Source organism: Bizionia myxarmorum (assembly GCF_008086205.1).
Taxonomy (GTDB): domain Bacteria; phylum Bacteroidota; class Bacteroidia; order Flavobacteriales; family Flavobacteriaceae; genus Algorimicrobium; species Algorimicrobium myxarmorum.
In genome coordinates this window covers 461,373-519,043 of the sequence record NZ_VSKK01000001.1, presented here as the reverse complement: position 1 = coordinate 519,043, position 57,671 = coordinate 461,373, and the positions used below count along the sequence as shown (strand labels likewise).

General features: G+C 34.6%; 49 protein-coding genes (2 of these 49 cut by a window edge). 29 read left to right on the top strand and 20 right to left on the bottom strand.

Annotated elements, in window-relative coordinates; genetic code table 11:
• From ES674_RS02345 to pyk, 5 genes are all read left to right on the top strand, one after another.
• A protein-coding gene (locus ES674_RS02345; RefSeq protein WP_008637711.1) for an acyl carrier protein crosses the window boundary here: on the top strand, positions 1-10 show its end. It extends 224 nt beyond the left edge of the window; 10 of the gene's 234 nt are visible here — the last part of the coding sequence; the start codon falls outside the window, past its left edge; it ends in the stop codon at positions 8-10.
• 13 nt (positions 11-23) lie between these two features.
• The gene (gene fabF, locus ES674_RS02340; RefSeq protein ID WP_148402378.1) at positions 24-1,274 is read left to right on the top strand and encodes a beta-ketoacyl-ACP synthase II; all 1,251 of its coding nucleotides are present in this window, start codon (positions 24-26) and stop codon (positions 1,272-1,274) included.
• 7 nt (positions 1,275-1,281) lie between these two features.
• On the top strand, positions 1,282-2,031 hold the full coding sequence (rnc, locus tag ES674_RS02335) for a ribonuclease III (protein WP_148402377.1): 750 nt from the start codon (positions 1,282-1,284) through the stop codon (positions 2,029-2,031).
• Positions 2,032-2,130: 99 nt separating this feature from the next.
• Complete coding sequence (locus tag ES674_RS02330) at positions 2,131-2,616, top strand: IPExxxVDY family protein (protein ID WP_148402376.1); 486 nt, start codon at positions 2,131-2,133, stop codon at positions 2,614-2,616.
• Positions 2,616-4,064, top strand: a complete 1,449-nt coding sequence (gene pyk, locus ES674_RS02325) for a pyruvate kinase (RefSeq protein WP_148402375.1) — start codon at positions 2,616-2,618, stop codon at positions 4,062-4,064. The genes ES674_RS02330 and pyk overlap by 1 nt, the downstream gene beginning before the upstream one ends.
• A 62-nt stretch (positions 4,065-4,126) precedes the next feature.
• On the opposite strand, the gene ES674_RS02320 is transcribed toward pyk, so the two are convergent.
• Positions 4,127-5,506 carry an alpha/beta hydrolase gene (locus ES674_RS02320; RefSeq protein ID WP_170233947.1) on the bottom strand — a complete coding sequence of 460 codons (1,380 nt, stop codon included), beginning with the start codon at positions 5,504-5,506 and terminating at the stop codon, positions 4,127-4,129.
• Between the two features lie 45 nt (positions 5,507-5,551).
• A complete protein-coding gene (gene dinB / locus ES674_RS02315) occupies positions 5,552-6,655 on the bottom strand; it encodes a DNA polymerase IV (protein ID WP_148402373.1) in 1,104 nt (367 codons plus the stop codon).
• A 41-nt stretch (positions 6,656-6,696) separates the two neighbouring features.
• Here dinB and ES674_RS02310 point away from each other — a divergent pair, with 41 nt between their 5' ends.
• Together ES674_RS02310 and ES674_RS02305 are read left to right on the top strand one after the other, a co-directional pair.
• A complete protein-coding gene (locus ES674_RS02310) occupies positions 6,697-7,356 on the top strand; it encodes an NAD(P)H-binding protein (protein WP_148402372.1) in 660 nt (219 codons plus the stop codon).
• Positions 7,357-7,379: 23 nt separating this feature from the next.
• Positions 7,380-7,847, top strand: a complete 468-nt coding sequence (locus ES674_RS02305) for a CYTH domain-containing protein (RefSeq protein WP_148402371.1) — start codon at positions 7,380-7,382, stop codon at positions 7,845-7,847.
• A gap of 33 nt (positions 7,848-7,880) precedes the next feature.
• Here the strand turns inward: ES674_RS02305 and pbpC are convergent, their stop codons facing one another.
• The 3 genes from pbpC to ES674_RS02290 form a co-directional block, all read right to left on the bottom strand.
• On the bottom strand, positions 7,881-10,232 hold the full coding sequence (gene pbpC / locus ES674_RS02300; protein WP_148402370.1) for a penicillin-binding protein 1C: 2,352 nt from the start codon (positions 10,230-10,232) through the stop codon (positions 7,881-7,883).
• Between the two features lie 115 nt (positions 10,233-10,347).
• Positions 10,348-15,921: an alpha-2-macroglobulin family protein gene (locus ES674_RS02295; RefSeq protein WP_148402369.1), complete on the bottom strand. Its 5,574-nt coding sequence runs from the start codon at positions 15,919-15,921 to the stop codon at positions 10,348-10,350.
• A gap of 90 nt (positions 15,922-16,011) precedes the next feature.
• Complete coding sequence (locus tag ES674_RS02290; RefSeq protein WP_148402368.1) at positions 16,012-17,121, bottom strand: isoaspartyl peptidase/L-asparaginase family protein; 1,110 nt, start codon at positions 17,119-17,121, stop codon at positions 16,012-16,014.
• Positions 17,122-17,243: 122 nt separating this feature from the next.
• Between ES674_RS02290 and amaB the strand changes: the two genes are divergently transcribed.
• Together amaB and ES674_RS02280 are read left to right on the top strand one after the other, a co-directional pair.
• The gene (gene amaB, locus ES674_RS02285; protein WP_148402367.1) at positions 17,244-18,797 is read left to right on the top strand and encodes an L-piperidine-6-carboxylate dehydrogenase; all 1,554 of its coding nucleotides are present in this window, start codon (positions 17,244-17,246) and stop codon (positions 18,795-18,797) included.
• 145 nt (positions 18,798-18,942) lie between these two features.
• A complete protein-coding gene (locus ES674_RS02280) occupies positions 18,943-19,407 on the top strand; it encodes a hypothetical protein (RefSeq protein WP_148402366.1) in 465 nt (154 codons plus the stop codon).
• Positions 19,408-19,627: 220 nt separating this feature from the next.
• Here ES674_RS02280 and ES674_RS02275 read toward each other — a convergent pair whose 3' ends face one another.
• Both ES674_RS02275 and ES674_RS02270 read right to left on the bottom strand, forming a co-directional pair.
• Positions 19,628-20,758, bottom strand: a complete 1,131-nt coding sequence (locus tag ES674_RS02275) for an ATP-binding protein (RefSeq protein WP_148402365.1) — start codon at positions 20,756-20,758, stop codon at positions 19,628-19,630.
• Positions 20,759-20,791: 33 nt separating this feature from the next.
• Positions 20,792-21,547 (bottom strand): SDR family NAD(P)-dependent oxidoreductase, encoded by a 756-nt coding sequence (locus ES674_RS02270; RefSeq protein WP_148402364.1) that lies wholly within the window; start codon positions 21,545-21,547, stop codon positions 20,792-20,794.
• A 329-nt stretch (positions 21,548-21,876) separates the two neighbouring features.
• Between ES674_RS02270 and ES674_RS02265 the strand changes: the two genes are divergently transcribed.
• The 9 genes from ES674_RS02265 to ES674_RS02225 all read left to right on the top strand — a co-directional run bounded on the left by ES674_RS02265 (position 21,877) and on the right by ES674_RS02225 (position 31,980).
• The gene (locus tag ES674_RS02265) at positions 21,877-22,878 is read left to right on the top strand and encodes an AAA family ATPase (protein WP_148402363.1); all 1,002 of its coding nucleotides are present in this window, start codon (positions 21,877-21,879) and stop codon (positions 22,876-22,878) included.
• Between the two features lie 76 nt (positions 22,879-22,954).
• A complete protein-coding gene (locus tag ES674_RS02260; protein ID WP_148402362.1) occupies positions 22,955-23,821 on the top strand; it encodes a DUF58 domain-containing protein in 867 nt (288 codons plus the stop codon).
• 15 nt (positions 23,822-23,836) lie between these two features.
• Positions 23,837-25,501, top strand: a complete 1,665-nt coding sequence (locus ES674_RS02255) for a protein BatD (protein WP_148402361.1) — start codon at positions 23,837-23,839, stop codon at positions 25,499-25,501.
• A 2-nt stretch (positions 25,502-25,503) separates the two neighbouring features.
• Positions 25,504-26,508 carry a vWA domain-containing protein gene (locus ES674_RS02250; RefSeq protein WP_148403613.1) on the top strand — a complete coding sequence of 335 codons (1,005 nt, stop codon included), beginning with the start codon at positions 25,504-25,506 and terminating at the stop codon, positions 26,506-26,508.
• A 124-nt stretch (positions 26,509-26,632) separates the two neighbouring features.
• On the top strand, positions 26,633-27,670 hold the full coding sequence (locus tag ES674_RS02245) for a vWA domain-containing protein (protein ID WP_148402360.1): 1,038 nt from the start codon (positions 26,633-26,635) through the stop codon (positions 27,668-27,670).
• A 71-nt stretch (positions 27,671-27,741) separates the two neighbouring features.
• A complete protein-coding gene (locus ES674_RS02240) occupies positions 27,742-28,593 on the top strand; it encodes a tetratricopeptide repeat protein (RefSeq protein ID WP_148402359.1) in 852 nt (283 codons plus the stop codon).
• A 64-nt stretch (positions 28,594-28,657) separates the two neighbouring features.
• On the top strand, positions 28,658-30,430 hold the full coding sequence (locus ES674_RS02235; RefSeq protein ID WP_148402358.1) for a BatD family protein: 1,773 nt from the start codon (positions 28,658-28,660) through the stop codon (positions 30,428-30,430).
• Positions 30,431-30,432: 2 nt separating this feature from the next.
• Positions 30,433-31,206, top strand: coding sequence for a tetratricopeptide repeat protein (locus ES674_RS02230; protein WP_148402357.1), 774 nt, complete (start codon positions 30,433-30,435; stop codon positions 31,204-31,206).
• Positions 31,207-31,353: 147 nt separating this feature from the next.
• Positions 31,354-31,980, top strand: a complete 627-nt coding sequence (locus tag ES674_RS02225) for a carbonic anhydrase (protein WP_148402356.1) — start codon at positions 31,354-31,356, stop codon at positions 31,978-31,980.
• Between the two features lie 115 nt (positions 31,981-32,095).
• On the opposite strand, the gene ES674_RS02220 is transcribed toward ES674_RS02225, so the two are convergent.
• Positions 32,096-32,647, bottom strand: a complete 552-nt coding sequence (locus ES674_RS02220; RefSeq protein ID WP_148402355.1) for a CvpA family protein — start codon at positions 32,645-32,647, stop codon at positions 32,096-32,098.
• 93 nt (positions 32,648-32,740) lie between these two features.
• Between ES674_RS02220 and ES674_RS02215 the strand changes: the two genes are divergently transcribed.
• The 9 genes from ES674_RS02215 to ES674_RS02175 all read left to right on the top strand — a co-directional run bounded on the left by ES674_RS02215 (position 32,741) and on the right by ES674_RS02175 (position 42,281).
• Positions 32,741-33,097, top strand: coding sequence for a hypothetical protein (locus ES674_RS02215; RefSeq protein ID WP_148402354.1), 357 nt, complete (start codon positions 32,741-32,743; stop codon positions 33,095-33,097).
• Between the two features lie 167 nt (positions 33,098-33,264).
• Positions 33,265-33,672: a lipocalin family protein gene (locus tag ES674_RS02210; protein ID WP_148402353.1), complete on the top strand. Its 408-nt coding sequence runs from the start codon at positions 33,265-33,267 to the stop codon at positions 33,670-33,672.
• A gap of 91 nt (positions 33,673-33,763) precedes the next feature.
• Positions 33,764-34,780: a phenylalanine--tRNA ligase subunit alpha gene (pheS, locus tag ES674_RS02205; RefSeq protein WP_148402352.1), complete on the top strand. Its 1,017-nt coding sequence runs from the start codon at positions 33,764-33,766 to the stop codon at positions 34,778-34,780.
• A 126-nt stretch (positions 34,781-34,906) separates the two neighbouring features.
• Entirely contained in the window at positions 34,907-35,404 is a 498-nt protein-coding gene (locus ES674_RS02200) for a GbsR/MarR family transcriptional regulator (RefSeq protein ID WP_148402351.1), read from the top strand.
• A 12-nt stretch (positions 35,405-35,416) separates the two neighbouring features.
• Positions 35,417-36,541, top strand: a complete 1,125-nt coding sequence (locus ES674_RS02195) for an efflux RND transporter periplasmic adaptor subunit (protein WP_148402350.1) — start codon at positions 35,417-35,419, stop codon at positions 36,539-36,541.
• A 19-nt stretch (positions 36,542-36,560) separates the two neighbouring features.
• On the top strand, positions 36,561-39,704 hold the full coding sequence (locus ES674_RS02190; RefSeq protein ID WP_148402349.1) for an efflux RND transporter permease subunit: 3,144 nt from the start codon (positions 36,561-36,563) through the stop codon (positions 39,702-39,704).
• Positions 39,705-39,709: 5 nt separating this feature from the next.
• On the top strand, positions 39,710-41,128 hold the full coding sequence (locus ES674_RS02185; protein WP_148402348.1) for an efflux transporter outer membrane subunit: 1,419 nt from the start codon (positions 39,710-39,712) through the stop codon (positions 41,126-41,128).
• A 333-nt stretch (positions 41,129-41,461) separates the two neighbouring features.
• Positions 41,462-41,857, top strand: a complete 396-nt coding sequence (locus tag ES674_RS02180; protein ID WP_148402347.1) for a hypothetical protein — start codon at positions 41,462-41,464, stop codon at positions 41,855-41,857.
• A gap of 85 nt (positions 41,858-41,942) precedes the next feature.
• Entirely contained in the window at positions 41,943-42,281 is a 339-nt protein-coding gene (locus ES674_RS02175; protein ID WP_148402346.1) for a hypothetical protein, read from the top strand.
• Between the two features lie 34 nt (positions 42,282-42,315).
• Here ES674_RS02175 and ES674_RS02170 read toward each other — a convergent pair whose 3' ends face one another.
• Positions 42,316-43,317, bottom strand: a complete 1,002-nt coding sequence (locus tag ES674_RS02170; protein ID WP_148402345.1) for an NAD(P)H-dependent glycerol-3-phosphate dehydrogenase — start codon at positions 43,315-43,317, stop codon at positions 42,316-42,318.
• 223 nt (positions 43,318-43,540) lie between these two features.
• Here ES674_RS02170 and ES674_RS02165 point away from each other — a divergent pair, with 223 nt between their 5' ends.
• Positions 43,541-44,488 carry a nicotinic acid mononucleotide adenyltransferase gene (locus ES674_RS02165; RefSeq protein WP_148402344.1) on the top strand — a complete coding sequence of 316 codons (948 nt, stop codon included), beginning with the start codon at positions 43,541-43,543 and terminating at the stop codon, positions 44,486-44,488.
• A 166-nt stretch (positions 44,489-44,654) separates the two neighbouring features.
• On the top strand, positions 44,655-45,158 hold the full coding sequence (gene lysM, locus ES674_RS02160) for a peptidoglycan-binding protein LysM (protein ID WP_148402343.1): 504 nt from the start codon (positions 44,655-44,657) through the stop codon (positions 45,156-45,158).
• A gap of 111 nt (positions 45,159-45,269) precedes the next feature.
• Here lysM and ES674_RS02155 read toward each other — a convergent pair whose 3' ends face one another.
• The 11 genes from ES674_RS02155 to ES674_RS02105 all read right to left on the bottom strand — a co-directional run.
• The gene (locus ES674_RS02155; RefSeq protein WP_148402342.1) at positions 45,270-45,692 is read right to left on the bottom strand and encodes a hypothetical protein; all 423 of its coding nucleotides are present in this window, start codon (positions 45,690-45,692) and stop codon (positions 45,270-45,272) included.
• A 9-nt stretch (positions 45,693-45,701) separates the two neighbouring features.
• A complete protein-coding gene (locus tag ES674_RS02150; RefSeq protein ID WP_148402341.1) occupies positions 45,702-46,115 on the bottom strand; it encodes a hypothetical protein in 414 nt (137 codons plus the stop codon).
• Between the two features lie 22 nt (positions 46,116-46,137).
• Positions 46,138-47,433 carry a phenylacetate--CoA ligase family protein gene (locus ES674_RS02145; RefSeq protein ID WP_148402340.1) on the bottom strand — a complete coding sequence of 432 codons (1,296 nt, stop codon included), beginning with the start codon at positions 47,431-47,433 and terminating at the stop codon, positions 46,138-46,140.
• A gap of 80 nt (positions 47,434-47,513) precedes the next feature.
• Positions 47,514-49,178 (bottom strand): C45 family autoproteolytic acyltransferase/hydolase, encoded by a 1,665-nt coding sequence (locus ES674_RS02140; protein WP_148402339.1) that lies wholly within the window; start codon positions 49,176-49,178, stop codon positions 47,514-47,516.
• Complete coding sequence (locus ES674_RS02135) at positions 49,178-50,719, bottom strand: phytoene desaturase family protein (RefSeq protein ID WP_148402338.1); 1,542 nt, start codon at positions 50,717-50,719, stop codon at positions 49,178-49,180. The genes ES674_RS02140 and ES674_RS02135 overlap by 1 nt, the downstream gene beginning before the upstream one ends.
• A gap of 1 nt (position 50,720) precedes the next feature.
• A complete protein-coding gene (locus tag ES674_RS02130) occupies positions 50,721-54,404 on the bottom strand; it encodes a 1-acyl-sn-glycerol-3-phosphate acyltransferase (protein WP_148402337.1) in 3,684 nt (1,227 codons plus the stop codon).
• Positions 54,397-55,593, bottom strand: a complete 1,197-nt coding sequence (locus tag ES674_RS02125) for a DUF2062 domain-containing protein (RefSeq protein ID WP_148402336.1) — start codon at positions 55,591-55,593, stop codon at positions 54,397-54,399. The genes ES674_RS02130 and ES674_RS02125 overlap by 8 nt, the downstream gene beginning before the upstream one ends.
• Before the next feature lie 18 nt (positions 55,594-55,611).
• A complete protein-coding gene (locus ES674_RS02120) occupies positions 55,612-56,109 on the bottom strand; it encodes a hypothetical protein (protein ID WP_246125955.1) in 498 nt (165 codons plus the stop codon).
• Between the two features lie 6 nt (positions 56,110-56,115).
• The gene (locus ES674_RS02115) at positions 56,116-56,481 is read right to left on the bottom strand and encodes a 3-hydroxyacyl-ACP dehydratase (RefSeq protein ID WP_148402335.1); all 366 of its coding nucleotides are present in this window, start codon (positions 56,479-56,481) and stop codon (positions 56,116-56,118) included.
• A gap of 9 nt (positions 56,482-56,490) precedes the next feature.
• The gene (locus ES674_RS02110; protein WP_148402334.1) at positions 56,491-57,135 is read right to left on the bottom strand and encodes an outer membrane beta-barrel protein; all 645 of its coding nucleotides are present in this window, start codon (positions 57,133-57,135) and stop codon (positions 56,491-56,493) included.
• A 2-nt stretch (positions 57,136-57,137) separates the two neighbouring features.
• Positions 57,138-57,671, bottom strand: the 3' portion of a protein-coding gene (locus tag ES674_RS02105; protein WP_148402333.1) for a hypothetical protein. The gene runs 72 nt beyond the window's last position; 534 of the gene's 606 nt are visible here — the last part of the coding sequence; its start codon lies off the right edge, out of view; it ends in the stop codon at positions 57,138-57,140.

Sequence of the window (57,671 nt, the reverse complement as noted above, 5' to 3'; positions counted from 1 at the left end):
AGCAAAATAATTCATTAGAATTTATGGAGTTACGGCGAGTTGTAGTTACTGGTTTAGGAGCACTGACACCTATAGGAAACACCAAAGATGAATTTTGGGAAGCACTTATAAGCGGAAAAAGTGGGGCTGCGCCTATAACGTATTTTGATACTGAAAAGTTCAAAACCAAATTCGCATGCGAATTAAAAAACTTTAATGTCACCGATTTTCTTGATAGGAAAGAAGCACGAAAAATGGACCGATTTGCGCAATATGCTATGGTAGCTTCTGATGAAGCTATTGTAGATTCGAAATTGGACCTGAACGTGATAAACAAATTAAGAGTCGGTGTAATTTGGGGAGCAGGAATAGGTGGTTTGGAAACCTTCCAAGACGAAGTTTTAAACTTTGCCGCTGGTGATGGTACACCACGATTTAACCCGTTCTTTATCCCGAAAATGATTGCAGATATTGCCCCAGGAAACATTTCCATTAAACATGGTTTTATGGGTCCTAATTACACAACGGTATCTGCCTGTGCCTCTTCAGCCAATGCCATGATTGATGCCTTAAACTATATACGTTTAGGATATTGCGATGTTATTGTAACTGGTGGAAGTGAAGCTGCAGTAACCATTGCAGGTATGGGTGGTTTTAACGCCATGCATGCCTTATCAACTAGAAATGAAAGCCCAACAACAGCTTCAAGACCTTTTGATGCAACCAGAGATGGTTTCGTTTTAGGTGAAGGTGCTGGCGCTATTATTTTAGAAGATTACGAACATGCTAAAGCACGTGGCGCTAAAATTTATGCGGAAGTTTTAGGAGGCGGAATGTCTTCAGATGCTTACCACATGACGGCACCACATCCTGAAGGTATTGGGGTTATTGCTGTAATGCGAAATTGTTTGGAAAATGCCGGTGTAAAACCTGAAGAAGTTGATCATATCAACACGCATGGAACGTCAACGCCTCTAGGAGATGTTGCCGAACTGAAAGCGATTTCTGTAGTGTTTGGCGCTCATGCAAAAAACATCAATATCAATTCAACAAAATCTATGACAGGTCACTTGTTAGGTGCTGCTGGAGCTATTGAATCCATTGCTTCTATTTTAGCTATGGAACATGGAATAGTACCACCAACTATTAACCATGAGGTTGTTGATGAAAATATTGATCCCGAATTAAATTTAACATTAAACAAAGCACAAAAACGCGATGTTAGGATTGCCATGAGTAATACGTTTGGTTTTGGTGGCCATAATGCATGCGTATTATTTAAGAAAATTGATTAAATAACGAATGAGAAACATTCGAAACATATTAAATTCCCGTTCTAAAAATGACGGGAATTTTTTTGTATCTATTCAAAATATTCTTGGGTTTAAACCTAAAAATATAGCGTATTTCAAAAAAGCATTTACCCACCGCTCCATGAATATCAAGGACGCGGAAGGTCATCCTATTAATTATGAGCGACTAGAGTTTCTAGGTGATGCCATGCTAGGATCTGTTATTGCCTCCCATTTATATACCGAAAGTCCTAGTGGTGATGAAGGCTACTTAACTAAAATGCGCTCTAAAATTGTGAGTCGGGAGCACTTAAATGAGCTGGGAAAAGATTTGCATTTAATAGATTTGGTTGAAAGTAAAATTCCAAAAGGTCATTTTGGAGATAATATTTACGGCAACTTATTTGAAGCTTTAGTAGGAGCTATATTCCTTGATCGCGGATATAAATACTGCGAGAAATTCATTTATAAAAAAGTGATTATTCCGTATGTGGATATTTCGCAATTGGAAGGCAAAGTAATTAGTTATAAAAGCTTACTGATAGAATGGTGCCAAAAAGAGAAGAAGATTTTTGATTACAACGTTTATGAAGACACTGGAAATGATGAAATTCGTCATTTTTCTGTAAAATTATCTATTGATAATAAAGTTGTTTCTAAAGCACGCGCCACTTCCAAAAAGAAAGCGGAAGAAAAAGCCTCTAAACGTGCCTTTTTTGTGTTCCAGAAAGAGATTTCTAAAGGCAACTCGAGCTTATAAATTCCAAGATCTTCCAAGATTATTTTCCTGTTAAGTTTAATGTAAACAGCCACTTTATGAAGTGATTTATGGCTATCTTTGTACTTCGTTTTGATGATTATGTCTGTGCAAAAACTTATTTTAAATGACTTTGGATGTGCCATTGATTATGCATTAATTGGTATTCATTGTAATTTAGAGAGTTATCGGTTAGCTTATTTCTTAAACAGAGAACTACAAATTCATTTATCAAGACAACCGGAGGATCTAGATTATGGAAATCATAAATTCTATGAAATTTTTGAGTGGGAAGACATTCATAATTTTTCAACCTGGCATTTTGTTTCCAATAGCTGTTCTGTAGAATTAGCATCCAACGAGAATGCTAATACACTCTTTAGTTCCCAAGAAACGGTAACAACCACTTTTTACTTAATTCCAGAGTATAAAAAAGTGAATTATTTTTTAAAGATAACTGATGATGCTATTAGCGATGAGCAGATTCAAGAGCTTCTTAAAAAAATTCAAAATATTCCAAACGTAATTGCTACATATAGCATAGATCCGATGGAATTAAAATCTAAAAACAACTTAATATTTTATTAATGGTAAAAAGAAAAAAAACCAAAATAGTAGCCACGTTAGGCCCTGCAACAAGTACCAAAGCCGTTTTAAAAGCTATGCTTGATGAAGGTGTGGATGTGTTTAGAATTAATTTTTCTCACGCTGATTATAAAGATGTTGAAGAACGTATTATCATGATTCGCGAACTAAATGCGGAATTTGGTTACAATGCGGCCATTTTAGGCGATTTGCAAGGGCCTAAATTGCGTGTTGGCACTATGAAGGGTGAAGTTATAGTAAACGAAGGTGATGAGATCATTTTTGCTACCGGCGAGCGCTTTGAAGGTACCAAAGAGCGCGTTTACATGACTTATGATAAGTTTCCACAAGATGCGAAACCTGGCGAACGTATTCTTTTAGATGACGGTAAATTAATTTTTGAAGTTATTTCAACCGATTTGAAATCGGAAGTTAAAGCACGTGTTATCCAGGGAGGGCCTTTACGTTCTAAAAAAGGTGTGAACCTACCAAATACCAATATTTCACAACCAGCCTTAACGGAAAAAGATATTGAAGATGCTATTTTCGCTATAAAAATGGAAGTGGATTGGATGGCTTTGTCTTTTGTACGTCATGCTGAAGACTTAATGCAACTAGAAGAACTAATAAGTAAACACAGTGCGCATAAAATTCCAATTATAGCCAAAATTGAAAAACCAGAAGCTGTTGAAAATATCGATAAAATTGTCGCTTATTGTGATGGTTTAATGGTGGCTCGTGGCGATTTAGGTGTTGAAATTCCTGCTGAAGAAGTACCGCTTATTCAAAAGCAATTGGTATTACGTGCTAAACAAGCGCGAATTCCTGTTATTATTGCTACTCAAATGATGGAAACAATGATTTCCAGTTTAACGCCAACTCGTGCGGAAGTAAATGACGTTGCCAACTCTGTAATGGATGGCGCCGATGCGGTGATGCTTTCAGGAGAAACATCTGTTGGTCAATATCCGGTTCAAGTTATTAGGCAAATGTCTAATATTATTAAAAGTGTTGAAGATTCAGCATTAATTAAAGTACCGCAAATGCCGCCGCATATTCGCACAAAGCGTTATATAACAAAATCTATTTGTTACCACGCCGCTAACATGGCTAATGAAATTGATGCCAAAGCTATTTCTACTTTAACGAATAGTGGTTATACAGCATTTCAAATTTCAGCTTGGCGACCAAAATCACATATTTTAGTATTTACATCCAACAAGCGTATTTTAACGCAGCTCAATTTACTTTGGGGCGTTAAAGCGTTCTTCTATGATAAGTTTGTAAGTACAGATGAAACCATAGAAGATGTTAACGCTATTGCCTGCCAAAAAGGATATTTGAAAGAAGGTGATATGCTAGTAAGTTTAGCCGCCATGCCTATTCAAGAAAAAGGAATGGTAAATACCTTACGTATTACAGAAATTACGCGGTGTAATTTTTTAGAATAATTTTTAAATCACACTATTAAAACCTCATCACTTATATAATTGATGAGGTTTTTTGTTTTATATCACTGATTTATTTTGGCTTTAGTTTCCAAAAATTCATTAATCTGCCATTGCCGCGCATTCTCTGATTTGGAAAGTTGTAAAGCTTTATTTGATAAACTATCAGCTATAGATTTATTGGTGTTTTCTAGTTCTATTTTGGCCAAGGCGTCATAAGCATAGAAATTTTCTGGATAGTCCGTTATAGTTTCGTTTAAGACGTTTATAGCTTCCGTTTTGGAATCTAGAGCCAATAAACGGCTTGCCCATTGCACATTAAAATAAGCAACTGAATTTGGATATAAACTTTTTAACTTGGTTTGTATTTTTTCTAGCTCCGTTGGATTCTCCTGAAGTTTATAAACCGTATTGGCTAAAACCCCATTTTGTAAACTAAAGGTCTGCCCAAAATGTTTTAAAACTTCATCGTAATGTGCAACTAATTCTTGTTCGGAACTAAAATAATCATCGCTAACTTTCCACGTTTTAAAAATACTGTTTAAAGCCCATTTATAGGTTGGTGCACCTACCGAATTATGATTTTCATTACTGAATTGTTTAAATTTGAAGTTGGAATTCGTTGGAATAAAAAAGAAAAATAAATATACTGAAATTCCAACCCCTAAAAAAACCAATAGCAATGGCAACCTCTTTTTTCGGGTGACTAAAACCCAAAGAAAAGCACCAAGTAGCGATAGAATGGCTATCCCGAAAATGACAACCTTATTCTTTAAAATATTATTGGTCACTTCACCTAAAAAACTGTCAATACCCATGCCTCTTTCATTAGCTAAAGACATATAAACGTCTGTAATATAATTAGGGTTGTTGGCTACCGTTTTCTCTGCTTTGGCATTTATAGCATTGTTTTCCCACCATAATGCAGGACTTATAGCTATATAATTATTAAAAAAATGTGGTTTATCAAGGACCGTATTCATTACAAATAATCCACCAAGGGAATGCCCAGCCAAAATATTATAATCGGCCGTTTTGTATTGAGTATTTACATAAGGCATAAGTTCTTTTGCAATAAAATTGGCAAATTCTTCAGCGTTTCCAGAATCTGCAATTCCAGCAATTTGGGGTTTACAATTTCTCTTATAGGTTTCACTTCCTTTTCCAGAAATACCTATTAATATCATTTCGGGAATATTTTCACTTATGGAGGCTTGAAGTTCTAGAATTCCAGATACATAATGAAAATTGTAATCGCCATCCATAATATATAAAACCGGATAAGTCTGATCACTTGCATAATATGATGCGGGCAAAAACACGGAGAATTGACGGCTTTCATGTAATATTTCAGATGATACGGAATCGCGTACAAATGAAAATTCATCAATCTGCGCATGAATACCGAGTGAAAAAAACAGGAAAAGAATATAAATTTGTTTCATAGTAATCCATTGAAAATTATGCATTTAAATTGCTAAAGGTAAGTATTAAAACGCAAATTGCAATTGCACACTAATCGCTTCTTTGTTAACTGGTTTTTTCTTGGTTTTTTCTGTGTTGAGGTTGGAAAGTGAAATACCTAAAAGTCGCACGGAATTCTGCAAACTATCTTGATACAATAAATCTTTAGCCGTTTCTAAAATCATAGAGGCTTCATTAACAAAATACGGCAAGGTTTTACTACGCGTTTGCAAAGTGAAATCGCTGTATTTTATTTTTAAGGTGATAGTTTTTCCGGCCACATCACTCTTTTTTAGGCGTTTTGAAACTTCATCGGCAATATGCTGTAATTTTTCGAGCATAAAAATTTCAGAAGACAAGTTCTCACTAAAAGTACGTTCAGCAGCAAGCGATTTCCGGATGCGGTTAGGCTTCACTTCACTGGTATGAATACCGCGAACCACATGAAAATAAAACCGACCCGATTTTCCAAAATGCGTATCCAAATACTCTATGGTTTTCAACTTTAAATCAGTGCCAGTGAAAATACCAAGCTGATACATTTTTTCGGCGGTAACCTTGCCAACGCCATAAAATTTTCGAATATCCAAGGCTTCTAAAAATGGTAAAACATCTTCCGGGTTTACCGTTTTTTGGCCATTCGGTTTGTTGTAATCACTGGCAACTTTGGCTATGAATTTATTGATAGAAATACCAGCAGAGGCGGTGATCCCAACTTCATTGAAAATGCGGGCGCGAATTTCCTGTGCAATTAAACTGGCACTTGGATTGCCTTTTTTATTTTCGCTAACGTCTAGATACGCTTCATCTAAAGATAAAGGTTCCACTAAATCCGTGTAATCATAAAAAATTTTGCGAACCTGTTGTGAAATGTCGCGATACCGATCAAAGCGGGTCGGTGCAAAAATCAATTCTGGACAAAGACGCTGGGCTAGTGCTCCACTCATAGCACTGCGAACGCCAAATTTTCGGGCCTCATAACTTGCAGCAGCTACAACACCACGCGGACCACCACCACCAACTGCTAACGGTTTGCCCTTCAATTCGGGATTATCCATTTGCTCAACAGATGCATAAAATGCATCCATATCCACATGAATAATTTTTCTAATGGGAAAAGTGTCTGGCATGATGTAAATTTATAATATCTTTAGCATATAAACAGGACATTATGGGTAAAACAGCTATCATTTTAGGAGCAACAGGATTAACAGGAGGATTGCTTTTGGAGCAACTTTTAGAAGACAGTAGATACGATAAAATTAAACTATTCTCACGATCGGCCTCTGGACTTCAGCATCCTAAAATTGAAGAATTTGTTGTGGATTTATTCGAATTAAAAAATCATAAATCCGATTTTACAGCAAATGTTGTTTTTTGTTGCATTGGAACTACGAAGGCTAAAACACCTAATCAAGAAGAATATTTGAAAATTGATTACGGTATTCCAGTAGCTGCGGCAGAACTTGCTAAAGAAAATAACATCCATACTTTTATTGCTATTTCGGCTTTGGGTGCTGATAAAAACAGTAAAATTTTCTATAATCGAACCAAAGGTAGAATGGAAGAGTCTGTTTTAGCAGAACAAATTACACATACCTATTTATTGCAACCGTCTTTAATTGGTGGTGAAAGAGAAGAAAAACGGGCAGGCGAGAAATTTGGAAAAGCCTTATTATCCTTTTTTGATCCTTTTTTAATGGGTTCATTGTCAAAATACAAGGCTATTAAGCCCGAAATTATTTCAAAATGCATGATTTTTCTGGACAACAATAGCTATCCATCTCCGCGTATTTTATCGGATGAAATTAAACAAATTGGAATTCAATAAATCGCTTATTAGCGCACATTTATATGCTTGAAATAGAACGCAAATTTTTAGTCAAATCGGAACAGTTTAAAACCGAAGCCATTCGAAAAATACGCATTAAGCAAGGTTTTCTAAATACTGATAAAGACCGAACGGTTCGCGTGCGAATTAAAGGTGAAATAGGATTTATTACGGTTAAAGGTGAATCTACAGCTGATGGTGTTTCACGTTTTGAATGGGAAAATGAAATTTCAAAAATGGATGCTGAAGCTTTATTAAAGTTGTGTGAAAAAGGTATTATTGATAAATTTAGATACGAAGTAGAAGTTGGGAACCATCTATTTGAAGTGGATGAATTTTTTGGTGATAATGCAGGTTTAATTGTGGCAGAAGTGGAATTAAAGCATCCAGATGAAGTCTTTGAAAAACCAAGCTGGTTAGGAGAACAAGTTACAGGCGATATTAAATACTACAATTCCCAATTGAGTAAAAAGCCTTTTTCTACTTGGTAAAAACTTTTAAAACTTCAGAAATATAATTAAATCTTATTCGGAAATCGTCATCCAACGTTTGGCTTCATTTCCAAACGTATCTACAACTGTAATTAAACGTTTGCCTTTTTTCGGGATAATTGCCAATTCATGGATATCCTGCGTACTTCCTAAAAACTGATCATCTAAATACCAAAACACCGTTGTTTCAGGTTTTGAATGTGCTATTTTTAAGATGAGCTCATTAACCTTTCCGTCAAAATCTTTAGGAAGAAAAATGGTGTTGTTATCATTAGGGTAAATAAATTGCATGGAAACAGCATTTTCTCCCAAACAGTCTGCTCTGTATGGTGGTATTGGTTTATAAAACGGATTTTTAGTTTTGTAATAATAGCCCATTAAAGGAGGTAACACAAACCAGGATTTCTGGGTTATATTGGAAATGGATTCGCAGGAAGAATTCACTTGAAACTGTTGGTCTTTATCTACATGAATTAAAATATGATAGGGACAAGGCTTGGTTTTTAATCCAGAAATTTGAATGAATTTTTGTTCTATTACATCACAATTTGGTGATGCGCGATGTCCACTTTTTTTGCAGATACTTACTTCCTGCATTTCATCAAAGGGTTTTGAAAACCACTCGGAATTAGGCAATAAATTAAAGACGTCAAATAAAATAGGCGCGGCAGTTTGCACACCTACCAAACCGGGTCTGCCTTCACCATCAGCATTACCAACCCAAACCCCCACAACAAAATCTTTGGTGGTTCCAATAGCCCAAGCATCACGAAAGCCGAAACTTGTGCCTGTTTTCCAAGCTATTTGTTTGGAGCCATCGTAAAACTCCCAGTTATCATCTCCTTCTGGACGGTTCACTTCTTTTAAACTTTGATAGGTTAAATAAATGGAAGCAGCATCAAAAAGCGTTTTATCAGCTGTTTTCTTTCCAAAATCTACGGATTCTGATTTTATAAAAGTGGGTTCGCAAAATTCATTGCTATAATATTCACTAGATGTTTCTGAAAAATGATTTAAGGTGGAAGATAGCCCAGCATAGCTTTTGCATAAATCCCATAAATTACTTTCAGCGCCGCCCAAAATCAGTGATAAGCCATAATAATTAGCTGATTGTGATACATCTTTAAGATGTAATTTCTTTAAGTACTGATAAAACCGATCAAGACCAAACTCCTGCAACATGCGTACAGACGGCACATTTAAAGAACGAGATAAAGCCTGACTTGCAGGCACGGCGCCATCGTAGGTTTTGTTATAGTTTTCAGGATTATAACTACCATACTGCGTTGGAACATCAGCCACCAAGGTATTCGGTAACAAATCTCCTGCATCCAACATAGCAGCGTACAAAAACGGTTTTAAAACACTACCTGGACTTCGGGCTTTATCAATAACATCAACATCTTTTTGATGTAATTTATCAGTTGGCGTATTGCCAACATAAGCCAAGACTTCACGCGTTTTTACATCTAAAACTAAAATGGCGGCATTATGAACATCATTTTGCTTTAGTTGGTAATAATGCGTTTTTACAACTTGGTTAACGCGTTCTTGTAAGTGATTATCTAGCGTAGTTTGTACCCGTTTTCCCGAATGGATTTTCGCCACCTTTTGCAATAAATGCGGTGCTATTTGTGGCAAAGCATAGGGTTTTTGAGGTAAACTTTCAGCAATAGAAAGCTGATAGGTAAGGGAATCAATATCTGTATTCTCTAATAATTTTTTGAGTAATCTATTCCGTTTTTTAAGTAATTGATCCTGATTTTTCCCTGGATAAATAAGACTCGGTGCATTTGGTAAAACAGCCAAAGTTGCACTTTCGGCCCATGATAATTGTGTGGCATCTCGATTAAAATAACGCCAAGATGCGGCATCTATTCCAACTACATTACCTCCAAAGGGTGCATTACTGCCATAATATGCGAGAATTTGTTCTTTACTTTCGCGAAGTTCTAATCGCGTGGCTAAAATAATTTCAATTACTTTTTCAAAATAGGTTCTATTTTGTCCTTTTCTGGATAAACGAATCACTTGCTGCGTTATGGTACTGCCACCACGCTTACTGTCTTTTGATGATAAATTATCACGAAAGGCTTTAAAAATAGAAACAGGATTAAAACCAGGATGTTTATAAAAATAAGCATCTTCAAATTCAATTATACAGGTTTTAAATTTGTCAGGAATGGTATCGTTTTGCGGAAAGCGCCACTGACCATCATTAGCAATTTGAGCTCCCAAAAGTCTATTTGTTCTACTCGTAATAACGGTTGCTGTAGGATCTTTAAACAACTGATTTGGCAAACAGAAATAGTAAGCAATTAGTAAGATTAATACAATTGCCGATTTTATTTTGTTTGCTAATATGTAGGTTTTGAATTTGTCCATGTTAAATCCCTGCGCAGGCAGGGATCTTTTTACTCAAACTAATAATTTTATTTATTAGAATTTATGTTCAATACATTATTAAGTATTTTTAGATTCCTGCTTTCGGAGGAATTTGTTACTTCTCAATAGTAATCCATTGCCCTTTATTGCGCACCAAATAATCATTATCATACATAGCTTCTGCTTGAATTCCTGGTAGATAGTAGGTTCCCAAAAATGAGGCATTTAGCATAATATTAAATGTTTTAGTTCCTTGTTTTCCTTTTTTCTGCAAATCAAAATAGAAATTAACTTCGTTATCACGAATGTCTGTATATCGTGCTTGACTTGTAGTCATTTCACCAAAATCAGTAAAACGAGTATTAATAATTTCCCATCCAGATGGAAATAATTGTGTTAATGCCACATCATTTACATCTGCATTTTTAAGATTAGTAACATTAATAGTTGCCACAAAATCTTGACCTTGTTTTAAGTTTGAAATATTAATAATATTCCCATTCAAGTCTTTATAACCAACGGAAACACTTAATCCACGCTGCTCAACAAGTTCTTGACCTAATGGTAATTTTCCGGAATTCAATACCCGAACATATACCAAATTGGCTTTTTTGTTAGTGAATACGAGCTGGTTTTCACCGTTTTTAATTTGTAAATCGCGTTGAGCAATAGCGCTTTTAGATGAAATGGTTTCTGATTTTCCATTCATAACATATTGCAAATCTAAATCTTTTCCACCATTGGCTTCCACCATTTTAGCCATTGCTAACAAACTGTAGGCCGTGGTTTGGGTACTCATCCAACGATTACTGGATAAATCTTTAGCTAAATCTTCGGCTAATTCACGTTGCTGCGAATTTTTAGTCAACACCATTGTTTCCAATGCCATGGCACGATTTCTATCCACTGAACCATAAGTGTAGTAGTTATATTTTGGTGCCTGGAAGTTAATATTTGCGGATTTAGAAATAGCTTTACTTGCCTCATTCTGTCCAGCTAAAGCATAAGCTGCAGCTAAACGCCATTTAGCTTCATTAGAAATTTCTGTAAACTCACGTAACCGGTTCATGGCAGCCAAATCCGCACTACCTGCCAATGCCAACGTATAAAGTCTGTAGGCTTGTGCTAAATCCGAATTATAAGTTCTATAGCTTGGGCGCCAGTCGCGGGCCGCTTGTTTTTGATATGAAATCCAGTTACTCTTAAATGTTAGTGGTAAAACATAGCCTTTCTTTTCAGCTTCTAACATAAAATGACCCGAATAACTTGTAGACCAATCATCGATTGAGTTTTCACCCATCCAATAACTCATACCGCCATTTGGCAATTGAAATTGCGCTAAACGTTTAATGCCACTTTTAATATTCTTCTGAATAGCTTGTTTTTTATCTAGAGTTAAATCGAAAATATCGTTTAAATATAACTGCGGAAACACGCCAGAAGTGGTTTGCTCCAAACAGCCATGTGGATATTGAATTAGAAATTGTAAACGGCGTGTGAAATCCATTGGAGGTAATGTTGAAAACTCTACCGTAGCCGAATTTGTGCCCAATTCTCCAAAAGTTGAGAAGGTTAAGCTTTCTTCCGCATTTGCCGCAACCGATTTATCAATAGATTTTGATGAAATCGGATTTGGATTTATAACATCTATTTCTACTTTATAAGTCGATTTTTCTCCATTTCCGCTGGCTATAACTTCAATGGTATTAAAACCTTTTGCTTGACTTACATCCAGTTCAAAATAAAGCATTTGCTCGTCTGGTTTTGCAAAACTTAAAGTTTGTGTTTTCTCACCAACTACAGAAATACCTTTGCTTAATTTCAGACTAATTTCAACATTTTTAACTTTACTTTCCATAGCAAAAACGGTAACTGGTAAGGTAACTTTTTCACCTGGACTTAATTTTCTTGGAAGTGATGCTAAAACCATCAATGGTTTTTTAACCTCAACCGATTTGTCCACGCTACCATAGGCTTCATTTTTTGCATTTCCCGCAACAACCATTGTGCGAACAGAACCAATATAATTAGGCAATTTTATAGTATGTGATTGGTTTTCGCCAGATTTCAATGTAAAAGGCCCTAAAAAGGTAACTACTGGTTTAAAGCGATTGGCTTTTTTATTTTTTCCAGCAGCGGCATTCCCATCACCACCAATAGCAAATACTTGATCAATACTTCCAGAATAGGCGCCAATAACATCATCAAAAACATCCCAAGTTTTAACGCCCAAAGCTTCACGCGCATAGAAATCATCCCAAGCATTTGGGGTTTTAAAGCGTGTTAAATCTAGCAAGCCTTCCTCAACCATAGCAATAGTGTAGGTCATGGACTTATTGTTTTTTTCCGAAACGGTAACTTTAAATTCCTGTTCTGGTCTTAAAACATCCGGCATCTTTATTTGCGGTTCCAATTGGGTATTTGGATCTTCAACCATAATTGGAATGACACCAAATAGTCGAATAGGTAAATCGTTTGCAGTAATCGCATGTGGTTGTAATAATGAAATATTAATAAACACATTCGGCGCCATTTCTGCTGTAACAGGAATTTTTACGGTAGTTTCGCCTTGATTTGTTTTTACCCATTTGGTTTCTAGAACTTCCGTGCCATTTTCTACGCTTACAAGCGCGCGACCTTCATTCCCAGAATTGAATTTAATAGTGGCTGTTTCACCAACATTATATGTTTCTTTATCTGCAGAAAACACGAGCATTTTAGCAGCTTCTTTGTCATCTGATGGTGATTTTGCCCACCAATTTCTATAAAAATAAGCGGTTCGTCCTGTAGCATGACCACTTTCTGGATCTACCACACGAATTAAATATCGGCCACCTTCTTCTTCGGGAATATTTAAATTGAAACTCCCTTTTCCTTGAGCGTTGGTATTTACTTTACTATCTAAATACGGTCTGTGGTAATTACTAGATACATAACTTGATAAATTATCACTAGAGGAATTCCACCACCAGCGCCATTCAATTTTATAAATTTTTACTTCTAAATTATTTCGTTGAATGGGTTTACCATCTTTATCAACTACCACCACATCAAAGGTTTGGTTTTCGTCTGTAAAAAAGGATCCATATGCTTTTCCTTCTGGTGAACGTAGTCCTACAAAAGATTCATAAGGAGCGTAAGGCATGGAGAAAGCGTCCATGGAAAAATCGCCTCCATTTTCAAAGGCACGAACCAAAAATTGCACATTCAACATGCCTGGCGCATTGGAACCCACTTTTAATTGGTTGTCAATTTTAGCACGACCATCCATGTCTACATTACCTTCAAATAGCGTAATTTCTTCGGTGTCAAATTCGCGTGTTGGATCTGTAAACGTATATTTTTTGTAGTTTTTAAAACTGGCATTAGAGCTACTTATTTTAGCTTTAATTTCGGCTTTTAAATTTTTTCCAGGTGCTCCATGTAACCATTTTACATCTAGTGTTCCAGCTAATGGTTCGTTGTTTGTTAGTATTTCGCTTTCAAAATCGACTTTTATTTTTAAGCGATTCGGTTTAACGGTTTCAATCTTTAAGGTTTTATAAAAAGTAGCGCCTCCAACAGATACTTTGGCACTGTAATTCCCCGTTTTATCTTCGGAATTGGTTGGAACCGTAAATTTGTAAAAATTATTTAATTGATCTGTTGTGATATTTTTATACGTAAGTTTCCCGTTTGGATCTGTAATTTCTAACTTAACAGGATGCCCTTTTGGAAGCTTATTGGCTTTGTCATTTAGCATAAAAGTTAAATGCAAGGTATCGCCAGGACGCCAAACACCGCGTTCGCCATATAAATACCCTTTTAAACCGCGCTGCATTTTATTCCCTGAAACATCAAACTTACTTAAGGATAAAGAATTGCCATCTGCAAGCTTAACATAAGTTGTATTGTTGCCTTTTTTAACAATGGCAAAAGCGGCATATTTGTCGGCATCAATAGTTAATAAACCTTCAGAATCTGTAGAAAGTGATACCAATTCGTGTCCCTGATAATTATAAAGTGTCACGGAAGCATTGGCTTCTGGATTGGTATTTAAAATGTTAGTGACTGCGAAATAATACGAATTATTTTCACCACGTTTTGCAATAACACCTAAATTGGAAGCCACTAAATTTTGAGATACAACGCGCTCTTCATTATAATAGGCTGCATGGCATGGGTTTTCTCGTTCGCGCCAATTGTATGGATAGTTTTTATAGCGGTAAACAACGTTATCCCAATAAGCTTCTTCGCGTAAATCATCATCTTCGGAGTATTCATCTTCAGAATAATTGCTGCCATAGTAATCATCTTCATAATAGTAATCTTCATAATCGTCGTCACTACCAGTAGAAGCGGTGTTGGCGCTACAATCATATAAGGAGTAATCTTGATTAAAGCTTAACTCTACACGGTAGATGGCGCCAGGATCGGCTGTGAAAAATTTGGATAAATCAATGCTATAGGCGCGCCATTTTCCGGTATTTTCAGCGCTTGTTTGAAGCTCCATAGTTTGTTTAGCAATTCGGCGACCAACTTTTTTAATGGATGATTCGTTATTGCTATTCCAGTCATTATCTTGTAAAAACTGGAGGATATTATCTTCATAAATTTTAATAATGCGGACATCAACTGCCTTTAAGTTTACGGCTTCAAAATTAAACTTGAGTTGCTGTGAATTTGGCAATATGCTACCATTACTAATTAAACGTACTTGTGGTTTCAGGTTTTCAAACGTTATTTTTTCTGAAAAGGCTTTCTTCAATTTAAAACCATCTGTATTTGAAATTCCCGGAAAAACATCCACCTGAATATCACCAACTAGTTTACTTTCAGGGTACACTTTTAAAACGTTGCCGTCTACAATAAATTTAGGATTGGTGGATTTTTCAATCGTTACTAAGCCATCAAAATTTTGTTGCTTTTTTAAAGGATCCGAAAAATTAATAGTTACATATTGTTCAGGCGTTTGTATGACTTCTACCTTGGTAATGGTGAAGTTATTTATACCGGGAATTTTCACGGTATTTTCACCTGTATTATCTGCTTTTATAGCTTTTCCATTCCATGTTACTAAAATTTCTGAATCATCAATTTTCCGATTAATACTATCTATTTTAAAATCGAAAACACTAGAACGTTCATTATATTCATTAAAAACGATAGATAGTTTTTTACCATTTTGGGTAGCTGATACTAATTGTTTGGCTTGTTGCACCGAAATAACATCGGATGCACGCAAAACCGCTTCAACATATTGCCATTCTTTACTGTAGGATTGCAAATTATTGGTAACAATGGAAAAATTTGGTGTGATAGTTTTAAACTGAAACGTAAAGTTTCCAAAGTCTTTAGGAAGATCTTTATAGATTTTGTCCAGTTTTACGGTTACGGTATATTCGGTAGAAGGCTCTAAAGGTTCATCAGGTTTAAAAAGAAGTGATTGTTTACTTACAATCATTAATTTGCCAGAAACATGTGGAGAAATACTCACAATATTATCTGTTAATTCTTGACCCATTTCCCAAGATTCAACAGGCTTGGCCAAATTAATCTGGATAGGATCTGAAATAGAACTTAAACCAGATGTGGTATAACTAATATATTCCCTAAATTTAAAAAGATTGTCTTTTTCTACAGCTTCTTTTTTACAAGAAGCGATAAAGGATAGAATGACAACATATGTGATGATTTTTTTAAAGGACATAACTGATGATTTTAAAGGCGTAAAACTAAATGAAAATTGGCGCTATTCATAGCTAATTGATACCGGAAAGCTTGTTAAAGTTATAAAAGTCTATTCTTCAACATCTTTATAAATCCCGACAGTTAGTTCTCCTTTTTCATTCATAGAGGCGCGATACATGCCAGTTGTATTAAATTCCGTTACCATATTACCATATTTATCTACAGCAATTATGCCGCCATCGCCACCAAGCGCTGGATTTTTTTTCTGAATGACCTCATGCGCAGCCTCCTGAAGCGTTAAGCCTTTATAATCCATAAGTGCAGAAATATCATAAGCTACCAAACCACGAATAAAAAACTCACCCCAACCTGTACTTGAAACGGCGCAAGTATTGTTATTGGCATAGGTTCCAGCACCAATTATAGGGGCATCGCCAATTCGTCCCCAACGTTTGTTGGTCATACCGCCAGTTGATGTTCCGGCAGCTAAATTTCCATCTTTATCTAAAGCTACGCAGCCAACCGTTCCAAATTTTGAATCTTTAATAGTAGAATCATAAAAAACAGATTTGTTAATAGCTTTTTCTTTTTCTACGCGTTCTGCAGGTTCTATCTTTTCACGATCTTTTAAACGTTTCAAATCCTTCATTCTGTTTTCAGTATAAAAATAACGCTGATTCACTAGTTTGATACCTTGCTCTGCTGCAAATTGTTCCGCACCTTGACCAGAAAGCATAACATGTGGTGACTTATCCATAATAGCTCGCGCCAAATTTATAGGGTTTTTTACAGTTTTTGTTCCTGCAGATGCGCCCGCATTTAAAGTTTTACCGTCCATAATGGAAGCGTCCAATTCGTTCGTTTCAGCATTGGTAAAAACGGCTCCTTTTCCAGCATTAAACAAAGGGGAATCTTCTAAAATATTTATGGTTTGTTCTACAGCATCCAAACTGCTGCCACCATCACTTAAAATTTTATGACCCACCCTAATGGCCTCTTCTAGCTTGGCTTCATAGGCTGCTTCATCTTCAGCCGTCATGTTTTTTTTCAAAATGGTACCAGCACCACCATGAATAACAATGGCAAATTTATTAACCGTCATTTCGGTGCTATCTATAACTTCAGGATGTTGCTTATTGGAAATAGCTTCTAGCTCTTCTTTACTTTTACAATTAAAAACTAAAAGCAAAATAATTAAAATAAATAAGGGGTTTTTCATGGGTAATCACTTTTAAATGAGAATTGAAAGTTAACATTTTTTTAAATCTTTTCACTTTAGTAAAGCGACATTTATTAGTATATTCGCAAATAGTAAGAATAATAATTAAAAAAAATAAGTTTATGCAAGCAGTTGCAACAGATTTCGGAATTGAAAAAGCCCTAAAGACTTTAGGTGTTAAAGATATAAATGAAGGAACTTCAACAGGTTCTAATAATTTTGCCAGTGGTGATCTTATTGAAAGTATTTCACCTGTGAACGGAAAATTAATTGCTAAAGTTAAAACAACTACTAAAGCGGATTATGAAAAAGTGATAGAGACCGCAACTTCTGCTTTCTTAACTTGGAGAACTATGCCAGCGCCACAACGTGGTGAAATTGTGCGTCAGTTTGGTAATAAACTACGCGAATTAAAAGAGCCTTTAGGAAGACTTGTTTCTTACGAAATGGGGAAATCACTCCAAGAGGGTTACGGCGAAGTTCAGGAAATGATTGATATCTGTGATTTTGCAGTTGGTTTATCAAGACAATTAAACGGACAAACAATGCCGTCAGAGCGTCCAGGTCACGTTATGCGTGAGCAATGGCATTCATTAGGTGTAGTTGGTATTATTTCCGCATTTAACTTTCCAGTTGCTGTTTGGGCATGGAATACGGCTTTAGCTTGGGTTTGTGGTGATGTATGTATTTGGAAAGCTTCAGAAAAAACACCTTTATGTTCTATAGCCTGTCAGAATATTATAGCTGGCGTTTTAAAAGATAATAATTTACCAGAAGGTATTTCGAATATTATAAATGGCGATTATAAAGTTGGTGAAATGATGACAACTGATAAACGCGTTCCATTAATTTCTGCTACAGGTTCAACACGAATGGGTAAAATTGTTGGTGTAACCGTTGCAGAACGTTTTGGAAAATCTTTATTGGAATTAGGTGGAAACAACGCGATTATTATTACACCAACTGCCGATTTAAAAGTAGTAGTTCCAGGGGCCGTATTTGGTGCAGTAGGAACAGCTGGACAACGCTGTACATCAACGCGTCGTTTAATTATTCACGAATCTGTTTATGATAAAGTAAGAGATGCTATTGTTGGTGCTTATGGACAATTAACCATAGGGAATCCATTGGATGAGAAAAATCATATTGGACCATTAATTGACAAAGATGCTGTAAATATGTACTTGGCTGCTATTGAAAAAGCGAAAGGAGAAGGTGGAAATGTATTAGTTGAAGGTGGTGTTCTTGAAGGTGAAGGTTATGAAAGTGGTTGCTACGTAAAACCAGCAATTATTGAAGCTAAAAACCATTATGAAATTGTACAACACGAAACATTTGCTCCTGTTTTATATCTTATGAAATATTCTGGTGAAGTAGAAAATGCTATTGAACAACAAAATGGCGTGGTTCAAGGTTTATCATCAGCAATAATGACCAATGAATTAAAAGAAGCTGAAAAATTCTTATCTTTTTCTGGTTCGGATTGTGGTATTGCCAATGTAAATATTGGAACTTCGGGTGCTGAAATTGGTGGTGCTTTTGGAGGCGAAAAAGAAACAGGTGGAGGCCGTGAGTCTGGATCTGATGCTTGGAAAGTCTATATGCGCCGTCAAACTAATACGGTAAACTATTCTGATGAGTTACCATTAGCTCAAGGTATTAAGTTCGATTTATAATCGACTCTTAAAATTATAAATATAGAAGCCGTTTTTTTCCAATTAAGGAAATAAAACGGCTTTTTTCTTTTCGCATTTCTCTTTTATCTTTGAATGTACAGCGTGACTCTAAATTAGAATAATAGAATTTCTTAAAAATCAGCTTATGAATTGGTTTATAATTCTCCCCATACTTATCGGTGCCTCTTGTTTTTTGCTTGGTTATTTAATGGGTAAAAAAGCATTTAAAAACCAACATAAACCTATTAATGCGGATGTTTGGAAAAATAAAGTAGCCAAACTTGAAAATGATTTAAAAATGTGTCAGGCATCAAAACAATTAATTCCTTTTAATTCGGAAAAAGCAGAAGCTGTTTTTGGAAAAAAAATCACAGAAAATGATTTGACTATTATTAAGCGAATAGGTCCACAAACAGTTGCATTATTTGCTCTTCACCATATTAGAACTTGGAAAGCACTTTCTGAAGTTTCAGTGGAAACCTGTAGAGAAATATTAGATTCTAGTTCGAAAAATCATAAAATTTACAATCCAAGTACTTGGCCCGAACAAGCAAAATTAGCCTATGAAGGTAATTGGAAAGCTTTACTGGAATGGCAAAAAGAGATGTAAAAGTTCTAGTGATACAGATGTAGAGATTCTGTTAGTTTTAAATAAAAATAAAGCGAATTATTTAAAAAAGAAAAGCCTTTCCAAAAGTAAAACTTACTTTTTTCAAGGCCTTTTTCTAAACTCTCAATTAATAGCAAAACAAAGATAAAGAAATTAGCATTAGTACAATAGAGAATTTCACAACTGGCAGTATATCTATGTATTCTTGTATGGCTAACCTTTAGTTGTATTTTACTTTCCTTAAAATGCGCATCGTTTGCTTATAGGAGAGATAAAGTTTATCATCCTTTTTCAAAAGTTCTTTGGCTGTAATAAGTTTATCTATGGCATCATCGAAGCCATTTAAGTAGCAAATAAGATAGGTAGCAGGTAAATTTTCCAAATCTATCAACTCATTTTTTGTTAGTTTTTGCGCCGATTGTAATTTTACTAAAAGCGCATTATTGGTATTATAGATATGGTGTAAAACTTTTTTATCATACTGTGGCGGCATGAAAAGCAATTTGCTGTCAATATTGTAACTACCATGCTCGGAAAAGTGAATAGTGGTTTCTTCCAACGGAAAATGCTTAAAAGCTTGTTGTAAACCTAAATTAATATATTCAACAATTTTAAAGGAATCTTCATTAAAAGTAATAGTTACTTCATCTAAAGCGGAATAAAATAAGCGAACTTGTTCATTAATTAGTTCAATATCTACACGGGAATAAAAGGTTTCATCTTTAACCACTTTCTTCTGTCCAGCCCAACACACCACGAAATATTCTTTAAAAACTTTGTATTTCGGATTGTAATCTTTTCTAGCATTCAAAAAATCGAAAACACCATCCAAAGTATGAGCAATATTGTTTTGAGAATGTGCTTCAATGGCTTGTACAATTTCCGAATTGTTGTCTTTTATTTCAATGTCATATACTTTAGACATACTCATGCTACCATCTCTGAAAAAGACGGAACCGCCGTAATATTTCCAAATATTTTTACGCAAAGAGGTTATTTTTCCTGTTGGGCGTATGGTAACCAAGCCCACCACTTTTCCTTCTGGTAAATGGGGAAATGAAATATTTTCATACTGAACAATCGGCGGATTTGCTAAATAGGCATTGATGAGGTTTTGAATTTTACTGTCATCAAAAAAGTCGACACCAACTATTTCGCTGTCTTCATCTTCCACACCAATAACAATGTAAGAGTTGTTTTTAGGGTTACTATTAGAAAGCGCGCAAATATGTTTTAAAAATTTGGCTTTTCCTTCTTGTAAACTGATGTCAATTAGTCGTTTTTTATCATAAAAGCTGTTCTCATCATTATGAGCCAGCAAATTTTTGATAAGTAAACGTTTGTTAATCATGGTTAAGCCATTGAAAATATGGTAAACTTTTAATTACAGATCCTTTTTAACAATCGTGCTACTCGCTTGTGCGGTTGGAAAAACCAACAAATCAGCAATTGTAACATGCGCAGGTCTGCTAATAGTGAAATAAATAATATCTGCAATATCTTCAGGTTGCAAGGCTTTATAACCTTTATAAACCGAGTCGGCTTGACTGCCACCTTTAAAACGGACTTTTGAAAATTCAGTTTCTACTAATCCAGGATTTATGGCTGAAACTTTAATACCATAGGGGTTGAGGTCCATTCGCATACCTTCCGTAATAGCTAAAACAGCATGCTTACTTGCGCAATAAATATTGCCTTTTGGATAAACTTCCTTCCCAGCAGATGATCCTATATTAATAATATGGCCAGATTCTCTTTCAATCATGCGTGGCATAATAAGTTTACTTACATATAATAAACCTTTCACGTTAATATCGATCATGGCATCCCAATCATCCACATCACCATCTTGAATGGTATCCATTCCATGGGCATTTCCAGCGTTATTAATTAAAATATCAATATTTTTAAATGCGTCAGGTAAAGTTTCAAACTCCTTCTTAGCCGCATCAAAATCTCTTACATCAAAATTTAAGGTATGCACTTCAGTTTGTTTCTGTAAGGCATTTTTAATAGTATCCAACCGTTCTTGACGTCTTCCACATAAAACTAATTGAATGCCATGTTTGGCGAATTCCTGGGCTGTTGCGTGACCAATTCCGCTAGTTGCTCCGGTTATTAATGCTGTTTTATTTGTCATTTTTTAATTCTATTACTATGTTTATTATTTGCGTTAAAAGCTAATTCATGTTATTATTAGTATAATTGAAATTAATAAAATTAAAAGTCATTTAGTAATTTCTACCTTTACTTTTATAAGCGTAAAGCTTGTTAATTTACCTGAAATTCTCTGCAATTTAAAGGATAGAACGGTTGTTTACATAAATTAATAGTTAAAATTTTAGTAATTCATCCCAAAAACTAGTGTCAATTTTTAACCAATTATTAACAGCCTTAAAGCAAAAATTTTAACAATTTAGCATTCTAGAATAAACCCATTACTTTAGGGTGTTTTAAATAGAAAAAAGGATGGAAGATACGCGTACAATTGACATTGCGTCTATTAACGAGAAAATTGAAAGAGAAAGTGCTTTTATTGATTTACTTATGTTTGAAATGAACAAGGTTATTGTTGGTCAAAGGCATATGGTGGAACGCTTACTTATTGGTTTATTAGGTCAAGGTCATATTTTATTAGAAGGTGTTCCTGGTTTAGCAAAAACTTTAGCTATTAATACCTTATCGCAAGCCGTGCAAGGTTCGTTTAGTAGAATTCAGTTTACCCCAGATTTATTACCTGCCGATGTGGTTGGAACATTAATCTACAACATGAAGGAAAATGATTTCAAGATAAAAAAAGGACCCATCTTTGCGAATTTTGTATTGGCAGATGAGATTAACCGGGCACCTGCCAAAGTACAATCAGCTTTATTAGAAGCTATGCAGGAAAAGCAAGTTACTATTGGCGATGAAACTTTTATTTTAGATAAGCCATTTTTAGTTATGGCAACTATGAACCCTGTTGAGCAAGAAGGAACCTACCCGTTACCAGAGGCGCAAGTAGATCGTTTTATGTTGAAAACGGTTATCGATTATCCTAAAATGGAAGACGAGCAACTTATCATGCGCGCCAACTTAAAAGGTGCTTATGAAAAAGTAAATCCTGTTGTTTCTGTAGAGCAAATTTTACGTGCTCAAGAAGCCGTTCGTGGTGTTTACATGGATGAAAAAATTGAAAAATATATTCTTGATATTATTTTTGCAACGCGATATCCTGAAAAATATAAGTTGGCAGATTTAAAACCGCTTATCTCTTTTGGCGCATCACCACGTGGAAGTATTAACCTAGCAACTGCTGCTAAATGTTATGCGTTCATTAAGCGTCGTGGTTATGTAATCCCGGAAGATGTTCGTGCCGTAGTTTATGATGTACTGCGCCATAGAATAGGAATTACCTATGAAGCCGAGGCCGAAAACGTCACTTCTGAAGACATAATCAGCAAGATTATAAATGAAATTGAAGTACCCTAGATAGTTCAATATTTCAAATTCTAAATTCAATGTTTTCGGACTTTGAATTTTAAATATTAAATCTTGAATTCAAGAAATGGATACCAAAGAATTACTAAAAAAAGTACGAAAAATAGAGATTAAGACGCGTCGGTTGTCTGATCATATTTTTGGGGGTGAATACCATTCTACCTTCAAAGGTCGTGGTATGACTTTTAGTGAAGTGCGCCAGTATCAATATGGTGATGATGTTAGAAATATAGACTGGAATGTTACGGCTAGAACTAATGAGCCGCACATTAAGGTTTTTGAAGAAGAACGCGAGCTAACCATGATGCTTATGGTGGACGTTTCGGGTTCTGAATTTTTTGGAACAGATTCACAATTTAAAAATGAAATTATAACCGAAATTGCTGCAACCTTGGCCTTTTCGGCTACTCAAAATAATGATAAAATAGGCTTAATTTTATTTACAGATGCTATTGAGCTATATATTCCGCCTAAAAAAGGACGTTCCCATGTTTTGCGAATTATCCGCGAACTCATCGAGTTTAAACCAAAAAGTCAAAAGACCGATATAGCTGAAGCGCTTAAATTTTTATCCAATGTGATGAAACGTAAAGCTATTGTTTTTATACTGTCAGATTTTATGGCAGAGGATTATCGTCATAACCTTAAAATTGCTGCAGGACGTCATGATATTTCTGGTATTCGTGTTTATGATAAACATGAAGAAAGCATGCCTAATTTAGGTATGGTACAAATGCAAGATCAAGAAACTGGCGAACGTATATTAGTGAATACAGGTTCTAAAAGCATGCGTTTAGCCTATGGTGAGCATTACACAAATAGGGTGAATTATTTTAAAGAAAGCTTTTCAAAATCTGGAGCCGGCGTGGTAGATTGTCGGGTGGACGAAAGTTATGTTAAAAAATTATTAGGCTATTTTAAACAAAGAGGTTAATTGATAAGTCAACATATGAATCAAATTTTACGATACAAAAGAATTACGTTCAGCGATTTTGGTTTTTCCAAAGTGCTCGTGTTTTCTTGTGTCTTTTTACTTTGTTCGGGAGTTTCTAATGCGCAGGTTAAGTTTTCTACAGATGCTACTGAAATAAAAATAGGTGAGCAAATTACCTATCAAATTGAAGTAGAAACGGATAGTACGGATTTAGTCGTATTTCCAGAAGGTAGCACGTTTTCACCATTGGAACTTATCGAATCTTATAAAATTGATACCACCAAGAATAGCGATAGATTTAATCTCATTAAAAAATACGGATTAACGCAATTTGATTCGGGTGCGTTTACCATTCCGGCTCAAAAAATCATTATTAATGAAAAAGTTCTTTTTACCGATTCGTTAAACGTTCGCGTAAACCCAGTTGTATTGGATACAATCAACCAAGGTTTGTATGATATTAAGCCTATTATGAGTGTTGAAAAAAGCGCGAGTAATTGGTGGAAAACAATTGTGTTTATTCTTTTGGCTTTAGCTGTTGTTGCGGCTTTGCTGTATTGGTTTGTATGGCGCAAAAAACCGTTGTCAGAGGAAGAAAAAATAGCACTTTTACCACCTTATGATCGTGCTAAATTAGCTTTGCAGCAGTTAGACGAACACCGCTATTTGGAAGAAGATGCGTATAAAGAATATTATTCGGAATTAACGATGGCTATTCGTCGTTATTTAGATGAAAAAGTTTACGATCGCGCTTTAGAAAGTACGACAGACGAACTTATTTCACGCTTAAGATTACTGAAAGATGGCAATCAAATCGATTTAAGTTTGGAAACGATTAAAAATTTAGAAAGCATCTTTAAGCGTGCCGATTTGGTGAAATTTGCAAAATCTGCTCCCGATAAAGAATTAGCCAAATTAGATAGAAATACTATTGATAAAGAAATTGATCAGGTAAAAGCCGTGCTACCTGAACCAAATGAAGAAGAAAAATTACTAAACGAACAGTATAAAGAAGCACAAGAACGCAAAAAGAAACGTCGTAAAATTGTCATTTCAGTTTTTGTAGTTTTGGGACTATTGACAGCAACATTTATTGGTTTTGGTATGAAATACGGCTTCAATTATGTAAAAGATACGCTATTTGGAAATAACAGTTTGGAACTTTTAGAAGGGAATTGGGTTCGAAGTGATTATGGTTTTCCTCCAATTACTATTACCACGCCCGAAGTTTTAAAACGTATTCAACTAGATTCGTCTAAAAATGGCAATGCAGAAGTAGATTATACGACTTTCAATTTTGGAAGTTTGGGTAATAATTTAAATATTACTTTAAATACCGCCAATTTAAAAAATCAGAAACCAGGAGACTCTATTAATCTTATTGCGGTTGCTGAAAAATCCATTCAAGATTTGGAGAATAAAGGTGTGGCCAACATTTTTGTGAAAAATGAAAAATTTGTAACGCCCAACAACGCGGAAGGCTTAAAAACATTTGGTTCTGCTAATTTCCCAATTGGTAATTCAGATTCGTTAGTAGAAGGTGAATATATATTGCTGCATTTTACTGCAGAAAATGTCATTCAACAAATTATTATTGCATGGCAAAAAGATGATGAGTATGCTGCTAAAATGGTGGAGCGTATTGTTAATTCCGTTGAACTAAAACCGGATGCAGAATGATGATGTTTGAAGGCATAAATTTTGAGGATAAACAGTTTTTCTGGCTATTATTACTTTTGCCAGTTGCCATTGTTTGGTATGTTGTAAAACATAAAAAACAAACAGCTGAATTAAAAATATCGAGCATAAAAGGCTTTAAAGTCGTGCCGTCTATATTACCGAAATTCAGACATATATTATTCGTATTGCGTTTATTGGCTTTAGCAGCTTTAATAACGGCCATGGCAAGACCTCGAACGGTGGATGTGATTACTAAAACAAAAACCACACGAGGTATTGATATTGTTATGGCTATTGATGTTTCTGCGAGTATGTTGGCTAAAGATTTAAAACCCAATCGCCTGGTAGCCTTAAAAAAAGTAGCGGCCGAATTTATTGAAGGCAGACCGAATGACCGAATTGGTTTGGTTATTTACGCGGGTGAAAGTTATACTAAAACACCCATAACTAGCGATAAAGCTATTGTTTTGCGCTCTTTGGAAGATGTGGAATATAACACCACTATTGAAGGTGGAACCGCTATTGGAATGGGTTTGGCAACAGCCGTAAACCGATTAAAAGATAGTAAAGCGGAAAGTAAAGTGGTTATTCTGTTAACAGACGGTGTAAACAATACCGGTTTTATTGATCCAAAAATTGCTAGTGAATTGGCTGTTGAATATGGCATAAAAGCCTACACCATTGGTATAGGATCTAACGGTATGGCTTTATCGCCAGTAGGTTTGTTAGGAAATGGTGAATTTCAATATGCCAGAGTACAAGTTGAAATTGATGAAGTGTTGATGCAAGAAATCGCAGATGCTACAGGTGGAAAATATTTTAGAGCAACAGATAATGAAAAGCTTGAGGCTATTTATGATGAAATTAATAAGTTAGAAAAAACAGACATAGAAGAGTTTAAATACTATAATTATCAAGAAATGTTTAGACCTTTAGTCTTATTAGCAGGTATGTTATTGCTTCTAGAAATACTATTACGCGTCACCATTTTTAGAAGTTTTGTTTAGTGAGTAAGTTGAGTAAGTAGAGATTGGAGAGTGCAGAAAATAAAGTAGAGAAAATAGAGAATAGATAAATGATAATGTCTAGGTATTCAAAATACAAATGAAGACCGCGACTGAAGACTGAAAAATGTATCAATTAGAAGAAAAAATATGGTTTTGGGTATTGGCAGTTATTCCGGTAATTATGCTCCTGTATTTGGTGCTTCAATTTTGGAAAAAACGCGCTCAAAAACAATTTGCTGATAGTCATTTATTAAAACGTTTAAGCCCCAATAAATCCGGATTTAAAACGATTTTAAAAGTTGTTATTATCAGTTTGGCATTTGCCAGCCTGGCCATTGCTTTGGTAAACCCTAAAATTGGAACTAAATTAGAAACCGTTAAGCGCGAAGGTGTAGATATTGTTTTTGCCATAGATGTCTCTAAAAGTATGTTAGCTGAGGATATTGCGCCAAACCGGTTAGAGAAAACCAAGCAATTGGTTACGCAAATCATGAATAATTTAGCGGGAGATCGTGTGGGAATTATTGCTTACGCAGGTAAAGCCTTTCCACAATTACCGATTACTACGGATTATGCTTCGGCAAAAATGTTCTTACAGAGCATGAATACGGACATGTTATCATCTCAAGGTACGGCTATAAATGAAGCTATTGAATTGTCCAAAACCTATTTTGATGATGAACAACAAACCAACCGTGTTTTAATTATTATTTCGGATGGTGAAGACCATTCTGAAGGCTCTCAACGCGTCGCTGCTGAGGCGAATGATGAAGGGATACGTATTTTCACTATTGGCGTTGGCGATGTCAAAGGTGGCCCAATTCCTATTAAAAAGAATGATGTTGTTCTCAATTATAAAAAAGATAAAAATGGTGAAACAGTTATTACCAAATTGGACGAAGATAATTTGAAGAATATTGCTGAACAAGGCAATGGATCTTATATTAATGGTAGTAATACGGCAGAAGTTGTAGAAACTATTACCGATATTTTAAATAATATGGACAAAACAGAATACGAAGCCAAACAATTTGCTGATTTTAAAGATCAATTTCAATGGTTTTTAGGTTTTGCAATTTTCTTTTTATTCATTGATATTTTCTTATTAGAACGTAAAACGGCGTGGTTAAAACGCTTAAATCTCTTCAACGAAAATTTCTAAAATTTCATTTCAAACTTTATAAAATATTTAACGGTTTAAACCCCAGTTGTTTTATACTTTTAAAGCCACCTATGAAGCACCTATTAATTTACATATTCGCCCTATTTACGGTAACTTCCTTTTCTCAAGAAGCGGAGCTGAAAGCCCAAATACAAGCAGAAAAAAATGCCAAAAATTTAGTTTATGAAGGCAATTCGCTTCTAGATAAAGATGATTTTGTTTCAGCAGAAATGTCTTACCGTCAAGCCTTGTCAGAATCGCCAACTGAAGCTGTTGGTGGATACAATTTAGGAACATCTTATATTAAAGAGGGTAATTTGAATGAGGCTTTATACCAACTTCAAAAAACGACAAAAACGGCTACTTCCAAAGAAGAAAAACATCAAATATTTCATAATATTGGAAATATCTTGATGCAAGAAAAAAAATGTAAGGAAGCGGTTGAAGCTTACAAAAATGCTTTAAGAAACAATCCAACGGATGATGAATCCCGTTACAATTTGGCTTTGGCTCAAGTTTGCGCAAAAGATCAGGAGGATAAAAACCAAGACGAGGATAAGGATAAAGATAAAGAAGACGAGAAAAAAGATCAGGACGATAAGAAAGATCAAGATAAAGATCAGGACGGCGACAATAAAGACGACAAAGATAAAGGCGATCAAGATAAAAAAGACGGCGACGAGAACGAAGATAAAGACGGTAAGCCTAAAGATGATAAGCAAGATCAAGGTAAAGAAAACCAAGATCCAGGAAAAGAAAAAGAGAAAGAACAACAACAGCAACAGCCGCAACCTGGACAAATGTCGCCACAGCAAATGAAAAACTTGTTAGAAGCTATGAATAATCAAGAATCTAAAGTTCAAGAAAAAATGAATGCTGAAAAACAAAAAGGTATGAAAATTGAAACCGAAAAAGACTGGTAGAATTAGCATACAAACAGAAAAGATATAGTACAGAGAAATACAGATAAGTGGACAGAACGAAATCATGAAACTCAACAAATACATTGCAGTAATTTTAATGCTACTCACCGCCACAGTGGCAAGCGCCCAAATAACGTTTGAAGCTAAAGTGAGTAAAAAACGACTTGGTATTAACGAGCGTTTGCGCATTGACTTTGAAATGAATAAAGATGGCGATAACTTTAATCCGCCGGACTTTAATAATTTCACAGTGGTTGGTGGTCCAAACCAAGCGGTTAGCAATTCATGGATTAACGGAAAGCGCTCGTATTCTAAAACATACAGTTATTTCTTATCACCAAAACGCGTGGGAACGTTTACTATCAACCAAGCGGTCATTGATATTGATGGCGAAGTATATAAAACCACACCTGTTGCCATTACCGTGACATCGGCGGTTGAATCACCTAAAGATGGTAATAATGCCGATTATATTGCTTCTGAAAACATTCATTTGGTGGCAGAAGTTTCAAAAGAAAAACCATATCTAAACGAAGCCATTACCGTAGTTTATAAGTTATATGTTTCACCCGATACTGGTGTTAGCAACTGGCGTGAAATAAGTAGTCCCAAATTCAGTGATTTTTGGAGCCAGAATATTGATATCAGACAGTTAACCGTGCAAAATGGTGTTTATAAAGGTGAAAACTATCGTTATGTGGTGTTACGTAAAACCGTTTTATATCCACAAAAAACAGGGGAATTAGAAATTGAACCTTTGAGCTTGGATATTACGGTTGAGGTTCCAACCAATAGACGCGATATTTTTGGTGGCCGTTTAATGCAACAAGCCCACAGAACGGTTTCAGCAGGAAAACGCACTATTAATGTAAAAGCACTTCCAGAACAAGGTAAACCTGCCGACTTTACAGGAGCTGTTGGCGATTTTAATTTTAAAGTAAGCACGACTAAATCTGCTTTAAACGCTACAGAATCCTTACAAGCTAAAGTGGAAGTTTCTGGTTCTGGGAATTTAAAATTATTTCAATTACCGAAGTTAAATTTACCGAGTTCTTTAGAAGTTTATGAGCCAGAACATGCCGAAAATGTCCGAACCAATTTAAATGGTATGCAAGGTGAAATTTCCGATACATATACCATAGTACCGCAATTTAAAGGGAAATATCCAATCCCTAATATTGCATTTTCGTATTTCGATTTAAAAACCGAATCTTATAAATCCATAAACTCCAATGAAATTATTATTGATGTGCTGCAAGGACCAACAAGTCAAGCTAGCAATCAAGATATCACAGCTGCAGGAAGTGATAAGCAGCGTGTAGTTTTAAATAGTAATCAGTTTGCGTTTATTAAAACAGACACAGATTTGGTTAGTACAAAACCATCACATTTTTTCAAATCTGCTGGATTTTGGGCCGCACTTTTAATGCCATTTTTAGCGATTCCTTTAGTTATTGTATTTAAGAAAAAGAAAGAGAAACGCGATGCCGATGTTTTTGGAAATAAAATTAGGAAAGCAGATAAGTTGGCTAAAAAATATTTAAGTGAAGCCAAAAAAGCACTTGGCACTAAAGAAGCTTTTTATGTAGCACTTGAAAAAGCCTTACATAATTACTTAAAGGCAACGCTACATATGGAAACTAGTGAAATGAGTAAGGTGAAAATTCAAGATTATCTGCATAAAGGTCAGGTAAGCCAAGAAGCCATTTCTAATTTTATGCTGATTCTTAAAAACTGCGAATTGGCGCGTTATACACCAATTACTCAAGTAGAAATGGAACAGGATTATGAACGTGCCGCTAGTACTATTTCACAAATTGATAAAGAAATTAAATAGAAATGATACATCTTCAAAAAACATATTTTTTCTCTTTAGTGTTTGCTTTTTTAAGCCTGTTTTCATTTGCTCAAAACACCGAATTATTTGAGCAAGGAAATGCTTTGTATAATGATGGAAAATACGAAGAAGCTATTGAAAAGTATGATCAAATTTTAGATACAGATATGCATTCTGCGGAGTTATATTTCAATTTAGCCAATGCACATTATAAATTAAATCATATTGCTCCTAGTATTTATTACTATGAAAAAGCACAGCATTTAGCACCAAATGATGCCGATATTAAACAGAATATGGCGTTTGCTAATAATATGACTTTAGATGCTATTGATGTGGTTCCTGAAGTAGGTATTTCAAAAGTTATTAATCAAGTATCTCATGCTATTAGTTTTGATGCGTGGGCTATTATGGCCATTTGTTTTGTGCTATTAGCCGTTTTCTCATTTATAAATTATTATATGTCATTTGGAACACGAACTAAACGTTTCTCGTTTACCTTTGGTTCTGTATTTATTCTTTTAATGCTAGCATCATTAGTTTCTGCTTTTAATAAGTATGAATTGGATAAAAGCGATAATCCAGCTATTGTATTTGCACAAGAAAGTCAAATAAAAAACGAACCTAATTTACGAAGTTCAGAAGCTTTTATACTTCATGAAGGTACCAAAGTACAAGTGGTAGACACGGTTGATAGTTGGAAGAAAATTAAATTAACCGATGGTAAAACAGGATGGATTCGCGCGAAGGATATTAAACTGTTGCGTAGCTTTTAATTATATCTCCTAAAAAAATAATTTATATCTTATTCATAGTCTGCAGATTATAAATTAAAGAGCATTCATATTATTTCTATTTCAGTTTTGTAGACACTTTTTTTAATATATTTATAGGCATTAAAAAATGGCTAAATTTTCAGATTTATGAATTTAAAAACAGTTTTCGATAATAACAAAGTATGGATTCAGAACAAATTGGACACCGATCCAAATTACTTTGAAGAATTAGCTGATGGTCAAAATCCGGAACTTCTATACATTGGTTGTTCTGATAGTCGGGTGACTGCCGAAGAACTTATGGGGGCAGCTCCTGGCGAAGTTTTTGTACATAGAAACATTGCTAATATGGTTATAAGTATAGACCTTAATGTGATGTCCGTTATTAATTATGCTGTAGATCAATTGAAAGTAAAACATGTTATTGTTTGCGGACATTATGGTTGTGGCGGTGTAAAAGCGGCTATGCAATCCGCAGATTTAGGTATATTAAACCCTTGGTTACGTAATATTCGTGATGTGTATAGAATTCATAGGGTAGAATTAAATGCTGTTGAAAACGAAGCAGAACGCTACAATAAATTAGTAGAATTAAATGTAAAAGAGCAATGTGTAAACCTCATTAAAACAGCTGCTGTGCAAAAAGCTATTCGTGATCGTGGATTAGTGGTTCACGGTTGGGTATTTGATATTCATACTGGGAAATTAATTGATTTAGAAATTGATTTTGTTAAATATCTAGAAGACATTCAAGAGATTTATCATTTGGATTAAATAGAAAAAACCGCTTCATAATTGAAGCGGTTTTTTTATAAGATAGTTTTAAATGTTTAGAGCAATTTTATTAAAACCTTGCACTGATTTTATATAGATAGCCAAGACTTTCAAGTTATTCTTCAATTTCAGTTTCACCTTTCGGTAAAGCTAAAATATCCTTTAGTTCGATGTCTTCATCAGCCGCCGATTTAATCACAAACGGAAAAATCATAGGAGCCAAAGATTTTACAGGCTTATAAAGTAGCGCATCTTTGGTATGCTCTTCATCTACAAGGCTAATGCTAGTATTCATGGCATCAAAAACATTGAGTAATACACTTAAAATTAATGCCATTTTAATCAACCCGAAAAAAGCACCTAATAATTTATTTAAAATACCTAAAGATGCAAAATCTGCTAATTTAGTTAAGGCTTTTCCTGCCAAAGCAATGATTAAAACAATAACAATAAACGTGATAGCAAAAGCGGCAATATTTACCGTTTTTTCCTCCCATTCTACATACTCAATTAGCATTTCAGACGCATAAAAACTAAAGTGAATGGCACCGTAAATTCCAGCAACCAAAGCCACTAAAGACGCTATTTCAACAAAAAATCCTTTTAGAAAGCCACGCACGAGTCCGAAACCTAAAAACGCTACTAAAATGATATCAATTACGGTCATATTACAGAAGAATTTCAACAAATATAAAGTAACTTTGCGACAATTATATTTTAAGTTTAACGAAAATATCCCTGCTTTTTGCAGTAATTATATATGTCTAGAGACGAACAATTAAAGGAACGATGGGAATTGGTTGTAGAAAAACTTTCTGCACAATTTGCCGATGGTGATAAATTAGATTTGGATGCTATTATTTATTTAATAGGTGTTCAGGAACTTGGTCAATTGGATAGAAAGTTTAAAAAAGACCATAAATTAGATTTAATGCATATTGCTATTTGCAGACTGTTAGAACCTTATGGTTATTACGAATTTGATTATTTTGATGAAGATAAATGGCCGCATTATAAAGTAAAAGAGCATTTACCAACCTTAAAAGCTGGCGAGCAAAGTGTATTGATGAAAGAGGCTATTGTAAGTTACTTTATAGAGTGTAAATACATTGAATAAGGAGTTTTTTCAACCAGAAATACTAAGCTCAACATCTTTAATTTTTTTAACTGAATATTTTCACCAATTGCACTTCATCGAAAAATTATTTTTTTAATTTATAAAAGCATTATTTTTTGAGAGAAAATATTATTTTCGCCGATCACTTAAAAATCAATAACAAAAACATGAAAAAATTAATTTTATTATTAAGCGTCCTTGCCTTAACAGTTTCATCTTGTAGTAGTGATGACGACGTTGCAACAGTTCAAGAATCATTTGTTGGGACTTGGAAATTTTACAAAGCTTTTGAAGATGGCGTTGAAGTTGTTTATGACACTTGTGATTATGAAGACACAATTATAGTTGATGGCAGCGGAACTTTTACAACTAATGGATATCAAGCAAATGTTAATGGAGGTTGTGATTTAACTAATACTGAAACTGGAACATGGTTAAACCTTGGTAATGGTATGTATTCTTTGACTTCTGATGGTGAAACATATACCGAAGAAATAAAATTTGAAGAAAACAGAATGTACTTTGATGAGGTAGATGGTGGTACCGTTTATAGAGAAGTTTACATTAAACAATAATAAACGAAAGCATATTTTACAAAAAACTCCTTATAGCAAGGAGTTTTTTGTGTTTTTAATTCATAAATTTGCACTCATTTTGAATGACATCATGATAGATAAGATAAAAGAATTAATTGCCGAAGCGGAAGCATTTAAAGCCACATCCAAAGATGAGGTGGAAGCTTTTCGAATTAAATTTTTGGGCAAAAAAGGGGTGCTTAACGATTATTTTAAGGAGTTTAAAAACGTAGCCAATGATCAGAAGAAAGAATTTGGTCAGGTTATAAATGCCCTTAAAAATGCGGCTGAAGAAAAAGTTGCTGCTTTAAAAGACGATTTGGAAAGTAAAGAAGTTGCTGGCGTTTATAATGATTTATCGCGTCCGGGTGAGCCTATTGAAATTGGTGCTAGACATCCTATTTCATTAGTAAAAAATCAGATTATCGATATTTTTTCACGCATAGGTTTTAACGTCAGCGAAGGCCCAGAAATCGAAGATGATTGGCATAACTTTACCGCATTAAACTTGCCGGAATACCATCCAGCACGTGATATGCAGGATACGTTTTTTATTCAAACAAATCCTGATATTTTATTGCGTACACATACTAGTTCAGTACAAGTGCGTTATATGGAAACTAATAAACCACCAATTCGCACTATTTCTCCGGGTCGCGTTTATAGAAACGAGGCTATTTCGTCCCGTTCTCATTGTTTTTTCCACCAAGTAGAAGGTTTATACATTGATAAGGATGTCAGTTTTGCTGATTTAAAACAAACGTTACAATATTTCACAACTGAAATGTTCGGAAAATCTAAAATACGTTTGCGTCCATCTTACTTTCCATTTACAGAGCCTAGCGCCGAAGTAGATGTGTATTGGGGACTGGAAACCGAAACCGATCACCGCATTACAAAAGGAACCGGTTGGTTAGAAATTATGGGTTGTGGTATGGTAGATCCCAATGTGTTGGAAAACTGCGGAATCGACTCTAAAGAATACTCTGGTTTCGCCTTCGGAATGGGAATTGATCGTATAGCCATGTTGTTACATCAAATTGGCGATATCCGTTTACTAAGTGAAAACGATGTGCGTTTTTTAGAGCAATTTAAATCTGCTTTGTAAACACAGTACAGAATTATATACTTTAAGCCGATTTGATATCGGCTTTTTTTTATTTAACATTTTTTTAACTTCGTTTAGTTCGGAATTATCCGAACTAGACTTATTTTTGCACTCTTATATTTAGAAATGGAAAAGAAGTTAAAAGAAAAGAAATACCAACTAGTAGAAAAGTTGGGCGTTCATTTTGAACACACCGAGCAGTTAGCGCCCGTTGGTGCGCGGATTTTGGCTTTTATTATCTTAACAGGAAAGGCAGGCGTAACTTTTGAAGATTTAGTCACCGATTTATGTGCTAGTAAAAGCACCATTTCAACCCATTTAAACCATTTGCAGGATACTCACAAAATTTCCTATTTCACAAAAATAGGCGATCGGAAAAAGTATTTCACCGTTAATGCCGATACTTTAATGCAAAGTATTGATGACATGGTTACGAAATGGGAATTAGAAAAAGAACTTCATGAAGAAATGACTGATTATAAAATACAGATAAACAGTTTAGAAAGCACGACTCCCGAACTAAAATTCGATTTAACCTATCACGAAAATTACATTAATTATTTAAATCTAGCTATGGCATCTATGTCGGGACTAAGATCCAAAGTAGCTGCAATGAAATCTTAAACATAACCGAAAATGAAAAAAAACACTTTTAAAATCCTGATGCCTTGTGCAATCGTTTTTGCACTTATTAGTTGTGGAAACAAAGAAGAAACTCAACAACAAGCTCAAGGTCCGGCCCCTTTTCAAGTTACCGTAATTCCACAGCAAACAATAACAGGTTATACGACATATCCAACCAGTATTGAAGGTGTGAACAACAGTGAGGTGCGTGCAAAAATTTCCGGTTATATTACAGATGTGCTAGTAGATGAAGGTCAGAGAGTTAAAAAAGGTCAGACGCTTTTCAAGTTAGAAACGCAGTCGCTTAACCAAGATGCTGCTGCAGCAAAAGCAAACGTTAATGCGGCTCAAGTTGAGGTAGATAAATTAAAGCCATTAGTAGAGAAAAATATTATTAGCAACGTTCAGTTAGAAACGGCGAAAGCCAAACTACAACAGGCGCAAAGTTCTTATAATAGTATTGGTGCCAATATAGATTATGGAAACATTAAAAGTCCTGTTGATGGTTTTGTAGGCGCTGTTAGGTTGCGTAAAGGAACTTTAATAAGTCCAACAAGTCAAGAACCATTAACAACCGTTTCTGATATTAGTGAAGTTTACGCCTATTTTTCTATGAATGAGAGAGAATATCTTGATTTTATTCAGAAAGCAGAAGGTGCAGATGTTGAAGCAAAAATTAAAAATCTTCCTAAAGTAACTTTAATCTTAGCCAATGGAAGCATTTATGAAAAAGAAGGAACGATTGAAACCATTAATTCTCAAGTAAATTCCAACACAGGTTCTATTTCATTTCGTGCCGTTTTTGAAAACGATTCAAGATTATTAACTAATGGAAATAGTGGAAAAATTAGAGTTCCTAAAACGTATAAAGATGTTTTAGTGGTTCCCAAAGAATCCACCTACGAGCAACAAGGTAGTTACTATGTTTATAAAGTAGGTGAAGACGATATGGCTGTTTCATCACGTATAGCTGTTTTAGCTGATGTAGAAAATGTTTATGTAGTTACTGACGGACTACAAAAAGGTGATAAAATTGTGGCTAAAGGAGTTGCGAAATTAAGAGGTGATACTAAAATTAAACCTATGGAAGTACCTTTTGATAGTATTGCAAAACCTATTGAAAAAGTATTCAGATAATCAATCAAGATAAGAAATCATGTTAAAAACTTTTATAGAAAGACCCGTACTTTCAACGGTTATCTCCATTATCATTGTAATTTTGGGTATCCTTGGTCTTACCGCATTACCTATTACCCAATATCCAGATATTGCACCTCCAACCATTTCTGTAAATGCCAGTTATCCTGGAGCGAATGCTGAAACTATTTTGGAAAGTGTTGTTATTCCTATTGAAGAGCAAATTAACGGAGTGGAAGGGATGACTTATATTACCTCCAATGCTTCCAATACAGGAACCGCCACCATTACGGTATATTTTGATCAAGATGTAGATCCAGATATTGCCGCGGTAAACGTTCAAAACCGTGTGGCTAGAGCCAATTCGCAATTGCCTCAAGCCGTACTTCAAACAGGTGTTACCACGTCAAAGCAGCAAACCAGTGCCTTGATGTTTATGTCTTTTTACAGTGAAAATCCGGATTATAACGACACGTTTATCCAGAATTACTTAAAAATTAATGTTATTCCAGATTTACAAAGGGTAGACGGTGTTGGTGATGTTAACGTTTTTGGTTCCAAAGATTACGCTATGCGTATCTGGTTACAACCAGAAAAAATGGCTGCTTATGGCCTAATCCCAACAGATGTTACAGCCGCTTTGCGTGAGCAAAGTTTAGAAGCTGCTGCCGGATCTTTTGGTGAAAATGATGGAGAAGCTTTTAGTTATGTTATCAAATATGGTGGGCGTTTTAAAACAGAGGCTCAATATAGTGACATCATTATTAAAGCACTTGGCAACGGACAGTTTCTAAAATTATCAGATGTTGCTAATATTGAATTGGGTGCACAATCCTATTCTGGTGGTTCCATTACCAATGGAAAACCGGCGGTAAACTTGGGAATTTTCCAAACAAAAGGATCCAATGCGCGAGATATTATTATAGAAATTGAAGCAAAACTGGAGGAAATCAAAGCTGATTTACCAAAAGGTATCGAAATCTTTGTTCCTTATAATACCAACAACTTCTTAAATGCATCCATTGAAAAAGTAGTTATTACGTTGGCAGAAGCATTTTTACTGGTGTTTTTAGTGGTGTTTATTTTCTTACAAGATTTTAGATCTACTTTAATTCCGGCCATCGCCGTTCCAGTATCTATTATTGGTACATTTTTCTTTTTGAATCTCTTCGGTTATTCCATAAACCTGTTAACGCTTTTTGCCCTGGTTTTAGCCATTGGTATTGTAGTAGATGATGCCATTGTGGTCGTAGAAGCGGTGCATGCCAAAATTGATGAAGGTGAAACTGATCCTAAAAAAGCGACAGTAGAGGCCATGCATGATATTTCTGGCGCTATTATATCTATTACTTTAGTAATGTCCGCCGTATTTATTCCAGTAACATTTATTCAAGGTCCAACCGGTGTATTTTATGAACAATTTGGTGTAACGCTTATTGTAGCCATTATTATTTCTGCAGTAAACGCCTTAACCTTAAGTCCGGCATTATGTGCTTTATTTTTAAAAGGTCATGATGAAAAACAGTCCAAAAAGAAGAAAAACTTTATGGGCCGCTTTTTTGATGGTTTCAATAGAGGTTTTGACGCTACCGTTACAAAATACGGAAAATCAGTTCACTTTTTGTACCGAAACAAATGGATTACGGTTGTTGTATTAATTCTATCAGTAGGTGCTATCTGGTGGTCTTCTTCTGTCTTAAAAACAGGGTTTGTACCAGATGAAGATAGAGGAATTATGTTCGTAAACGTGGAGCTTCCTGCGGGATCATCAATTGATAGAACCCATCAAGTTAACGTCGATTTATATAAAAAATTAGAACAAATTCCTGGCGTTAAAGGTGGATCCCTTATTGAAGGACGAAGCTTTTTAGGAGGTGCTGGTAGTAACTTCGGTCTTGGTTTTATCCGTTTGGATGATTGGTCAGACCGTGAAGCAGATTCACTTTCTGTTGCTAGTATTACAGGGAAAATGTTTGCTGCTGCTGCGCAAATTCCAGAAGCTAACGTCATCTTCTTTTCACCACCAAGTATCCCAGGTTTTGGGAATTCTGCCGGTGTGGAAGTGAATTTATTAGACCGCTCTGGAGGAAGTTTTACCGACTTGGATAATATAACTCAAGAATTTGCGGCTAAGCTTTCCCAACGTCCGGAAATTCAATATGCGCAATCTTCCTTTAATACTAAATATCCGCAGTATGAAATAGAACTGAATGCTGAATTAGCTAAAGAACTGGGTGTTCCAATTAGCGATATTTTCTCAACCCTTCAAGGTTATATAGGAAGTATTTTTGCTGCCGATTTCTCCAGATTTGGTAAACAATACCGTGTATATGTGCAAGCTTTGCCAGAAGATCGCGCTCAAGAAAGCGATTTAGGTAAACTTTATGTTCGCACCGGCACGGGCGAAATGACACCAATTACCACTTTTGTTAATTTGAAAAGAGTATATGGTCCACAGTCTGTAACACGTTTCAACTTATTTAATTCTGTAACCTTAAATGCCGCCATTAATCCTGGCTTTAGTTCTGGTGATGCTATTAAAGCTATTGAAGAAGTGTCTCAAACATTACCAAGTAATTATACCATTGCTTATTCAGGGCTAACCCGTGAAGAAGTTAGCGCTGGAAACCAAACAACAACTATTTTTATATTATCATTAGTCTTTGTTTATTTCTTATTGGCAGCACAATATGAGAGTTATTTAATACCATTCTCGGTTATATTATCCTTGCCATTAGGTGTTTTTGGAGCTTATATTGTCACGCAACTTACAGGTTTGCAAAACAATATCTATTTCCAAATTGCACTTATTATGTTACTGGGTCTGTTAGCTAAAAATGCTATTTTAATTGTGGAGTTTGCCTTGCAGCGGCGTCGAAATGGCGAGTCGCTCTTGGACGCGGCCATAAATGGTGCAGAAGCACGTTTGCGTCCTATTTTAATGACGTCATTCGCCTTTATTCTTGGATTAACACCTCTAGTAATAGCAAGTGGTGTGGGTGCAGCAGGTAACCGTTCTATTGGTACGGGAGCTGTTGGTGGTTTACTGATAGGAACTGTTTTAGGAGTTTTTGTAATTCCAATTTTGTTCATCTTTTTCCAATGGTTACAAGAAAAAATATCTGGAGCACCAGTAGTCGTAAATAAAGAAATTAAAGAATAATGAAAATGAAAGCAATTTTAAATAAAAAATGGATTTCTCGCGTTGTGGTGTTGGCGTTGCTAGCCATAACCATGCAAAGCTGTTTGGTTTCAAAAGATTACGAACGTCCCGATTTAGAAGATCAAACGGAAAATTTATTCCGAACTGATGAACTGGAAACCGACTCTATGTCTATGGCAGATGTCTCGTGGAAAGAAGTTTTTACAGATCCATATCTAATCCAATATATAGAAGAAGGTTTACAGAATAATATTGATATTCGTATCGCCATTCAACAAATAATAGCTGGTGAAGCCTATTTGAAACAAGGAAAAGCTGGTTATTTACCAACCATAAGTGCTGGTGCTTCAGTGGCACACCAAGAGCAATCTAAAAACAGTCAGTTTGGTGCTCTTTCTAGTGGTAGCATTGAACAGTATGAAGCGGTTGCCAATTTATCTTGGGAAGCGGATATTTGGGGAAAAATACGAAGTAATAAACGTGCTTTTCAAGCGGGTTATTTAAAAAGTATTGCCGCACATCAAGCTGTAAAAACACGCCTAATTGAAAGTATTGCTAGTACCTATTATACCTTAATTGCCCTGGATGCCCAGTTAGAAATAACCAAGCAAACCATTCAATCTCGCAAAAATAGTGTGGAAACTATTGAAGCTTTAAAGGAAGCCGGTCAGGTAACTCAAGTAGCTGTAGATCAAAACGTGGCGCAGTATAATAATGCTAGAGCACTTCAAATTGATATTGAACGTGAAATTTTTAAAACCGAAAACGCTTTAAGTATTTTATTGGCTAAACAACCTCAAAGTTATGAGCGTAGCACGTTGGACGAACAGGAAATTACAGCCGAAATGAAAGTGGGTGTACCCTACGTTTTATTGCGTAACCGACCAGATGTGGTTGCTGCGGAAAATGATTTTATCCAAGCTTTTGAAATGACCAATGTTGCCAAAGCGAGCTTCTATCCATCTTTAACCTTGAGCGCTTCAGGTGGTTTTCAAAGTTTAGAGTTCAATAATTGGTTTGATACCAACTCACTTTTTTCCAATATAGTAGGTGGTTTAACACAGCCTATTTTTAATCAACGGAAAATTAGAACGCAATATGAAGTTTCACAAGCACAACAAGAACAAGCTTTTTTAAACTTTAAATACACCTTATTAATTGCAGGTAAAGAAGTGTCTGACGCTTTATATGAATACCAAGCAGAAGCTGATAAGTTCCAATTTAGAGAAAATGAAGTAGAAGCGTTGCGCAGTGCGGAACGTAATTCAGAAACATTATTAGACAATGGCTATGCCAATTATCTAGATTTATTAACGGCTAGACAAAGCGCATTAACTGCCGAATTAAATACTATTAACAACCGTTTAGACCAATTATTGTCTGTAGTTAAATTCTACAGAGCACTTGGTGGTGGTTGGAAATAATAGGTTTCTTTAATAGAATTATTTCGCTTAAAAATTTAAAACATTCAAGCGCATCGTGAATCAGATGCTTTTGAAAAAATAATTACACTTTATAAACGCGGGTTTGAATATTCAAAATATTTCAAGCCCGCGTTTTTATTTGGCATCAAAAAATAGTATCCTAAACCTGATGCGGACCTTGCTTTGGTTGCCAAACTTTAAATGTCTTGCCTAAATAATGTAGCATTTAAAGATGATAGTTTATTTGAATAGTTTTTTACTTTTGCATGCAAGAAGAGCTGTTTTAATAAATCCTGATAAAATTGAAACCGATTAACACTTAAAACCCAATTAATGAAAAAAGATATAGTAATCCCGAAGGTAGAAGGTGTTTACGTAGCCGTTGTAAACGAGTATAATACTGTTTACAAAACCCAAGATTGGAACGCCTATATTATCAACGATAAAAAAGTAGATTTAGATGTTGTAATCATTGTTACCAATGGCTATTCCGACGATAAAATAACTTCCACATTTCGAAAGAAAATAGATACGCTTCCAGCCAAAAGTTTTGCGAAAATAGAATTAATTCAAGAAGAACTTTTCGCCTTAAACAACCAGTTTAAAGTCACTTTTTTTGAAGGAAATGCCATGTTTGATAAAACGTATTTATTTAGAAAAAACACCATTAATTTGAATGCTTTACAAGCTATTCCTTTAATGGATGTTAAAGGGGTTTTGGTGAAGTAAATAATTCCTGTGAAGGCAGGAATCTCCTATTTAAATCCTTATTATTGTTAAATTATATAGGAAACATTAAATAATAAAAGCAAAAATGACTTTAACAAATACCATTTTAGCCATCGGGCCATTTCAAATAATTCTAATTGTGGTGATGCTTATAGCATTATTAGTATTTCCATTTCTCTTAATCTTTTATAAAAGAAATGATCCAGAACACAACTTACCAATTTGGATAAAAATTGTATTAGTTATTCCATCTTTTACATGGGTAGGAATCCTAACTAGTTTATATATACTTTTCAGAAAGAAAGATTTTAACAGCGTAAAAGCCTATAAATTTAGTAAGTCTACTCGTAATTATGCTATTTTTCTATTTGTTATGAGTTTAGCTTTCTCCATTTTTCACCTCGTTCGAATGCAATCAAAATAAGAATGTTAACCAGTAAAAAGTGATTGGAAGTCGATTAATCCAATTTATCCGTTAATTTCTTAAAAACGGCTTTTGGATCTTTCCCTTCATATAAAACGGCATAGACCGCATCAATAATTGGGGTTTTAGTTTTACTTTTATTTTTCTCATTCAGCAAATGGGCACTTTTAGTGGCGTAATAACCTTCAGCTACCATATTCATTTCCATTTGAGCTGATTTCACGGTATACCCTTTGCCAATCATATTACCAAACATACGGTTTCTGGAAAATACAGAATAACCCGTAACCAATAAATCGCCTAGATAAGCGGAGTTGTTAATGTTACGTTTCATTTTATGCATTTTCTTAATAAAACGCTTCATTTCCCGAATGGCGTTACTCATTAGTACACTCTGGAAATTATCACCATAGCCTAAACCATGAGCAATTCCGGCAGCAATAGCATAGATATTTTTCAGCATCACGGCATATTCTGTACCAATAATGTCATCGCTAATTTTTGTTTTTATATAATCGCTAGACAATTTATCAGCAATTTCTGTCGCTTTTTCAGGATCAGCACAAGAAATAGTAAGGTAAGATAAACGTTCCAAAGCTACTTCTTCAGCATGACAAGGACCGGCAATTACTGCTATGTTTTCAAAAGGAATATTATAAATATCATGAAAATGCTCACCAACCAATAAACCGGATTCTGGAAGAATTCCTTTTACGGCGGAAACAATAGTTTTTTTGGAAACATCTGCTGTTAATTTCTCTAGCTCGCTGTGCATAAAAGCTGAAGGAATAGCAAAAATCAACACATCGGCGTATTCCGCCATCTCGTTAATATCATTGCTTAATTTTAAGTGTTCCACTTTAAATTCTACCGAACTTAAATAACTCGGGTTATGATATTCCTTAAGCAAATGCTCTTTGGTATAGACACTTCGCATGTACCAACCTACTTCATCTAAATTTTCAGAAAGCATTTTTACAATAGCTGTGGCCCAACTTCCAGATCCGAAAACAGCATATTTTAAAGGTTTACTCATAACAATAGGTGCATTTAGTAATTCAAAAATACATAAAATTTTATGCTTTATCGCTTTTCACGGAAACCGCTTTATTCATTTTGGCACGCGTTTTGAATTCCTAGTATTAATAACTTTAAAATGATGGCCTTATGAAACGAGCATGCCAAACGCTTTTATTACTCAAACGAATGATTAATAGCGAACAGCATGTGTCAATAAAACATTAGTAAAAAACGAACACATGAAAACAATAAAACTACTTTTCGCATTTGCAATTTCTGCAACGCTGTTTACCGCATGTTACACGGACGAAATTATCGTGGACAACTACAATCCTGCGCCAGCGCCTTCCATTTCATTAAATCAGTTGTTGAGCCGTTATGAGCTATGGTATGTAGATATTAACCAAACTGTTGGTTATAGCCAAACGCCTTTTTTACAAATAGCGTTTACACTATCCTTTAAAAATGGCCGCTTATTTGCCAATAATAATTTAGTTGGTTTTGGCGATCAAGGTAATGGATTTGGTATCCAAACGGGAACGTATCAGGTTTATAATAATGTGCTAGATGTGTATCATTTGGTGGATGGTTATCAAACCTTTGATGTGTATCAAATAGATAATAACACCATTGAATTATATAATCCAAATAACGATACATCTTACTTTTTAGATGGATATCAACGCAGTAATTTTGATTATGACTATGTGTTTTATGACAATATTCATTATTTCTTGCAGGAATATAAAGCCTGGGAAAAGACCTATACGAGTCCAACTGGCGTTCCAAATGAATTTGACTTTGAAAACTATTTACAGTTTTTAGCAGGTGGAAATGATTCGGAATTTAGAAGTTCACAAGATATAAATAACAATAACCCCAATACTATTTATTGGGATTATACGGGGCTTTACAACGTTGCAAATATATCTGGAAACCGTTATTTAAAAACATTGACTTTGGATTATGATTATTTTTCAAATGAATTTTTTGAATTGCGCGTTTTGAATGATGCCACTATAGAACTATATCAGCCAGCATCTAGAACCGTATATGAATTTACCGGAAAAGGCTATATTCAATTTATGAAGAATGCGGAAGGCAAACAAACGGATCAGCAGAAAATGCGAAAGTATAAAGGTGAACAAAAAGATAATCCACGTCAACCCAGTCGTGAAACTGTATAAAATTTGAAATTAGTCTATAAATGAGAAGGAACTACTTGAAGAGAAATCTGAAAGCAGTTCCTTTTTTTATGTTAAAAAACATAAAAATTCCACCTTGAGCATTGATAAATTTTGTAATTTAAGGGTTGTAAAATCAACTATTAACTCTTAAAACAAATTAACAATTATGGGATTATTTTCATTTATTAAAAACGCAGGTGCCAAAGTTTTCGGAATTGGAAAAACAGATGCTGAAGAAGCCGCAGAAGCAAAAGCAGATGCATCAGCAGCCAAATTAAAACGCGAAACAGATGCCGCAAACCGACTTGAAGTTACCGTTTCCGATTTAAAACTAGAAGCTAAAAATTTAAAAGTTAAAATTGATGGCGATACCGCTACCATTCATGGAATGGCTTATGATCAAGCCACGCGTGAAAAAATTATTTTAGTGGTAGGAAACTCAAATGGAATCGCTGTAGTTGACGATCAAATGACGGTTGAGCACCAAGAGCCAGAAGCAGAGTTCCATACGGTTGTTAGTGGTGATACATTGGGTAAAATAGCGAAGAAATTCTACGGAAACGCTAACAAATACCCATTGATTTTTGATGCTAATAAACCTATGTTAACCCATCCTGACAAAATTTACCCAGGCCAAGTGCTGCGTATTCCTGCTATGGATAAAGCTTAAAAATTATAAACTATTTAAATAGAGAAAAGCCAACTTTTATGAGTTGGCTTTTTTTGTTTATTCTTATTTAAATTACTAGTCAGTGTTTCAAAAACCGTCATGTATTTTCTGTTAATCTATATCCAAATGAAAATATCGATCTTCGCCTATTCTTATTCCCTCAATAAAAGTTTCTAATTCTGAAATGGAAGCTTCATCAACCAAATTAGTATTGATAACAAGCTTTTTATGCTTTGTTTTTAAGGTATAACCACCAGCAAATTTTTCAATATCTGTAATATCCTTAATCCTTATTTTTTTAACAAACACCCCATTTCTTCTAATAAAATTATCGGTAATATTTAGGTATTGGTATAAAACATCCCATACAAATTGTATAAAATATAAAGTGCCCGCTAATAAAAAACCTAAATTATACCATTCAATTGTATTGTCCTCCCATAAAGCTACAATAGCTAAAGCTATCCAAAAATGCGCCATAGCCAAATTAATATAGAGTCGCTTTTTTTTATATTTAAAAGTCACTTTGGGCATATTAATAGTTTATAAATTGGCGTTTTGTTCTGGCAACTCCATAGTTTCTATAAAAGCATCTAATTCCACTAAAGAATTTTCATCGACTAAATTCGAATTGATTACCAAATTTTTATCATGGGTTTTAAAAGTATAGTCGCCTGCAAACTTTTTAATTTCAATGATATTTTTTCTTAAAATCTTTTTACTGAATATGGAATTCTCTTTTATCCAATCATTTGTAATGGTTATATAATGATATTTCATATTCCAAAAAGCCATTCCAATCTGAATTGCACCTAATACGACAATAAAAACATTATGCCATTGTAGATTTTCACTACTTAAAAAAAATCCAATTACGCCCAAAGCAATCCACATCAACCCTAAAGCTAATTGGATATTTTGTTTTTTCTTTTTGTATTTAATTACTAAATCAGGCATAATAGTTTACTAAATTTTAAAATTAGTCTTTTATACGTTTATCAATTACCATAACGGGTTTCCTGCTCATAGCTGGAAATTGTAAATTTTGAATGGTTTTTTTATCGTGAAATTCAATTTTAGGTGCGACGCGTAATTTAGCCCTAAAGTGATCTTTTATTTGGATGAGTAATTTCTCCGTTGGTGTATCTGTGGCTATTTTAATGCATATTTCATCCGTACCAATACTGTTGTGTGAAATTTCTATTACATAACTATCTACAGCAATAAAATCATTCAGAATATTATCCATGGCCGGCGGATAAAGTGTAGTTCCTTTATACTTAATCATTTGTTTTTTTCTGCCAACTACGGGACCTAATCGCATGGTTGTTCTGCCACAAGTACAAGCGCCGTGATGTGCTTGAACCATATCGCCCGTTTTAAAACGTAAAAGCGGCATACCTTCCAGACCTAATGTGGTAATTGTTAATTCGCCTACTTCACCTTCTAAAACCGTATTTTCATCGTCATCTAATATTTCGGCAATAATTAATTCCGGATGATGATGACCGCCTTTTTGAGCTTCACATTCGTTGAAAGCCGTATTCATTTCGGTGGAAGCGTAGGTAGAATATAATTTAATATCCCATTCTGCTGTAATTTTTTGAGACAAGGCATTTTCTGAAAAATCTAGATTTCGCAAGGGCTCACCAATACAAATCACACCTTTCACACCCGATTTATTAATGTCAATATCCAGATGTTTGGCGTATTCAATTAGCTTCAATAAAAAAGAAGGAACCGCAATTAAATAAGTTGGTTTAAATTTTATAATGGAATCCCATTGCAATTCTGGAATTCCGGCGCCAACACGAATAATACCCGTGCCTAATTTACGCGCTCCTAAAAAATAGGCTAAACCTGCCATAAAGCGCCTGTCCATAGTAGTCATTAGTTGCAACACATCATTTTCTGTAACGCCGGAACATGCAAATGAAAGGGCTTCGTTATAAGCTAATCGATTTAAATCGGTATCGGTTAATGCAAATGTTACAGGATCGCCTAAAGTGCCGGAAGTTGTAACATAATCAATAATTTGGTTTTTAGGAACGCATAAAAACTCATCATTATAAGCCTGTAATTGGTCTTTTGAGGTTGTTGGTATTTGCCTTAAATCTTCCAAGGTTTTTATAGAAGAAATATCAATTTTATGCTTTTTAAAAACCTGTTGATAATAAAATGAATGGTCTTGCAAATAGCCCAAAAGTGTTTGAAGCTTTTCTTCTTGAAAGGATTTTATGGCTTCGGCTGATGCTTTTTCAATTTCTGGAATCATAATTAATCGGCATTTTTTAGTACTCAAATGTAATTAAAACAAGGTGTTCGGTCTGTATATAATTCAAAAATTTTGAGACTCTATTTTAATTTTCGCTGTATTTTCTTTATGTGATTTTCAATATCTTCTTTGTCTGGAACAGTGGCGATTTCTTTAGTTTGAGCTTTTTTAAAGGCCTGTAAAGCTGCGGTGTAATACTGATGTTTATAATAATATTTACCAACTAAATAGTAGGCTTTCCAATAATTGGGATTGCTAGAAATAAGTTCATCTAAAACATCGGGTTCTATATGGTTTTCATTTAAAATTGCTTGCGAAACTTTCCGACTCAAAATCCGATATTTTTCATAATTTAAATATTCTTGGGTAAACTGAAACGGATCGGCTTCTATAGTTATAGCCTCATTATGAAGTGTTTTTATAGGTTTTTGAGAAGGGGCGTTTTTGAAAATTTCATTCAAATCATAAGCCACAAAAGCACCTAATTGATATGGACTTGCCGAAACCCAAACCAAGCCTTCTTCCGGTTTAAAAACCACACCATGATGGGCTAATAATTGGTTCAAGGCTTTTTCATTGCCATAACCAATGGTTTTATTATCCAGACCTTCTTTATTTCTTAAAATTGAAATCGCTTTTTCAACCGTTAGTTTAGGGGTTTCTGAAAGTAATTCTTGCATGCGTTCAAAACGATATTGCGAGTGACTTTCTGCTATTTGCTTCAGGTTGTTTTTATCATCTGCATAGGCTTCACTTTGAAAATGATTAGAGCATATAAGTTGATTGGAATTTTCAACCGTATAAACGCCAAAATTATTGGGAGACACTTCAATAGTAATTGCGCGATTATCATTTGCACTTCCAATTAAAATAGATTCGGACACAAATACTTGGCGTTTTTTAGCAATGGCAATGGCCTCATCAATGTTGCTAGCATATTGCAATATTTCACGCGTTAATATGGAAATAGGCGTTTTCGCCAACATGGGAACATCCGATTTTCCAGCGTTAATAGTCACCGTTAAGCCTTGATCATTCATGCCCGAAACTACACCAATCATTCCTGGCCAAGTAACCGACATGAAATTATAGCCATTTGTTGGTTTTATGAAGGCAATAACCTTGTTTTGTGAAAATTCATCACCAGCATAAAAGTCGAAATTCCGGCCAATTATTAAACTGCCGTCTTCCGTTTTATCACCCCAAGCTGCAAAAGAGGAGCAACCCACAAGTGCCAAATCTTTTAAGGCATGACCAATGTCGTGAGCACTGTGAAAATAAAGGATGCGTAAATAATCGTCGGCAAAATAATCGTAGGTATCGCCGGCGTATTTTGAAACTCCTAAAATTTCACTTTTATATTCTTCAGGAACATGTAAGTGCATTTTTCGGTTGTACCAAGCCAACACTTTTCGCAGCATAAATTGCTTGCTTTTAGATGGAACAATTTCAGCTACTTTTCCTAATAAGGCATGTTCTTGTACCACCATTAATTCCTTTTCTAAACCACCAATTTGCATTCCCATTTGATACGGATCGCCGGATACATACAATTCCCATTGCCCATATTTATTTTTGGTTAATAGCCCATTATTTGTGGTAAAGCTAAAGTCTGAAATTTGCTGGCGTTCCGGAATTGTTTGTTCATAATTTGAAACATCAGGAAGATCCTGAAGCGATTTTTTAACACCACATGCATTTAAAAGCAATACGAATCCAAGAATTTTACAAAAATTATGTGCCATTATATTTTTGATTTTTCAGTATTGTTGGCCGCTATAATTTTATCTAATAAATACGTTTGGCCTAATAATTCAGAACAGGTAACAACGCCAGCAATGGTAACACCTAATATGCCATGCATATTTAAACTCTGGCCCGTAAATAGGAGATTATTAATTTTAGTTTTAGGTGAAATGAGCGATTGCATGGACTTATCAACATCTTTTACATAACCATACATAGAACCCCGATTAGTCGCAATATAATCACGATAAGACAATGGTGATGAGGTATAATATTCCTCGATACAATCTCGAATTTTAGGAAATTTCTTTTCCAATTCATTTAATATAACTTCCGCTTTTTCTTTTTTGAAAGCCTCGTAAGTTTGGCCGCGTTCATTTTTACATGTAGCCGTATTAAACGTGTTTTCCCAAGCTTCAACTTCATCATAGCGCATATAAGTCATGATGGTCATATTATCTCCATAAATGGCGTCATTTTTCTTAATTCCCATGGATAACATATAACTTTCAGGCCAACTTTCTTGTTTATAATGCTGCGCATTCCAAACGGCTTCTTGAGTTTTAAAATGATAATAATTTTTATTAATGTATTTAAAACTATCAGGCTTTAAAACGAGGTATAAGCTAAAGGCCGAAATGGTACTTTCTATATTATCCACGCGGTTGGTGTAAGATTTTTTAAAGTGTTCCTTACCTACTAAATCTACCGTGATTTTAGGTTCAATATTTGAAATAAAAGTTGTGCCTTTTATACGATTACCATTAGTGCAAATGGCAGATTCTATGCGGTCATCTACAAATTCTAAATTTTTGACTTCATGATGTTTGAATACTTCTCCACCATGTTTTTTTAACTGCTTAATGAGCAATTTGGTTATTTGACTACCACCATTTACACAACGGTAAGCACTTTCTATATAGGAATTTACAGAAAGTGAATGCACATAAAATGGGGTTTTATAGCCATCACCAGCATACAAGAAATTAGAGCCAGCTAAAACGGCTTGAAGTCTTTTATTGGACGTTATAGATTCTAAAAAAGATTTTATTTGAAGTTGAAAAACGCCATCAGCATAAGGTCTTCCGGGTTTTAAACGGTATAGTGGAAACTTATCACAGGTTTCCTGAATTTTATTACAATAAGCTTCTATAGCATCAGGTTCTTCAGGGAAATCTTGAACCAATTGAGCTTTGAAATTTGCATAACCTTGGGCGTAAGAATAGGATTTAACGTCGTCATCAAAACTAATAATATCAAACCCGTCTTCATCCATTTTATGTAAGGATAATTCGTCCATAATTCCCAAATAATTGAAATATTGGTATAGGTTTTCACCAGGACTTAAACTGCCGATATAATGAACACCAGTATCAAAAATAGATTTGTTTCTGGCAAAGGTTTGTAAGTTGCCGCCAAACTGCTGATTCTTTTCAAGTACACAAACCGAATAGCCTTCTTTAGCTAAAATCACAGCCGAAACCAATCCGCCTAATCCGCTGCCAACAATAACAATATCATAATGTGGTTTGGGTTTCAAATTAAGGTTTGCTTAAAAATATTAGTGTATTAGTTTGACGGCTTATCTGGTAGCCATCGTTCTCAAATATAGCTAAATAGGATTTTATAGATTCAAAAAGCAGTATTATATGATGTGCATTTTGAGCTTTTAATGTTTCTATTTCGGAATTTGTTAACGTTGTTGCATTAATAATAATATTTTCACAAGATATTTCAAGTGCATTTTGAAGATTTTCAACTACCTCAATTTTATAATTATTGTTTGTTATAAAACTACTTTTAACCAATTTACGAGCTTCAGGTTCTTCTAAATAGGTGATAATATTCCGACTCGGACTATCCACGGCCAACAGAAAATCTAACTGACCATAGGTATTGGAAATATGTAAAATTCGACCCGTATCACGTAACGTATCCAATAGGAATTTATAGGTATTTTGATTGTTTTTTAAATCGGTTTTTACGGTTTGAAAAACTTCGTAATCTTTATATCTATAGTCCTCTAAAACCATGGAATGAAAATAGGTTGGCGACTCGTGTTCTGCTCTAAAATTCTTAAATTCCGATTTAAAATGGGCGCTAATCATTTTAGTTCGCTCTCTAATGGTGTTTCCAAAACTGGTATCGTCAAAAGCAATTCGTTTTAGTATGTTCATGGATAAAAGCCCATGCTTAATGACGAAATTTCCTTTGGGTAATATTTCCGAATTTCCATGAATAATAACAGGCACAATATCCAATTTAAATTGATCGGCTAAATAGAAAGCACCTTTATGAAACCGTTTCATTTTATGCGTGTAAGATCGCGTTCCCTCGGGAAATATCATCAATGAATATCCTTGATCAACTTTTTTCTGTAAATGGGAAACGCCATTTTCAATTCCACTAGAAACAGGATAAAAACCGGCTAATTTCACAGCTTTTCCAAAAAACGGTGAGTTGTAAACCCAATCATTTACCAAGAAAATAATTTTTGGATGTAACATGCCAACAGCCAAAATATCTAAAAAAGAGGTGTGATTCGCAATGATAACTGCTGGTTTTTTAAAGGTTTCATTTGTGGAATTCAGAATCTGAAACCTGATAAAAGGATAGGAAATTAAAACTGATTTCATAAACGTGGACATCACATTGTGAAACCAGCCCATTTTTTTCTTCATGCTTACAGGAATCACCCTTATAAAAATCATTCCAAAAATGGAAAGAAATAGTCCACCAAGTCCGTAGTATAAAAACGATATACTAGAAAATACAACTAGTAAAACGGGTGCAGGTCTGTTGGTTTTACTTCCAATAAAAAATTTAAAAAATAGCGGCTGCAAAATAAATGAAATGCATAAGGCGGATATAATTCCAACTATGGACACCAAAGAAATACTAAATAATGCCGGATGTTTGGCGAAAATAAGTACACCCACACCTAAAATGGTGGTGATTACCGAAAGGATGATTGAGGTTTTATGCGTTGGTAAAACACGTTCTCTAGTTTTTAATTCATGCAATAATCCGTTGGTAATAAAAATGCTATAATCAATTCCTAAACCAAAAATAAAAGTTGAAATAATAATATTAAAAATATTGAATTGAATTCCCGTTAAGCCCATAATACCAATGGTTAACAGCCATGTTAAGGCAATGGGTAGAGCAGTAACGAGCGTTAAAGATATACTTCTGTAAAAAAGCAATAATAAAACCAAAACTACCAATAGGGAATAGCCTACCAAACGATTAAAGTCCGTTTTTAAGCCACCTAAAAACGTTTCGTTCATTTGCTTTCTATCAATAACCAAAGTTTGCGGTTGGCTCTTAAAGGTTTCAATTAAAGCTTCTGCCTGTTCGTCTTCTACTTTAACCAATGATGTAACGGTTGAAAAATCAGAAGATTCACTTATATAATCATCTATTGAAATGGTATTTAAGGTTTTAAAATCGTCAAGATCTAAGGTTTCAAAATCAGTTTCTAATAGGTTGTAAAACTGGTTGAACGTGCTGGGTTTAAACCCAAACTTTTCACCACTTGCAATTAAGTGTTCTTTTGTTGCTAATACTTTTTCTGGCTGCCAGAAATTCTGCCAAATATCTAAATGCGTCTGTTGCTGTTTTTGAGATTGTACCAAAGCTCCAATAGAACTAAAATCAATAATGTTTTGTTCATTTTTAAGTTTTTGCAATTTCGAAAAAACAAGATCGTTCGTTTCTAAAGCTTCTTCAGAATTAGAACCATACGCTGCTAAATATACGGATTTCGATTGAATATTGGTTAAAGCATCCAATCGCTTTTGAGCATCCATAAGTGCTTTGGGTTCATAATTTAATTGCGAAATATCATTATTAAAACCTGCTTGGCTATAGGTAAACATGCTAAGTATAAAAAGAGCCATCAAGCCGCCAATAAGCCATTTATTTTTATGAAATGGGTATTTTGCAGCAGTATCTAAAATGGTTTTTTGCTTTTGAGATTTTTCGCTAAAACGATAAACTTGCGGAACAAAGATCAAAGAAAAAACTGAAGAACCTAAAACGCTAATAGCCGCAAAAATGCCTAAATCTTGTAAGGCTTGAGACTTTAGAAACAACAAACATAAAAAGGCTAGAGCAGTAGTTAAACTGCTCATTAAAACAGGTTTTGTAATTTCCTTATACAAAGCTTTTACATCGTTATTGCTGCGAATATGTGTTAAAATATGAAGCGCATAATCCAAAGTAATTCCTAATAAAACAGAACCTATTCCTAATGAAATGGCGGAAATATTGGTTCTAATTATGAATAACAAGGCAATGGCAAGCAAGGCTCCGAAAGCTGTAGGCGTAAAAAGAATGAGCGGTATGGATATTTTTCTATAAAATACAATGAGTATCAAAAGTAAGATGCTCATGGCAATCGTTACTGTAATTTGAATATCAAGTTTTATCTGTTTGGCATTCGCTACCGCAATTAAGGCGCCGCCAAAAAATTCACTTTTTACGGTATTTTTATATTCGTCATTTAATTGGTCACTTAAGCTATAAAGTTGTTCCGCAAAAAGGGCGTTTTCTGATGTTTCACTAGACTTATGAGTTGGGGAAATAAACAACAATAAATGCTGCTTGTCTTTACTTAATAAAAATCCATTTTCTAAAACAAAAGCATCGCCAAAACTCAACTGTTGCATTTTTTTTAGCGCTATAAAAGACAAACCTAAAGGATCGCGTAAAATGGTTTCTTTGGCAACAAAACCGGAAGGCGAAATCAGCGTTTTATAATGTGCTTTGGTGAGGGCTTGTAAACTGTCTGAATTCAACTTGGATTGAATGGTTTTATAATCTTCAGCCTCTAAAAATAAGGGTAAATTGTAATACACAAAATCCAGGGCGTTTAGAACCGTTTCATCTGGAATTTTTCCTTGAATTTGAGTGTAGTAAGGTGTTGAATGCGCTTCTAAACTATCAATAAATTGGCTGGCATATTGGGTTAAATCTTCAACGGAAGCACCAGATTCTCGTGTAATATTAACGATTATTTTATCAGCGAAATTGACGGTTTTCAATACTTTTTGAGCCGCTTCGTTCTCTGAACTGGTAGGAATAAGTTTCGTAATATCTTCTTCAAAAGTTATTTTAGAAGCTAGAAATAATAAGCCCAAAACCACAAGAAGTAGGCCTACAGAGGCTATTAATTTCCGGGAAGCTATCCAAAGATATATTTGATAAAAAAAATTAGTCATGTTGTAAAACGCGTTTCTTCCTTTTAAAAATACTGAAGAAAAAGTAGGCAACAAAGCCAAATAATAAGGCTCCCAGTGTGGCCAAAGCAAAACTTCCTACAATATACGATTTAAGATGTTCAATGACCTCAAAATTATCCATCAAATCTGAAACAGAATAAGAGATGGATTCTTGAAATATAAGCTGTCCTAACTCCAAACTACCTATTATAATAAAAGGGATAAATGGCGGCAAACTAACATTTGAGAAAGCAAAAGAAATGGTTTTATTCAGTTTAAAAAAAATAGCTAATGTTATGGCTAAAAAGGTTTGTAAACCCCAAAGTGGTGAAAACCCAATAAATACGCCTAAAGCTACTGATAAGGCTTTCTTTTTTGGTGAATCTTTACTACCTAGAAAGTCTTCAATAAAGAATCGTTTAAGGCCTTTTTTTTTAATATTTCGAAAAAATTGGCGTGGTTTATAGTAAATAAGCGTTAAAAAAACCAACCAAAAGTTTAAAATGCTAATGCGCGTAAAATCCTGAAAGGGTCGGAAATGAGACACCCGTTCTGTTTCATCATAAAGCACTTGAATAGGCATATTTTTCACCTCGACATCTTTCCAAGCACATTTTACTATAACTTCAATTTCGAATTCAAATTTTGTAGTATAAAAGTTCAATTTCTTAAGAACTTTTAAAGGATATAAACGAAATCCAGATTGCGTGTCTTTTAATTTAATGCCCGTTTCAAACCAAAACCAAAAGTTTGAAAAGGTATTTCCAAAGCTGCTTTTCCCAGGAACACCTTCTTGCTTCATGTTTCGGGAACCAATAATTAAAACATCTTTGGTAATGTGTTGATCTAATTCTTCAATGAAATTCGGAATATCACTTGGAAAATGTTGACCATCTGAATCAATAGTAATGGCAAAATTATAACCTAAAGCAATGGCTTTTTCAAATCCTGTACGTAAAGCCAAGCCTTTTCCTCTATTTTTTGGAAAATGAATTTGTTGAATTTCAGGATAACCTTCTAATATCTGTGCTGTTGCATCCGTGGATCCATCATTAACAATAATAAGATTGCTAGTTAGATTCAAAACCCCGTCCACAACGCGTTTTAACGTATGTTGATTGTTATAGGTAGGTATAACAACACAAACGTTTAAACTGGTTATTTTTTGTGTAATAGGCTGGTTTTGCACGTACTTGAAGCTTTTGTGTTAGCGACCCGAAATTACTGATTTTTCTTCTGAAGTAAAGCTGTCTGACTGTAAAATATAGTCTTTAAGATGATTCTTAAGGTTGTTAGAGGAAATGAATTTAAATTGTTTTAAAATAAATTGTTTGTCTGTTTCAATAGCCTGGTTATATTTTAAAATTTTAGGCGTATTTTCTTGAATACCAAGTCTTATAAAGCGTAATTCAATATTATTGGATTCTTTTTCAATGGCAAATTCAATAAAACCTACACCCTCAATAAAACCATCTTTTTTATCTTTTAAAGTTTTGCCGCTTCTAGCTTTAAGCGCAATAGAAGCGCCCTTGTAGCCTACCAAAGCCATGTTATCGGTTTTGCTAACAGATTTCATGCTATTATAAAATGCCTCAACTTTTTCAGGACTTTGAGCCGCATCTTTGTAAGCTTGACGCACATTAGCCAGATCCAAACTTTGGAAATGGGTAAAAAAGAAAGCAATACTTATAAGTAAATATTTCATCAGTTTTTAAATCACGGTATAATGTGTAGTCAATTTTAATGCCACAGTCTCGTTAAACGTGGTGATGTTTTTAACGCGAAATCCATTTTCGGTTTCCTCGATATCTAAAGTTAACTCTAAATTTGGTGTTTTTTCAGGGTTAATAATGGCCATAAATTTCACATTGACTGCTGCTGCCATAAAGAGTTTTTTCTCAACAACTTGCTCTGTAAGCTCTTTTATAATTTGCATCATACAAACGCCGGGTGTCACGGGATTTCCAGGAAAATGCCCTTCAAAGATAGGATGATTCTTGTTAATGGTAATAGTAGCTATAGCTTTGCCAGCAGTATTTTCTAGCGTATTTATGGTGTAAAAATCGGTTAATAACATGTGTGGCTTTTAGAAATTAAACTTGTAATAAACACTTAATTGAATAACAGAATTTAGCTTCATGTCATCATAATAATTACTGCCGTTATAACCATTGTTGTAACCTGGATCAATAAAATCACCATTATAAAAAAGATTTCTAACATCTACTAAACCTTGTTTGTAGCGTGCTTCAAAACCAAGACCAATAGGTAATTCATAACCTATACCTGCAAAAAACGATAGATCTACACCCAAAATATCATTATCGCTACTGTCTGACATATTAATTTCAAGACTTGGACCCACCAAAACGTGAAAACCTGAATCTGGGATAAAAAAGAATTTGTTTGAAACGGCCGCTCCTATATAATGAATGTTGATATCTTTAGCATTTACAGCTAATAATTGACCATCATTAGGGTTAATTATGGTAAAATTATCACGTTTAAAACCTTGATTGGAATATGAAGCTTCAACTTGAAGTTCATAAACTTTAGAGAAATGAATGTTGACAAATATGGCGCCTTGAAAACCTATTTTCCGAGTGGCATTTTCAATATTAGTTATGGTTGCCGAATTTAAACCTGCTTTTATACCTGGACGTACTTTGACTTGTGCAAATGTAGTAGAAGCAAAAACTAGACAGATTAGAGCTAAATAATAATTTTTCATTTTTAATTTATTGATTTGAGCGTGATTTGTAATTTGATGTTACTGTGAGCTATAATGATGCTTTTTGCAATATTATTATTAATATCCGAAAACAAAAATTCAACCTTCTCTTTTCTATGTCCGGTTCTAATTATTTTATCTAACTGATTAGATGCGTAATAATAGTGTTTTTTATCAAGAATAAGCGTTTGAAATACCTGACTATTTTCTTTTGAAAAACTTTTTAATATTGCTGTTTCTTCTTGAACTAAAGCTTTGAAATCGGTTTTTAGTAAATTAATAAGTAATTTTTTATTGAGCTCATCTAAAATATAGTTGACTTTAAAATTGGTTTCGGTAATGCTGAAATCGAATAATTTTTTGCCCATTTCCGAAGTGAAAACGACGCGATGATTCCCTTTATCTATCTTTTTAATAATTAATAAACCACCGAAAATCTTGCTATAAACTTCAATACTGGCCTTGTAAACGTAATCTTGATTTTTATCCGAGAAATAGGGATTTTTAATGATTTTTTCTGTCGAAATTTGATTTTC

Excerpts from the sequence above, each read along its gene's own strand:
- fabF (WP_148402378.1), top strand. The coding sequence starts at position 24 with ATGGAGTTACGGCGAGTTGTAGTTACTGGTTTAGGAGCACTGACACCT.
- rnc (WP_148402377.1), top strand. The coding sequence starts at position 1,282 with ATGAGAAACATTCGAAACATATTAAATTCCCGTTCTAAAAATGACGGG.
- ES674_RS02330 (WP_148402376.1), top strand. The coding sequence starts at position 2,131 with ATGTCTGTGCAAAAACTTATTTTAAATGACTTTGGATGTGCCATTGAT.
- pyk (WP_148402375.1), top strand. The coding sequence starts at position 2,616 with ATGGTAAAAAGAAAAAAAACCAAAATAGTAGCCACGTTAGGCCCTGCA.
- ES674_RS02320 (WP_170233947.1), bottom strand. The coding sequence starts at position 5,506 with ATGAAACAAATTTATATTCTTTTCCTGTTTTTTTCACTCGGTATTCAT.
- dinB (WP_148402373.1), bottom strand. The coding sequence starts at position 6,655 with ATGCCAGACACTTTTCCCATTAGAAAAATTATTCATGTGGATATGGAT.
- ES674_RS02310 (WP_148402372.1), top strand. The coding sequence starts at position 6,697 with ATGGGTAAAACAGCTATCATTTTAGGAGCAACAGGATTAACAGGAGGA.
- ES674_RS02305 (WP_148402371.1), top strand. The coding sequence starts at position 7,380 with ATGCTTGAAATAGAACGCAAATTTTTAGTCAAATCGGAACAGTTTAAA.
- pbpC (WP_148402370.1), bottom strand. The coding sequence starts at position 10,232 with ATGGACAAATTCAAAACCTACATATTAGCAAACAAAATAAAATCGGCA.
- ES674_RS02295 (WP_148402369.1), bottom strand. The coding sequence starts at position 15,921 with ATGTCCTTTAAAAAAATCATCACATATGTTGTCATTCTATCCTTTATC.
- ES674_RS02290 (WP_148402368.1), bottom strand. The coding sequence starts at position 17,121 with ATGAAAAACCCCTTATTTATTTTAATTATTTTGCTTTTAGTTTTTAAT.
- amaB (WP_148402367.1), top strand. The coding sequence starts at position 17,244 with ATGCAAGCAGTTGCAACAGATTTCGGAATTGAAAAAGCCCTAAAGACT.
- ES674_RS02280 (WP_148402366.1), top strand. The coding sequence starts at position 18,943 with ATGAATTGGTTTATAATTCTCCCCATACTTATCGGTGCCTCTTGTTTT.
- ES674_RS02275 (WP_148402365.1), bottom strand. The coding sequence starts at position 20,758 with ATGATTAACAAACGTTTACTTATCAAAAATTTGCTGGCTCATAATGAT.
- ES674_RS02270 (WP_148402364.1), bottom strand. The coding sequence starts at position 21,547 with ATGACAAATAAAACAGCATTAATAACCGGAGCAACTAGCGGAATTGGT.
- ES674_RS02265 (WP_148402363.1), top strand. The coding sequence starts at position 21,877 with ATGGAAGATACGCGTACAATTGACATTGCGTCTATTAACGAGAAAATT.
- ES674_RS02260 (WP_148402362.1), top strand. The coding sequence starts at position 22,955 with ATGGATACCAAAGAATTACTAAAAAAAGTACGAAAAATAGAGATTAAG.
- ES674_RS02255 (WP_148402361.1), top strand. The coding sequence starts at position 23,837 with ATGAATCAAATTTTACGATACAAAAGAATTACGTTCAGCGATTTTGGT.
- ES674_RS02250 (WP_148403613.1), top strand. The coding sequence starts at position 25,504 with ATGTTTGAAGGCATAAATTTTGAGGATAAACAGTTTTTCTGGCTATTA.
- ES674_RS02245 (WP_148402360.1), top strand. The coding sequence starts at position 26,633 with ATGTATCAATTAGAAGAAAAAATATGGTTTTGGGTATTGGCAGTTATT.
- ES674_RS02240 (WP_148402359.1), top strand. The coding sequence starts at position 27,742 with ATGAAGCACCTATTAATTTACATATTCGCCCTATTTACGGTAACTTCC.
- ES674_RS02235 (WP_148402358.1), top strand. The coding sequence starts at position 28,658 with ATGAAACTCAACAAATACATTGCAGTAATTTTAATGCTACTCACCGCC.
- ES674_RS02230 (WP_148402357.1), top strand. The coding sequence starts at position 30,433 with ATGATACATCTTCAAAAAACATATTTTTTCTCTTTAGTGTTTGCTTTT.
- ES674_RS02225 (WP_148402356.1), top strand. The coding sequence starts at position 31,354 with ATGAATTTAAAAACAGTTTTCGATAATAACAAAGTATGGATTCAGAAC.
- ES674_RS02220 (WP_148402355.1), bottom strand. The coding sequence starts at position 32,647 with ATGACCGTAATTGATATCATTTTAGTAGCGTTTTTAGGTTTCGGACTC.
- ES674_RS02215 (WP_148402354.1), top strand. The coding sequence starts at position 32,741 with ATGTCTAGAGACGAACAATTAAAGGAACGATGGGAATTGGTTGTAGAA.
- ES674_RS02210 (WP_148402353.1), top strand. The coding sequence starts at position 33,265 with ATGAAAAAATTAATTTTATTATTAAGCGTCCTTGCCTTAACAGTTTCA.
- pheS (WP_148402352.1), top strand. The coding sequence starts at position 33,764 with ATGATAGATAAGATAAAAGAATTAATTGCCGAAGCGGAAGCATTTAAA.
- ES674_RS02200 (WP_148402351.1), top strand. The coding sequence starts at position 34,907 with ATGGAAAAGAAGTTAAAAGAAAAGAAATACCAACTAGTAGAAAAGTTG.
- ES674_RS02195 (WP_148402350.1), top strand. The coding sequence starts at position 35,417 with ATGAAAAAAAACACTTTTAAAATCCTGATGCCTTGTGCAATCGTTTTT.
- ES674_RS02190 (WP_148402349.1), top strand. The coding sequence starts at position 36,561 with ATGTTAAAAACTTTTATAGAAAGACCCGTACTTTCAACGGTTATCTCC.
- ES674_RS02185 (WP_148402348.1), top strand. The coding sequence starts at position 39,710 with ATGAAAGCAATTTTAAATAAAAAATGGATTTCTCGCGTTGTGGTGTTG.
- ES674_RS02180 (WP_148402347.1), top strand. The coding sequence starts at position 41,462 with ATGAAAAAAGATATAGTAATCCCGAAGGTAGAAGGTGTTTACGTAGCC.
- ES674_RS02175 (WP_148402346.1), top strand. The coding sequence starts at position 41,943 with ATGACTTTAACAAATACCATTTTAGCCATCGGGCCATTTCAAATAATT.
- ES674_RS02170 (WP_148402345.1), bottom strand. The coding sequence starts at position 43,317 with ATGAGTAAACCTTTAAAATATGCTGTTTTCGGATCTGGAAGTTGGGCC.
- ES674_RS02165 (WP_148402344.1), top strand. The coding sequence starts at position 43,541 with ATGAAAACAATAAAACTACTTTTCGCATTTGCAATTTCTGCAACGCTG.
- lysM (WP_148402343.1), top strand. The coding sequence starts at position 44,655 with ATGGGATTATTTTCATTTATTAAAAACGCAGGTGCCAAAGTTTTCGGA.
- ES674_RS02155 (WP_148402342.1), bottom strand. The coding sequence starts at position 45,692 with ATGCCCAAAGTGACTTTTAAATATAAAAAAAAGCGACTCTATATTAAT.
- ES674_RS02150 (WP_148402341.1), bottom strand. The coding sequence starts at position 46,115 with ATGCCTGATTTAGTAATTAAATACAAAAAGAAAAAACAAAATATCCAA.
- ES674_RS02145 (WP_148402340.1), bottom strand. The coding sequence starts at position 47,433 with ATGATTCCAGAAATTGAAAAAGCATCAGCCGAAGCCATAAAATCCTTT.
- ES674_RS02140 (WP_148402339.1), bottom strand. The coding sequence starts at position 49,178 with ATGGCACATAATTTTTGTAAAATTCTTGGATTCGTATTGCTTTTAAAT.
- ES674_RS02130 (WP_148402337.1), bottom strand. The coding sequence starts at position 54,404 with ATGACTAATTTTTTTTATCAAATATATCTTTGGATAGCTTCCCGGAAA.
- ES674_RS02120 (WP_246125955.1), bottom strand. The coding sequence starts at position 56,109 with ATGAAATATTTACTTATAAGTATTGCTTTCTTTTTTACCCATTTCCAA.
- ES674_RS02115 (WP_148402335.1), bottom strand. The coding sequence starts at position 56,481 with ATGTTATTAACCGATTTTTACACCATAAATACGCTAGAAAATACTGCT.
- ES674_RS02110 (WP_148402334.1), bottom strand. The coding sequence starts at position 57,135 with ATGAAAAATTATTATTTAGCTCTAATCTGTCTAGTTTTTGCTTCTACT.